Below are 57,671 nucleotides of genomic sequence, written 5' to 3' on the forward strand. Positions count from 1 at the left end.
AATACCGCGTCGAACTCCCGCTGGATTCGCCGTCTAACTTCGTCAATCTGGAGTTGCTCGATCGCGGTTGAAAGGACGTTCCCCGGGTCGAGCAGGTCGTTTGAGCTGAGCCACTCGTGGAACGAGCGGTTGAACCGGGCGAGTTCAGCTAGTGCTTCGTCGTCCGTCTCTATCGCGCTTCCCTGCCACGTCGCCTCGGCGACGAAGCGGCCGAGGTCACCGACGAAGGACTCCTGCTGGCTCGCTCGCTGGAGGTACGGGGTTTCCCAGTCGTACTGCTGTTCGAACGCCTCCAGGAGGAGACTCTGTTCGGCTGGGTTGAGTACTCGTGATGATTGGGGGCTTTCTTCGAGTACCCGTCTGCTGTGGGATGCTAGTCCAGTTATTTCAGGTGCTGTGACGCCATCAATCGCGTCTGTGAGTACCGACTCTATTTCGTCAATACCCGTTGGGAACCGTTTGATGATGAGGACGTCGTCCGTCTCATATGTGTCAGTCACGTCGACGAAGGGAGGCGCAGCCAGGTCTGCCAATGAATCTCCCAAAAACGGATGGAGGTGTAACGCACCGTCTAAACTTGGTGCGTCTTCTACGGGAGTGTCGTGCATGGTTTTGGATTCTTGTGTCCACATAATGATTGTGTGGGCCAGAGTAATTCTGAATCAGCAGTCGTCGCGACCGATTTACTAAGATTACCCCGGGATTCGGACCACAGTTCCAGGACATGATCCAAGCGTCAATATCAATCCGAGTCACGACATGCTCGGGGACTTCACCTCGAATCTGAAGGAGGAAGTTTCAGATTAGTAGGGGTGAAAACATGAGCCGAGACGAGTATCCCCGCTTCGAGCTACTCTACAATCTCCTCTAGGAGAAACAGAAGTTACAGGAACGGTACGACGCGGTACTCATCGACCCGAACGCACGTGCGGAGGATTTCCTCTACAACGCGATCTACGCGCTCAGAACGCTCGTGGCACCAGTCAAGCCCGTCAGAATGGGTAATTCTGAGTCTAGAGGGACTTGTGGGGCTCGTCGGGGACATGAGCACTCAGCTCGAAATCGAAATCGGTCTTTCCCGTGTCGTCCATCCGGGGTTGGGCAAACGAACGCCCATCAGCAGTACAGGCGACAGTTCGAAAGCACGGACGCATTCGACACGCCCGATTCATACCATATGTAGTATCAAGACCGGTGACACAGGAATGGACTACCAGTGGACCCCGACGACCCAGCTATTCTATTCACGCCGAAGGAAGGCCGAGAGGTGTATATCGAGGCTCTGCGCTTTTCTACAGTGCCTTGTAGTTATGAATCGTCAGATCGCCACCTGAGGTGCAGCAACAAGTGTTGACCATTCCAACGACAGCGTGCTCCGCGAACGAGCGCTTGATGCATGGTGTGATTCTATCTGTTGATACCGAATCAGGAACTGTAGAACCCAACGGAATCGGTCCATCCTGTTATTTTAAATCACACGAGTTCGAGATTTTCCGGTAGCTATTAGTCGATAATGAGTTAATTCCCCAACATGAACGAGTGTCAGCATTCTATCGTGATATTTTTTACGACAGTCCTTATCTGAAGCTTCCTCCTCGTCGCGCCTGTCGCAGCGGAAGAGACAAATTCGACCGACTCGACGATTGCAGACGTCTCTATCGAGGTCGAAGAAATTTCTGACTCTGAATATCGCCTCACCTACGAGATATCCCCCCGTGATGGTACTCATTTCGTCAGTCCCCCTGATGACCAGATCCCGATTGAGTCGATGGAGAATCTGGAGCGGACGAGCCAGCCAGGCGTCTTGCGCATCACTGATGTTTCCGAACCAGCCACCCTAATTTTGCGAGTGGAATTCGACGCGTTAGGTCGTTATGGGGGTTCAACCAGAGATTCTGCAGTCTTTGAGTCAAATGTGGGGCTCTATTCGAACGGGGAATGGACTCCAGTTGAATATACCGGCGTAGAAGGACTGTCTGTCTCTGTTTCTGGTGAAGATGGTCTGGAAACACACCTCGGACGGGGGTCGATATACGTCGGAGACGACCTCGTCGTCGAGACGACAGAGCTCCCGGACGGAAGACAGGTCACCATCGTCGGTACCGAACGCCAACTAGGAGATGGTGAGATCGTGAACCACGCCCTCTCTCGTTTATCCTATCAGTCAGATGGTGAACCTCACAACGGAGTATGACATCACGGTCGCGGTTTCGAGTGGTGTGTCACGTGCGTACGTTCCATATACCGGGCAAGGGACAATGTTCGTCTCGCCTTCAGACGTTACTAACGGTCACACGTTAGCTCACGAGTACATCCATCTCCAGCAGGGGATGCATTTCTCAAGCGAGATGGAGTGGCTCGTGGAAGGGAGCGCTGTGTATTACGCGACACAGACGATTCACGATAGAGAGGTATTGGAGTCGAATTTCGAATCCCGGATGGGGTCTGGTAGTGAAATTGGTGATACGCTGTCGAATCGTGACTCGTGGGACGATTCGAGCGTTGAATACGAAAAGGGCGCTATCGTCGAAATGCTCCTCGATTTCCATCTGCAGCAGCATGAGTCTTCGTTGGAAAAAGTGCGGCATGGAATGAACCAGCGGCTATACTCCGAACCTGTAACATATACGGAGTTCCGTCAGATAGTCGTTGAACGAACGAATCGAACGGTCGGCGATTATATGGACCGCTGGATCCGAGGTTCAGGTGTCGTCAGAGTATCTGATTCTGCACATCGATTCCTACTCACACAGCGTGCGGAGAACCTTGTAGAAGCGTCAGGCAACATGACCCCGGAGACCCCGATGATACTCAACATCGACGGTCGTCTATCACCTTCGGAACTCGTGCTGACTGGCCACCAACGAGTCTACAATAGGTACGTCAAGGAGAACACTGAGGAAGGAGGAAAGCACCTGATCTACACCCCACTGACGTGTCGCCACGAATCATGTCGTAGTAAACGAAAACCTGATTATTCAAATGGGGCCAGTATATTTGAACACTACCCAGTTTTGAATTCAATCCTCAGCAACGGAAGGGTCCGACTCAACAGAAAGTTCAAGGATATCTCTCAGCATATCATCGATATCTCTTCTGACGTCATCGACATCGCCGTCAAACCGGTCTCGCTTCTCAAGCTTGTCGAAAAGTGTTGCCAGCCGATCAACTACTGATGACTCCAGTTCTCGGGGGTCAATCACTGGTGCACTTTTCAGGGCGCCGAGCTCGATTTTCTTGAGACCAGAGTACGACCGACTTACCTTACTGATCTCTTTCCGGACGATATTACTGTTGAGATAGGCTAGGAGGGCCTTGACCTGCTGTTCATCGGAGTCAAAATCAGGATCGATGATGTGGAAGTTGTTGAGTGTTCGAAGTTCCGCGTCGTTATAGATGAACTGTGATCCCGTTCGGCTCATGTATTTCGCGAGAATTGGTGCTGGCTCGCGCTTATCAACACAGTACCACGGGTTTCGACGATTGAAGAGTTCTCGATCTGTGTCGAACGCTGATTCTGCGTATGAGAGATATTCTTCAAGGGGGCCTCTGTCGGTGATTTTTTCATCGTTTTCGTAAGCGTAGAGGAGCCAGACATCTTTTCCCCCGTCTTTCCACCCTTCCCAGTCCTCCTGTGTAATTTCATAACCAGGGATGTCCTTGGCGCTCCTGATAATCGGTTTGAGGAACCGGTCAGGGATATCGTGCTCCGCACGGTCGCTCTTGTTTAAACAGAAGAGGCTGTTATTCCCCGTCGCGATACCGCGCTTGATGGTCGCAATATCGGTGAAATCCTTCAATCCCGTGATTTCGTCCGTCTCTGTCGGAGAAAGATAGTGTTGCCAATTGTCTTCGGGTGAGAGTAAGCGTTGTAGAAGATCAACGCGATAACCGTCTGCGTCTGAATCGTTGTCGAAATCGGTCTCACAGAGGTCATCGAGACTGTCGACGTCCGGCCAGCGTCGAAGGTTGATGAAAGTTGTCTCGTGGTCTTCCGGCGCTTGCTTGTACTGCAAGAACACGAGACTCGTAGTAGTCCGAACTCCACGGAAAGTGTTCTCTTCTTCGTCAAGTTGGACGATCGCATCGATCTGAAACTGGTCTACGAGATACCGCTTGAACGGAACGCCGAAAGCAGTCTCCATAAACCCAGACGGTATGATGAAGGCTAATCGACCGCCTTCTGCGACGAACTGGGCAGCGTGGGCGAGAAAATACACGTAGAGAGGTGATTTCCCGTGGAAATCAATTCCTGTCTCACCAGAGACCGTTTGATTTGCTTCGGACTTGAGGTCTACCTCCAAGGCCTGCGATCTCGAATACGGTGGGTTCGCCACGACAGCGTCGACGGGCTCCGTTTGGATGCGCCCGCTTTCGGTCCAATCGTGCGCCGTAATATCGAGAAAATTCCCTTTTTCGAGCACCGGACTACCGGGTCCGTCGACGAGCTTTAGCGACACTGCAGCCATCGATATCGACAGCTCATCGATGTCGTTTGCCCGGATGTCTTGGAGAGGTTTGGTCGCCCCCTGCTGAATTTTTTCTGTTACAGCTGCCGACGAGAGCATCCCGGCACCGACTCCAGGGTCTAGAACGGTATCACCTGCATCGTCAATCGCCCACTCAGCGAGGATATTACTGATGTAATTCGGAGTAGCGAATTGTCCCAAGTCACGCCGGTCTTCTTGGACGAACAGACGTTCGTACACCATACTGAGAGTCTCTGCAGGATGGGATGTGGCATTTAGCGCGCTTCGAAGAGCAAGGACGGTTTGAATTTCCGATTCGACGACCTCAGTAATCAGATCAGCCGGGTCACTAAGCTCGAAGCCCTTGTTCTGAGATGCGCGTTCAGCTTCAGCAAAACGGGCCTGGAAGTCCGCGTTTACAGATAGTTCAGCGAGTCCCTCATGTTCAGACTCGTGCAGCGAATAGAGGGCACTCTTGAGATAAAAATCGAAAACACACGCTCGGGAGAGGATTTCTCTGGACCGTTGGGAGTCGTCCATATTCCGGTCAGCTAACCACTGTTTGTACCTGGCAGGAATCTCCCCGGTAAGCGACCCCCGCTTGCATAGGTTGGACGCGATACCATCAATCGTCTCGATGAGTAAACAGGCGAGTTCCTTTTGCTCAACGTCAGCTTCCACGGTAGAACCATGGTCGATTGCTGATTGGTCTAATTCCCACAAGAGGGAAGATCCAACCCAATTCGCTCTAACGGCATTAATTGATTGAAGTTCTTTGAGCCTCTTATAAGAATTATTATATGAGCAGCCGACTGCCGATTCGACGTCCGTTGTCGTGGCAGGTGCCGATTCGGCGACAGCGGAGAGAAAGTCATGGAGAGGGTACTTCAGTTGTGGCCTATCTTCCCTCAAATCCCGGCATAGCGTCATGATGAGATAAAATACAGGCATCTTTAAAGTCAGTTTCGGTCGGTCAAAATTGCATATGAATATTATCAATTAATCGTCTCAGGGATTGGCCTCGGCGTAGTCAAACCACAGCCAACTCCTATAGAAGCGTCAGTAGAATTATCAAAGGGCCTATAGTGCTATCGCTTCTCGGTTGAGGTGGCTAAAAGTATAGAAGCTCTAAATCCGGTTCCGGAACTCGTCCTCGAAAATACTGCAGGAATCGAGTTGGAAGTCGACTTCAATGGTCGCGTCGAAGGACGCTGTGGTACTTGGCTTGAGATCGCCTCGTACGAGGCACACGCCGTCAATGGAAAGGACGTTCTCGGTGATCTCGTCGTTGGTCACCAACGAGAGTGATGTCGTTTCCTGCAAATTTTCGCAGTTTTGAACCGCCTTAGAGTGGTCACCGTTCTCCGAGTCGGGTTCGACCGTGAGTAGCGTAGCGTCAATATCGAATTCCAGAATACTGGATTCAATCATCTCGACAAACCTTGGGGTGAGTTCGGTGCTCTGAATAAGCACTTCTTCCCGAGCAAACGAGAGATAATCGTACAACAGTCCTTCAGTATCGAAGCCACTCGAGAAAGTTTGGTTAGGAGTATCGACGGCCTGGAGTATCTCACTCAGCGCACCACGTCCCAGCGATCGACTACTGACAAAGGGCCGATCAAACGTGAGGAAAGAGCACTCCTGAGTTTCCTCTACACAGTGTTGGCATCCATCCCAGCACAGGGGAGCATCGCGCAAGATATCTCTAATCGAGTTCCGTGATTCGTCGTCGGCTACTTCAGCGGCGTCGACGTCACCCGAGAGGTCATCAAGTACTGTTTCGGATGTATCCTCACTTTCTTCCGCCTCTGTGAGGTATTCGTACACAGCACGACGGACCGATTTCGCATGGGGATAGATGTGGTCTGAGTCGAGTCCTGTGAAGGCTCGAGCCATCAGTTCAGCGTGTGCATGCTCTTCTTCAAAATTTCGTGACTCTAGCGAGTTGTACTTCCCTTGGACATCTTGCTCGTGCGCGGTGAGAAACTCCACAACGGGCGTGATTAAATCCTCGACGGTCTCAAGGCCATTATCAACGAGTTGGCCGGAAAATTCGGAGAGATATCCAAATCCACCAACTGCAGTTTCGAACACGACGACTCTTGACTTATCAGATGTTGAGGTCTGGACATCGGAGGCCGGGTGTTCAAGATAGTACCCAAGATGGTCTTTCTCCGCACCAAACCGCATGCAAAGTCGGTCTCGGAAGAGATGGGACAACGTGTGCAAGAGCGTAACCTCGGCGAAATCGAGTGCGTCCTCGTTGTCTTCGAAATCAACGCGTCGTGCACGTTCGCCGAGATTGGGATCACCCATTAGGCCAGCAGCTGCACCCTCCTCCATTTTGTCGAAGGCATTGAACCCATTTTTTCGGTCAACTTGGTCTTGGTCCTCATGATAAAGAAGATACTTCAGCCCCAGCCATTCCTCAATGCGAGTGGAGGAGTCGATTACATCGAGAACTAGGTCTGTCAATACTTCTTCCTGGAAGTCCAGCTCAAGTGAGTTTACCTGCCGTGTGCGGAACCCTATCCCCTCACTGAGGAATACACTACCACTCCACATATAGCTCGGTTGCGAGTTGAACGAGACTTCATCAATATAAGCGCGGAACTCTCCTTTGTCAGCTAAACCTATGGAAAACAGGGGGCGATCCTGGTATCGAACGGCTCCAATACGCTCAGGTTCACCGCCCGATGAATCCGCATAGTGTTGGAGGACGTTTGGGTATATTTTGTACAGCCGGTCATAACGTTCACCGTGTCGATATTCACTACAACCACCCTCCGCTTGCGGGTTCTTTTGATGCGGACACTGTTGGCGGACGGGACACTTGTACTCGCTTGAGGCGATGACGAAGGCCTTCCGGCAGTGATTAGTGTGGGAGAGTGAGTCGTGACTAAACTCCATATGAACCGGCGGGTACTGCCACACACTCTTGGAGCCGAGTGACTCTCGTTCGTAGATGACCTTACTCTCCGAACCGGCTACAAACTGCGAAAAATTCAGCACCATCGGCTGTACGACAGTCTTGTCGAATGCGTCCAATGGGACCTCGTACTTATCTCGAGTTCCTTGACTCCGATAGTTCGAACTACCGTACAGCCGATGGTCCTCTGTTTTTAGATAGTTTATCGGTGGGAGCAAGAGCTCGAATGGCTCTGTATCACGCAGCTGGAATGGTGTATACCCGTAGAGTGCGCTGATTCCTTTCTTACTCATACTGTATCCCTCGCCATCTCAAACTCAGGCTGTGGCGCATCGAACGTTCCCGTGAAATGAATGGAATTCTGGAGAATGGTGTTGAGCACAGGGAAGAGGTGTGCTCCTCTGGCACGCTGATACTCGGAAACTAATTGTTCGAATCGGGTCAGGACGTGCGTCGCAGCTAAGACTTCCAAGTTCTGTCCCTGCAGTTCCTCCACCTCATCGAGTAATAGCTCGATTTCGGATTTGAAGCTGTCCTCTCGTTCCGGTTCGAATCGCTGTACAGAGTTCGTCAGTTTTTCTGTGATTTCGTCCATGTAGAGATCGTATTTGTCCTCCAATTCCGATGTAGACCCGTATTCTCCGCTCACCCAAACCATCAAATCCATGAACAATAAATCATGCATCTCAGACCGTTCGGGTACCTGTTCGATAGCTTCCCTGAGTTCTTCCTCATTCTCTGCGACCCATTGCTGTAACTGCCCAGGATCTCGTGTATACCACGCACGCCGGACCGTTTCTTCCAGCTCATTCACGAGGTGTGTGATCGTTCGAAGAGATTCAGCGGTTCCCTCAATCGGCTCCATATATTCACCCGGAATGTTCGGGAGTGCTTCTAAATCCCTTCGAACAGATTCGAGTTTTCGGCGAATTTGGCGCAGTTCATCGTAGTAGCGCTGAGATTTCGTGAGAATACGCTCGGGGTCGATATCTGATGCGTCTTCCGTAGTCTCATATCCAGAAATGATTGTACGGAGTTGCGATATGAATTCTTCCTGTTGACGTTCGAAAGTTTGTCTGCGCGTACTCTCAGGATCAACAAACGAGGCCGGAAGCTCAGTCGTGTCTACGTACCCAACCAGCTCTTTTAGAAATTCGATGAGCTCGGCCTTTGATTGCAGGCCATCAATCCCATCAGCGTACGTTTCATGCCCTTCGCGAGCCATCTGGTGGAGCGCTCTCGAAAGGACATGCTGTACTTGAATTGAAGCACTATTTCCGATCTGTGACGGAGAGAGGTTCGATACGTTCTCTAGTTCCTGTCGGAGGTCCTCGTCAAACATGTACATCATACTTGAGGGGGACGACGAGAACTCGATAATCCCTAAACCGACTCGATAGGTGTCTGGGTTACGACCCGCTCGACCGATTCGCTGGATTACACCTTCGTTCTTCCCCGGCGGCAGCTTGTACTGAAGGACGGCTGCGACGCTATTCAGATCCACACCCATCTCAAGCGTCGATGTTGATAGGAGGAGTCGTTTCCCTCCATCTGGTGCATTGAACGAATCTTCGATTTGGTTCCGTTCCAGATCGTGAAGTTCGCTGGTGTGGGTTCCGATGCTGTCCGCAAACGCATTCATCGTATAGCTTTGAAAGTCACCACGAGTCGAACCATCCCAATCTGCAGATAAGAGTGGCTCCCAAGAAAAAGGATCATCCTGACTGTACTCCGAGTGTGTGTGTCGAACGACCTCTTCACCACGGTTCCCGTTCGGCGATAGGATATACTTCGCAATGTAACTGTACTGGCGGTTGATTTCGGCAATGCTGTCGATGAAGTTCAGTGCCCGATAATTTCCTTTGGCGCACCAGAGGTTCAGACACTGGACCACCGCTTCATTTAGCGTCTCGACACTTCTATTCGGCGGTGGGAGAACGTAGTAATGGACCAGCTGGCGTTCATCTTCGACGCCGGCCAATTCAAGGACCTCTGAATAGTCGACGTGAGCGACGGTCTCCCGATCTAACGTTGTGAGATTTTGCGCGAATTCGACCGGGTTCGAAAGGGTTGCTGACGATAGTACGAATTGGGGAGTTTCGCCCTCAGTGCCTGCCTCCTTCAGCAGTTGGAGAATGTATTGAACATGGCCCCCCACATAATTTGTGTAAATATGAGCTTCGTCAAGTACGACATATTCTAGATCGTCATACCGAGTGGCGTTACTTCCTCGCGAACTGCGAAGGCGGTGATATACTGTCCAAACTGTACTCAACAAAATCGCCGGTGGCTCCTCGGCAATCGATCTCTTCGTTGGGAGTATATATTCGAACGCCTCATCACAGGCCGGGCACCGTACTTGTGGAACCCCTGTAACAGCATCAATGATAAGATCATTATCATCGGTCCCTGGGTCGCATCTTGGACAGGTAATTCCAAAGAAACTCTCTTCTTTTTTATCAGAGCTGAGGTCATTTGGTGTATCACCATGATCGATGCCGACTGATATCGGCCGGTGGCCTATCTCTTCGAGACGGTTATTCAGACGGTCGAGCCTCGGCAGTAGCGTTGACAGCTGATCTCGAATTAATGCTTGCCGAGGGTATAATAGAAGCGACGACGTCTGAGTCCCCCCCTGATAGTCGAGTGAGTCGAGAGCGTGCTTAAACGATGGAATCGAGAAAGTAAGTGACTTCCCGGAAGCAGTTGGTCCGTCGAGCGTGAGGCATTTATTCGTTCCGTCGAGGATTTCTTCGATGGCTGTTGCCTGATGGCTTGACAGTCCATCGATTTCAGCATCATTCCCTTCAACAGCATGGGTGATAAGCTCGGCCCTTTCAGAGCTCACCCCTGCCTCACTGAGCACCTCAAAGAGTTCCCGCTCTCCGAAGTCGGGGACTTTCTCTGTCTCGATAGAGATTTCGGACTCAAAGACTAGCGGGTCGTTTTCGTATCGGTTCCTAATGTGCGAGAGCCTGTATAAGAGGTCGAAGTGGGTTGATCGATATCCAGCATCGAACTCTAGAAGCATGTCGTCGTCAAGTAAATCTTCTACCGAAGTTGCTCCTGCGAGACAGTCAGTGACCTCTCTCTCGGAAAGATACGTCTCCTCTGGAGAAAGCGATTCCCCATAGGTCCGATACAGTGACTCCTCGTGCTGGAGTATAGCTTGGTAACTTTCAATCGCCTCCGAATTTGGGGTTGTCATGTTAGGTGTGGTTATCGTGGGCGTTGTGGGTCCTGAGACTGCGCTGTCGGATGGAGTTTCGGCAGGATACGATCCGCGTGCTCATGCTCTCGGATGGGCTTAAATTCCGAAAGCCGGAGAAGTGGTTGGGGAAGAGTCGCTGTCCGACGTCGCCGGGTTCCTGTCTGCGGATACACTCGCTTGAATGCCTCTTCAACAGCGGATGGAGCATCTTCGTGCACTTGGGAGATGGTCTTTTGCCATTTCCTCACTGGGTCTGCTGACTGGTCACCGTCAGTCTTTACTGAAATCACGAACCCGGTCTCTATCAAGCCTCTGTAGAACGGGATTGCAGGTGCGGCTTCTAGCCGACTCGCGGCCTGGGCGACACTTGACCAAGTTCGATGGAGTGTGGAAGGGGACACACACATATCCTGTTCTCCGGTGTCTGTGACCGCTAGTTCGGTAAGAGAGCACAGTAGCCGGAAGGTTGCAATGATTAGTGCCGTACGGGCAGCATACGAATCTAATTCTAAGTGCCAGAGATCGCGAATCTCCACGTCAGGGTCACCGGGACCAGAATCAATCGCGCTTCTCAGGATTCGAATTGCGGTCATGAAAGCACCCTCGAAGACAGAGTAATCGGCGTAAAACTCAGTCCTTTCCTCGTTTTCCAATAGGTTACGGTAGGATTCCAGCTCGGCCGCGAGAAAGCGATAGTGATCTTCTGAGTCGATTTTTGCGGTCTCTCGAAGCTCCACAAGTGCGAAATACCAACTCATTAGTTCGAGTTCTGCAGAAACCGATGTCTCCGTCTCATCCCTGAGTGTTGTCCGGAAGCCTTCGTGACTAAGTCGGACTACCGCTTCCGAGCCGTATTCTAACCCCTGTTCGTGGGCTTCTCTGAGATGCTTTAGACACGTCAATGCTGCGTCTCCTGCATCCGATTCATCCGCCTTGCGAGCAAGTGTCGGAATAAATTCGACCAGGAGAGGTCGAAACAGCGACTCACCCGATATGCCCGCTTCATCAGGGAGTGGAACCAGTTCGGTACTGCATTCTACATTGTTTTGTTCTCGTACCTCTTCTTCCTGGGTCGTATCAATCCCCCGAATCAGGGGAAGATTCGCTGTCTGAGACCGATCAACAGTTTGTGTACTGGACGAATCTCCGAGCTGGGAATCAAGAACTGACCGGGTTATCTCCTCAGATTTTACCGTCATAACTTCGAATCCATTCGACAGCGTCGAATTTGAGCCGTCGTCGATTTGGGCACACAGAAACTCGTAAAATCCACGTAGGGGGTTCTCATCGATACGTCGAGATGTTCTTGTGTTCCGTATGTCACTGATGTATCTTTCCGGGGTGACCTTTGTTTGATAGGCAGCGATAACCCCCGACGGCGTGGCAAGTGTTAGGGAGCGGAGGGCGTACTCAGTGATAGCAGCAAAGCTTACTGCTGCTAGCACAATCATTGATGCGACTGTAGCGAGCCGTAGCGTGGGAGGGATTAAACCCGACCCGACGAGAACCACGACATCGAGAAAAAGTGAAACACTGACAACTATCAGTGTCAGCTGAAGATGGCTATTTTCCGTGAATAGCCAGGTGAGTCTCGGTGAGTATTGAGGACTCGTCAACTGCACGCCGACATACGTCAGCGAGAACACAATCGCAACAACACTCGCTTGGCTTGTGAACAGAACGTCTGCTAGTGTTCCAGGAGCCGTGGCCGAAATAATCGCGCCGCTGTGCTTAGCGGCCAGCCAACCGGTTAAGGAGACAAACCCGATGAGAGCCGCGCCTATTCCGAAAATAGAGCTTGTCTCACCAATCCGCTCGTTCCAACTTGTCACCGAGATACAGCACTGTTTGGAACCATCGGTAATAAATATGTTAGTGAATCTAGCGAGCGGAGCGTATCGTCAGCTCCCGAGCTTGACCCGAACTATCGTCCACCCTTGCTTAGCTGTCCGGAATTGTCCTCAATTCTTCACCGTCTCTATATCGTCCGGAGCTTCTCTGCCACCTCCGTCGGCGACTCAATGCTGAAGTAACGATAGCCCAGTTGGAGCAACCGCTGTCGTTTCTCGTCATCTTGCTGGACGACATGTGCTTTGTCGTGGTCCGGGCCGTCGACGAAAACTATGACCGGCTGTGGACGAGAATCATCGTTGTAGTAGAAGTCGGCCTGCACCACCGGTTCATCGCCGTCGTAGATCGTCTCCTGGGCACTGTCCGGAAGTGGGTATCCTTCATCGCGGATAGCCGCCAACACCTCACGCTCCAGCTCGGACTCACAGCCGTCCTGAAGTGCTTCGAAATGGTCGTCATCTACACCACCATCAAGTGGCACCAGGGTCATTTCGCTCGCACCATACAGCCAGGGCATGACGAGTTCTCGGTCGAAGAGGGGGTGCTCGCGCTGGTTGTAGAACGACATCAAACACTCGTAGCAGGCACGCTCACACCCATCAGGGTCATTCGCGTGAAGGACGTCGAGCGATTCCCGAATCGAGCGAGCGAATCGGTCCTTCTCTGGGTTGGTCAGCTCATGTAGCGCGCCGGCTCCACCTTCGCTGGTTTCGTGGATGACGATGGTCATCGCCCGCTCGGATTTCGGATCGGGTTTGATGAACGTCGCGAGTTCTTCCTCGTCAAGATCGAACTCAACGAGTACACCTTGATACAGCGCTTCCTTGAGGGTCCGGAAGAACGATTCGGCTTGGTCGTCGTCGACGTCGCCCGGAAGGGGCGTCGTGAGAGTGACCGTGTCGTGGTTCCCATCGGTGTACAGCTCGATTCCTTCTCGGATGGCCGCCATATCGGCATTTGCGTAGCACTTCCCGTCGACGTGCTCTTCGATTTGGTGGTGGCTCGTGAGCCAGCGCTTGCACTCCGTACACAGGGCAAAGCCCTGGAGTTCGTCATCATCGCGACCTCTGATGCCACTGTTGACTGTGACGATACGCGCGCTTGGCTCATAGGTCACGCGGGCTGAGACGCCATCGCCGTCGAGCTCGTAGGTATGGGGCTGTCGCTGTTCGTAGTACCGAGAGATTTCGTACCCTTCCCGGCGGCGCTCTTCGTCATCGCTGGTGATGTTCTCTTCGGGCTGTGCGCGCATATCCGGCAACTCCATCGTACTGGGGTTGGTGTGGATGCCGCTGAATGACTCGCCACAGGTCGGACAGCCAGCGGCCTCCTGGGCGTCATCACCCATCAGAATCGTCTGACAGGCCGGACAGACGATTTTATGCCGAGTTACCGGCTCGGAGTCGCGGGTCTTCGGGCGGGCGTATTTGATGCCGTGGCGCTCGCCACGATAGTAGACACTATTCCCAGGAGCGAACTCACGGATTGCGCGGGTTTCGTCGCGCTGGATATCGTCCTCCATCGTCGTGAACCCGAGTGTGCAGCTCGTCCGTGGGAACCCATAGTTCGGAAGGAACCCTTGGGACCGGAGATACTGGTACGAGTAGAACCGCCGGCCGCCATTGCGCATGTCTTCGAGGCGTCGTTCAATCGCATCACGTTCCCGGCGTTCGAGGTACTCACCACTCTGGGCCTCCAATTTCTTATTCAGTCGGCGGAGTTCGCGGGTGAGCCGAGTGTATTCGATCCGCCAGGCCTCAAAGGCGTCGTCAAGGGCGTCGACGAACCCATCGACCTGGGACTCGATGAACTCGCCCGTGAACCACTCCTGGTAGTCCTCACGGCTGCGTTCTCGTTCGAAGGCACCCTCAACGGCCGTGATGATCTCCTCACGGTGGTCCCGGACCGCTTCCCTGAGGTCCTTTTGATAGCTCTCGATGATCTCGTAGTCACCGCCGGATTCGATATTCAGGATTTGTTTGATCTTTCCGTAGAACTTGAAGTCGATGACCTCGAGGACGAGTGCATTGATGTGGGCCTCGATCAAATCCCGGTTGTTGAGCAGGAACGTCGGTGGCGAAATCTCCCCAGCGATAATTCGCTGTGGGCGCTGGTAGAAGTACTGGTCGTGGGATGCACGCCCGAATCCGCTCCCACAGAATGTCGTCACCAGAGAGGGTTGATCCTGCCGACCGGCTCGCCCCGACCGCTGGGCGTAATTGCTCGGGTTCGGCGGAACGTTGCGCATAAACACGTTTGAGAGGTCGCCGATGTCGATTCCAAGTTCCATGGTCGGCGTACAGACTATCGTATTGAGATCATCACCCTCCCGGAACCGGGTTTCGAGCTCTTTGCGGATGTCACCCTCAATCTGGCCACTGTGTTCCGCCGCAAAAATGTCGACCGCTTGGTCGAAGGGCTTCGTGTACAGGTCGTGGAAGTAGGAATCCTGCAGGTCAGTGTCCTCAGGGGTAACGTTGCCACAGCTGCTGTTCAAACACATCTTCAGGTTCTTCCGGGTAACGACCGTCTTGCACTTCGGACAGACGGACACATCGCTTGCGTCGTGGGCCACTAGCCGGACGAAGCTCGGGTTGAGCATGTACGCCTGCCGGCCCCGGTAGACGTTATCCTCGATCAAGAGCGGGAGTTTGTCGGGATCTTTCAGGAGGTCTCTGACCGCCTCGACGATCGTGATGGCACGGTCGACATCAACGTCAAACGCTCGCGTCGTCCACTTGACGTGACGAGAGCGGCGATTCGTGAAGCGATGGATTTGCTGAGTGTTGCTGGTGTCAGCGGTGTCGCTGAATCCCTCGGGGAAGCGGAAGTACTGCTGCTTGTGGAACATCGCCTCATCGTCAAGGGGATTGATCGTGTTCCGCCGGAAATCGCCGAAGTTGGTGAATATCTCGTGATTAATCGCTGCCGTCCGGCGGAACAGGTCGAGATAGCCCTTGCAGTACTCATGTCGAATCGCTGGCTCTGCATTGTCGAGTTCTGGGATACCTTCCCACTGCTCGTCTAGCTCGGCGAGCTGATCGAGGTTTTCGTACTCGACGTCAAGCAGCCCAACGTCTTCGAGGCTCTGCTGCCCACGCTGCTGGCTCTTCTGCAGCTCTAGAAGGACGTGGAACTGTAGGTATTCGCTGAAGCGGGCCTTCTCGTCATCCGGGACCCCAAACATCGTCGTCTGGAGAGCATCGGGGAGTGCGTCCTGTTCGTCGAGCACGTCGAAAGTCCGATTGCCGATATCCGAGAGGCTCACTTTGTCACTGGCAGTGAGGGCATTGTACAGCGCCCGTCTAAACTTGACTCGCTGATAGAGATTATTGATGTGAGCCGCCTGTAGGGCGGTGTCCTGCCGGTTGTCACTGAATGCGATCGTCTTCTGTTGATCGTCCGGGAGCTCCTGCATCGTCGACCCGATCAGGACGTCCGTCGCGGTCGACCGTCCGACCGTGCCGAACTTGAACAGCTTCGAGAGCTCCATTGCCCGCCCCAGTCGGGTGTGGCTCACACCACAGTTGCCACAGAAGAGGAACTCCGCCTGGCTCCACATTGCCTCGAGGCCTTGACTCGCGAAGCAGCCACACGCCAGTTGGCCGCTGGTACGGTGACCGTCAGTCAGTTTATTGTGCTCTGGGCAGTACGTGACCGGTTCCGGGACAGCGTCTTCCCATGTATCGCGGAGCCGGCCTTGGTCGTCGAACCAGTCGGCGGGAAGTGAGACTTCCTCCCGGTCCCAGTCACCCCGCATGATGTAGCCAGCGGTTGCACCATCGTCGACGCTGAGGTCGTCGACTTCTCGTTGGGTGAGATGGCCCCCTTCGGATCGCGTTACCGTGTAGTACTCCTGACCACAGGCCCGGCAGAACGTGATTGGGAACGCCCTGCGGCTACGATCATACTCGTCCGCACAATGCCGGCATTCGATGTCCCCAGCATCACTGAGGTGAGGGTCGTCTTCATTGAACGCCTCTGGCGTGAGACAGGCAACGAGTCCGGAGCCCTGTGAGAAGAAAGAGTGGAGTTTCGGGACGAAAATCGGCTGCTGTTCACCCTGGACTTCCGTCGTCGCAACGGTCCCAACCAACAAGGCCGCCTGAAGTTCCCGCTGAGCTTCGGCAGCGCTCACGTCAGGACGGTACGCATCCTGATAGCGCTCGACGAGCGTGATTTCCTCCGCACCGTCGACGTCACCCGATGGCTGTATCTGCTGACTTTCCGTGCTCAGTTGTTCATCGAGGAACGCAATCGTGGGATGGTTGAGGAGGACCTCACCGAGCGCGGCCGCGGATTCAGTTTCCTCTTTGCGAAGGGAGCGGGCAGTAAGTCGTTCTGCGAGTTTCGTCGCTTCGTCCGCCGTGCCGTCGAACCGGCGAATATCGTCTTCGCCGACTTCGACGGTGTCCGGAAGGGATTCGCCCCCAGTGAAGTGAATCGGGTAGTAGGTTTCTTCGATGACCCGCTCCGGCGGGACTTCGGAGCCGAAAATTCGACCGGAGAACTCCGCAATTTCTTCTTCGGCTTCCCGGCCTTCCTCGCTTTGGACCGTTGCAGACGTCCCAATGCAAGTCAGCGACTCACCGGCATCCGTGTGTTCCCGGAGACGACGAATCAGTGCGGCGACGTCGGCACCCTGATGGCCGGTGTAAGTGTGAATCTCGTCCAGGACGAGATACTCAAGTGCGCCGGCATGCTCGGGCGGGAAGAGCTTCTTATCCTCGTGTCGCGTGAGGATGTAGTCGAGCATGACGTAGTTCGTCATCAGGATGTCCGGCGGGTCATCCTGCATCTCCTCGCGGGAGATAACTTCGCAGTCGTAGGACTCTTTCCGGCCGAATTGCTGTAGGAATTCTGCCTCACTATCGGGGTTCGAAGGCGTGTCCCCAGTGTATAGGCCGAGGCGGAGCCCCGATTCGTCAAGACGTTCGGCAAACTCCTCGTACTGGGAGTTCGCCAGCGCGTTCATCGGATAGACGATGACCGCCTTGACACCCTCTTCGCCACGAGCTTTTGACTCTAGGCAATGGGAGACAATCGGGATTCCAAAGGCGAAACTCTTCCCCGAGCCTGTGCCGGTCGAGACGATGGTGTTGCCCTCCTCGATCGCTTCGATCGCTTCGGACTGGTGTTTGTAAGGCTCAATCGGGTCGCCATCGTCGTCGTCGAAGACATTGAGAACACCCTGGTGGAGGCGTTCCTCTTCGACAAACTCCGTGAGTGGGCGGCCGTACTCGAATCGCTGGTTCAGTTCGACGAAGGGTTCCTTCCACAGCACTTTGCCGTCCTGGATGCGCGAGTCGATCCAGGATTCGATTGTCTCGTCTTCGACGTTCTGGAACGTCTCGACGTAGTTGCGGTATGAGTTCTGGACTGTATCCAGAGCATCGAAGGGGTTAAGCGATGAGCTCATTCTTGAGACACCTCGGTCTCTGTCGTGATGTCCGGTGCCATCTCCTCGAAGCGTTCCTTGATCTCGTCGCGGGTTCGGTAGTGGCCGTACTCGTCGAGTTCTTCATCCCGAATCTGCTCGAAGGAGTCGAACAGCCGCTCGAAGTCATCGGCGTCGATGCCGTAGACGTGCGCCATGAGCGCCTCCAGCTCGAACCGGACATCTTCACGTTCGCGGCCGTTCGGCGTTGTGTAGGCGAACGGATCGCCATCGTAGCCGGCCTCACGAGCAAACTGATCAAGATCGGTTGCGTGGTAGGTCAGCTGCAAGGAGAGCTCCTTGATCCGGTCGCCGATCGGGGACCCGTCATACCTGAGTTCCTCGAAGCGGTCGGGGTCTGGGATTGGAAGTTGACGGGTGATGAAGTGACTGAGGTGGGTCCCGCCGACCTTCTGGCGGGCAGCAAAATCCTGGGTAAAGGAGTTGAAAGCAGCAATCAGCAGGAGTGCCTCTTCTGCGTTGGGGCCAGTGACGTGGTTGAGTGAATCGCCGCTAGCGGCCTTCGGAATTACGCTAAAGATTGCTGTTCGCCTGTTAGTTGCGTTGGTGATATCCCGAAGCGAGATATGCCAATCCCGTCCGGATTTGTCGTCGTACTCTTCCTTAGGAATCCAATATCGCGGCGTAGCTAACTTGGTGGGGTCATCGAGCTCAGCCTCGGTCAACTTTTGAGCATCTCCATCGTCGATTTCGTCGTCGGTCTGTCCTGCAAACGTCGAAAACCGATGGTTGTACTGATGGGTTAGCTTCGACTCGTACAGCCCGATTCGCGTTTCGTCGCCCCGAGTTAGGACTTGGTCGGACCTGTCCCAGTCTTCGTCACGAAGGTCGGCATAGCTGCGGAACATGCCTGAATCATCGGCCATGTTGTACATCCGGTGAACCGCCGCTTCCCAGGGATTCCCGTCGTCTTCTCCTTCGATGATGAACGCCTCGATACCGTCGTAGATCTCGAGGACGAGTGCAGCGTCTTGTGCATTCTCGAACGTGGGGCAGTTCTTTGTGTTCGGATTGATTCGTTCGATTTCCTCGCGTGAGAGCCTGAACCGGTTATCGTCCTCATGCAACTGGTCGATCTCTGTAAGGTAGAACGCGAGCTCGAACTCTTCGTGTTGGAGATTGGCTCCTGTCTGTGTTAAAAGTGAGAACTTGAAGCTGCGGTGAACGGCCGGGAAAATCCCCTTTCTGTTCTCAAAGTCATAGAGAGAAGACAGCCGTCTCTCCTCAACGATTTTCTGGAAGTATGCCTGGGTCGTCGCGTCTGTTGCGATGCCGGTCGGGACGATCAGCCCGTTGTACCCGGTCGAATTGATATTACTCAGTGACCACTCAGCGAAAAGCGCGTACGTGTTGACGTGTCCCCGGCCAGTCAACTCATATCGGCCACTGTTCCGCATGTACGACATCGCGTCTTCGGAGCCTTCCGCCGCGGTGGTGTACGCCTCGTAGAGTTCCGGGTCTTCGTCTTCGAGTGCCTCGATCATTTCGTCACGCTCGGCTGCCGTCGACGCGTTCGCGATATCGGGCCGGCTGACGGCGAAGAACTTCCGTGGCTCGAAATTGAGCTTCTCCCAGGGCGGGTTCCCGATCACACAGTCAAAGCCACCCGACTCTTCGTACACCAGTGGGAACTCAAGAGGCCAGTGGAAGAACGAGTGTGTCTCGCTGATTTCACGGGCCCGAGCACACATACGCCCGATGTCGTTGTTGGGATCGTCGAGCCCATGTGGCGCCTCCCGGCGGACACGCTCGATGGTCTCTGGCGAGGGGCACTCCTGAGCGGAGCCATCGAGCGGCCAGTAGTACGCAGCGGTCCAGACGTCATGCGCAAGCCGCTCGGTTTCAAGGCTTTCGGCGTGCTCGAAGGACTCGTAGAGCTCGGCTTTGCGATGGACGTCGTCGATCGCTTCTTCGTCGAGGTTTTCGAGCTGCTCGGCAAGGTCGACGTGGTCTGCCTGTTCGGTGTACTGCCAGTCGAGGCCGGCCTGGACCTGAGCTGAATCGTCGAGCTCACGGTTCTGACTTCGAACCCGCTTGCGGACTTCGTTCCCGATGTGCCAGTCTCGGCCTCCGGACGTCTCGTATGCGTCCGCGGGGACGCCTTTCTCGATCAGCTCTGGCGTGGCGCCGATCAGGGAATTTCCTTGCTTGATCCGGTGATCGAGGAAGCTGAGCGGTTGGTCCTTCACCGCGGAGTTAATCCAGAGACTGACTTTGGCCAGCTCCACAGCCATGGGGTTGAGGTCGACACCGTAGAGGCAGTGCTGGACGACGGAGCGACGGGCTTCCCGGACGGTCGATTCGTCGGGGTACTGTGACTCGCTTCGGATCTCCGCCAGACGCTTCCCGAGGTAGTTGTTCGCGGCGATCAGGAAGGCACCACTCCCACATGCAGGGTCACAGACGTCGATGCTCAGCAGTGCCTCTTCCTGGGCTTCGGGCGAGGCATCGGCGTCGACGCGGTCGTCGACGAGCGGTTCGAGCGCACTATCGATGAGTTCGTCGACAAGCTCTGGCTTCGTATAGTAACTGCCCGTCTCTTTGCGCTCCATTCCACGGTCGTCGAGGTAGAACTCCCCGGCAGAGACTGACCGTTCTTCGAACTCGATAGCTGTCTCCGCGTATTGGGGCGTGAACTCGAGTAGGCTCTCGTAGACGGCGCCGATCTCGTCGACGCCCAAATCGGCGTAGGAGATGCGCTGCTGGTAGCCCTCTTGTTCGACATGGGTGAGGTTGTAAATCGCTTCCAGGAGCGCATGGTTAGGGCAATCGGCCTCAGCGACGTATTCCAGACGGTCATCATCGAAGAGACCGCCGTTATAGCCTGGGACGTGGAGTACCTCATCGTCAACCCCGTGACCAACCATGTCGAAGGTGACCTGTAGGCCCTCCCAGAGATCTATGTTGGGGTCTCGCCCATTGTGTTCCTCTGCACGGGTGCGGAGCTGGTTGATGCTGTAGTCTTCGGTGTAGAGGTCACCGCGATCAGCCATCATCCCTCGCTGCTCGGCGAACATGAGGAACAGCAGGCGGTAGACGATCCGAAGGAGGTCTTGGTAGTACTGATCTTCAGCGTCCTGTCCCCCTTCCTGCAGAGCAGCTCGGATCTCGGGAGTGAGGAATCCGTTGCCGAGTGTCTCCAATGCGTCGACGACGTTCGACTGGAGGTCTTGCCCGACCTTGACGCCGGTCGCGAGTGCGACCTGATAGAGTGACTCTAACGGCGACTCATCATCTCTGGGTACGAACCGAGAGGCGTGCACGAGCCGGTAGAGGGCACGAAAGTCAGCATAGCTCCGATTGGTGAAGATGCTCTCAAGGTCAAACTCGACGTAGCCACGAGCGTAGGTGTGATAGTAGTCCCGCAGGACACGGAGAGTGAGCCCATCGGTGACGACGCTCCACTCTATTGCTGCGTTCGCGTTGAGGTAGGTCTGCAGTTCGTCATGTGGGCTCTTTCGGCTCCCAATCGCTCCTCGATGGTCACCATCGTCAAGTCGTTGGTCCGGGTCAGGCCGAATCATATGCAGGACCGGCGGCGCCGTCGCAGGCACCTCAGCATCCGAGTTGATCGACTCCGGACTGGCCCACCCACGGTGGGAGAGGCTGGCCTCGATCCCATCAGCTTCGAGGTTCGATTGCTGATAGGCCGGGGCGAATCCGAGGGCCTCAAACAGCGGTAAGAGCCACTTGTTACGCACTGCGGAGACGTCCATCTCGAACACCTCGTTTGACCGGCTGATGTCGTCCCACCGCTCGACGAGATCGTCCCAAGCCTTGCTGATCTCGCCTTCCAATTGGCCGCTGGAATCCGGTGCGTCGACCTCAGGAAGTTCAAACGTCTTTGGCTGAACAGCGTCTTCGGAGCAGCTCTCCTCTCTGAGCTTATAGAGCAGCTGTTCGGTTAGCAGACCGCCGCTGGTTTTGATGAAGCTGGTCTCCCGCTGGCGAGGGGCCTCTGTAGTAGATTCCGTGCTCATTGTGCAGGGTAGTGGAGGCCAATTGTAAGCAGATCTCGACTCGCCACCGAGAGGTTATCGATACCGGTCATCGACTCCCCATAGCCAGCCTCCTGAAGCGATTCACGCATCTCTCTTCGTTCCGCTTCGATCTCGCCACGGCGCTGGTCCGCTTGGACACGAATCGAATCCTCGAGTGCGTCGTGGTTGATTGCTTGGGCAAGGTCTCGCTGCCACTCTTCTTCAGTCCGGTTCGCAGCGGTACTCTCAGCGTCTTGGAGTGCCTCCAATTCCTCAGCTGAGAGCGCTTCGTCACCGTAAAGCGGGAGTGCCATCTGGACGAGTTCCTCCATGACGGTGGGTTCGTCCCCTGTATGGGCGAAGTAACGGATTTTGAATGTATACACTGCCGTTGGGGAATCGACGGCGTCGGTCCCACGCATCGCGGTGCGGCCGTAGCGATCGTCGCTAGTGAGAGCGACCTCTTTGACGGCCTCGATTAGGCGCTGGACGAGTGGGTGAGCGATGTCCAGCATCTCGGCGTCATCGTCTTCCGCCGCTCGATTAGGGTCGAAGGTCGCGCGTTCGTAGTGGTCTGCGACATCGTGACCACGGAGTTCGTCGGTAGTGATTTCGATCTCATAGGTGCTGTCGGCATTCATGGAGCGATTGCAGTCAAATAGATCGAGCCCGCTGTTGACGAACTCCTTGAGTGCATTCGGCCCGCCCAACATCTTCTGTGTTTTCTCCTGGCGTTCCTTGACCTCGGAAAGGTCGACCTCTGTGTGATTGTAGAAGGACTCGTCTTTGATTCGGTCAAGGACTTCGTCATCGAACGCGCTCTCCTCGACGGCCTCCTGCCCATCACCAATAAAATCATGAAGCGTGTACTGGGGCATGAGGTGCTGCATCTCGTCGTTATCCAGCAACTGCAAGACCCCTTCATCATCACCCAGATACGGCGGAGAGAATCCATACTCGCTCCGAATTTCTTGTGCCTTCTCGATCAGTTTGGTGAGGACGGTCCGGTCCATCGGATCGTTGACCACCATCGTCCGGATGTAGACCGTCTCCGCCTTCTGACCGTAGCGGTCGACACGCCCGTTCCGTTGTTCCAACCGGTTCGGATTCCACGGGAGTTCGTAGTGGATGACCTGGTTCGCGGCGTACTGTAGGTTCATCCCCTCGCTGATGACGTCGGTGGCGATTAGCACGCCGCGCTCGGAATCGGCGAACTCCTGAAACCGTTCGTTCCGTTCGGCCTCGCCCAGTTCCCCGTAGAGCGTATGGACACTCACTCGATCACCGAACTCGTCACGGACGTGTTCTTCGAGATACTCCAGCGTGTCCACGTATTTTGTGAAGACAATCGTCCCACCGCTGTTGAATCGGGCCGGAAGGGTTTGATCGAGCAGCCGCTGGAGTTTGCTGTCGCGAGTTTTCGTAACGCGGTTTGCTGCCTCAAGGGTTTCCTCGAGTGTTTCCAGCTCGACCTCAATCGCACGGCGGTCACCGGTGACTACTCGTTCGACACGCTGCCCGAGCTCGGTTTCGGAGTAGTCCTCACCAGGGTCGTTGTCCAACGCATTTGCCTGAGCCATCTCTTCTGAGATCCCTGCAGTCTCCTCAATGACGTCGTCGTCGGACTCGAGTTCATCAAGGCGATTCGTGAGCTTGTCCTTGCGGTTGCGTAGCGACCGACGCAGTGCCTCGGGGCTCGAAAGGGCTCGCTTGAGGAAGTGCACGACGGTCCACTGGGCAAGCGTGCGGTTGTCTGAATGCTGGGCGGCTTCGACTAGCGCATCCCCGTAGTCTCGAACGGCATCGTAAGCGGTCGTCTCGTAGTCAGTCGGATTCACCTCGACCGTTTGCTGATCACGATCCGGGAAGGGGTTTTCGTCGTCGTCACCGAACCACTGTTCAACGTCTTCCCGACGCCGCTGGACGACGTGACGCTTTGCGATATCCCGGTTGATTTGAGGGTCGTGCTGGTCCCCAGAGACGATATCCGGGTTGACCATATTCAGCAGGCTCGCGTAGCTGTCGGTGTACCCGTTATGCGGTGTCGCGGTCAGCAGCAGGGCGTGGGTCGCTGCGTCCGTGATATCCTGTGCAAACTCCCATCGCTGTTTCGAGGGACTAGCGCTCGCAGACACCGTGTGCGGGCGGGCCGCCTGATGAGCTTCGTCGATGATGACCATGTCCCAGTCCTGACTCAAGATCTGGTTCCGGATATGCGACTGTTTGGCGTAATCGATCGAGACGATATGCTTCGAGTAGTAATCCCAGACGCTGGTTCCCGGCGGGACGTCTTTCTCCATCGCCCTCCGACTACGACGGTCAGTAATTTGGGCGTCGATGTGGAAGAAGTGCTCAAAGGTCTCTCGCCACTGGTCACGAAGGTTCGCGGGTGTAACGATCAGAATCCGGTCGGCCCGGTTCCGTGCCAGCAGCTCGCTTGTGATCAGCCCTGCTTCGATCGTCTTCCCGAGCCCAACGTCATCAGCCAGCATCAGGCGCACTTCTGGCATATCCAAGGCCATGACGACCGGCGTCAGCTGGTACTCAGTCGGTATCACGCGCGAGCGCTGGAGGCTCATCAGTGGGGCCGTTCCGTGCAGCATCGACAGCCGGTTGGACTGAATGAGGAGGTCCTGGAACTGCGGGTTCCCCATCCGGTCGGTATCGGGGGCAGGCAGGCTCCCCTTCTCGATGCTTTCGATAGGGGCGTAGAATCGGTGTGTCGTGGTAGGACCGTCAAGAGCCGTTGCGGAGACAACTTCGCCGTCGACGCTGTCGACACGCCAAAGGCGGTTCCGGTTCCGGATGACCTCACCCGGGAGGAGGTTACTCGTGTCCACACTCATATTGTGTCACGCTCAGCAGTTGGGAGAGACTTTTGAAGCATCTGCGGGATGGGAGTAAATATAGCTGGCAGGATTTATACGTTGTCCTGTTTCCAAGAAAAGCCCGGGACGGAATCGGGGATGATCGTCTAGTCACCAGAGGTGAATTTATGTGTCCCGGAACCACCACTGTATGCAATGACGCCTGGTGTCGTCCTCGCTTCAGCGACTAGCCCGACGGAACAGGCCGTTTTCGACGAACTCGTCTATCAGGGTGTCAAGCGCTCTCGACTCAGTTCGTATCGCCCTCCGGGTGACAGTCGAATCGTGCACTCGTGGCCGCTCCCACTCGCGGATCACGTCGATACCTCTGACCTTACTGCTGGTGACTACGTGCTCTTTTACCGCGGCCACAATCGGTACAGCTGGGCAGCAGAAATCACAGCGGTCGAAACCGATACCGACGAAATCGGCGATGTTCTCACGGGGCTTGTTGCTACCCGAGGGCCGCAGAACATCCAGCCCGATGACGAGTTTAGCGATGCGGTTCTGTTCCTGGACATTCCGGTCCCAATCGAGCTCGAGAGCTATCGCCTGCATGACCTCCTCGGAATCGATCAAGAGGCGCTGACGAGAACCATCATCCCCGGTAGCGATGCTACCGCAAACCTTCAAGACGAGTTTGGCTCCCTAGAAGAGATGATTCGAACGACGCGGAAGAGCCCCTCTGCGTTTATCGAGGTCACATCAGTCAAAGATAAGCCCTACAAAGAGCCTGATGGAGAGTTCCCGCTGGGGTCAGCAGTGTTCTCGCGGAGCCAAGGGGCCGATGGTCGGAGGATATACGAGACACTCCGTGACCCCGAGGTTGGAGACCTCGTTCTACACATCCGAAAAGACAGTCGAGAGCTCGTCGGGGTGTCGACGGTCGCGTCGACGCTGCAGGAGGATTTCGAGGGGCCGCCAGACGACTCCTGGCCTCAGGAGGAACGTGGTGAAGGATACTTTCGCCCGCTCGGGAACTACGTGGCCTTCGAAGACCCGCCTAATATTGATCAGGACTTGCTCCAGAACGAGGACTATCGGGAACGGCTTCAGCAGATCTATGACTCGACGGAGAAGCTCTTTTACGACAGGAATTTCGAGCTTGCGCAGGGCGCATACTTCACCGAGTCGCCACTGGATTTTCTGTATCTTTGTATCGCTGAGGAGCCGACACTTGTGCAAATCGCTGAAGACCGGTTCTGGTCAATCCCGAGGCCTGACGCAGTCAGTCAGTATGACACAGTAACGGATGCGGTCGTCGACGTTAGAACGAAACTGCCGTTCGATGAACGAGACCGGGATTGGTTCCTCGATGTCTTTACTGAAGTCGTCATTCGAGACCTTACCAACGCCCTCTCGAAAGTCGAGCCTGACGCTGAGTTGACCGAACGGGAAGCTGCATTCATCTCGCTGGTCAAAGAGATGTATGAGAGCCGTGTGGACGAATTCGAAGTTGCAGCTGATCGACTCGGGATTGGTCGTACTAACCACGTTTCGCCAGCAGAGACGCTGTTTTTCGTGCTGTTCCGGGTACTGCAGTCCCGGGTCGGCGTGTCCCCGAACATGAACCAGGTGAAGGCCAAGGTTATCATCAACGACGAGTACGACGTCGAAGCGCCGACACCGGAGTTCGATCCAGACGACGAGACCGAGCCGCTGTCAGCTCGACCGATGCCTGATCGTGGGGAGGACATCGCCCGCCAGCTCCTCGATGTCGGACAAATGGTGTTCTACGGGCCACCCGGGACCGGCAAGACGTACACTGCCGAGCAGTTCGCTCGGTGGTGGCTGAATCAACAACCTGACGTCGAGCCCACGACGGGGCAGCTCGAGACGGTGACGTTCCATCCCTCGTTCACCTACGAGGACTTCATCGAGGGGTTGAGCGTCGACACGAACGAGGAAGGACAGGTTCGGTATGACGAACAGCCCGGTGTCTTCCTGGAGTTCGCGGAACGAGCACGCCAGGCCTACTACGCAGCTGGGGAATCTGAACCTGCACCGCGATACGTCATGATCATCGACGAGATCAACCGCGGGAACCTCGCCCAGATCTTCGGCGAAATGATCACCGCTCTCGAGATAGACAAACGACTTGATGCCGAGAGCGAGGTTTCAATTTCGCTGGCCCACTCCGGGAATTCGTTCTCGATTCCACCGAATCTCTACCTCATCGGGACGATGAACACCGCCGATCGGTCGATTGCACTCGTCGACGCCGCGTTGCGACGTCGCTTCCGGTTCCTTTCGTTCCCCCCGAATCTCGATCGTGCCCGGGAGGACCACGGCTTCGACAGTTGGGACGCTGTTGAAGACGCTGCTCGGACGACGGGGGATAATCGACTGCTTGCCCAGTCCCTAATTGCGGTTCAGGTACTGAATGAACGGATTCGTGATCAGCCTGATCTCGGTCGAGGCAAGCAAATCGGGCATTCATTCTTCTACGGGGTGTCGGACGAACAAGACGTCGTCGACATGTGGCGGTTCGAAATTCTCCCCCTGCTCGAGGAGTACCTGTTCGGGCAGTACGCGCGGATTCGCGACGCCCTGTTCTCCGGGCATGGCGAGCAGCTGTTTGACTGGGAACATCAGCAGATCAAAGCATTCGACGCCGCTGCCCTGGAGTCGGCACTGGGTTCGTTTGTCAGAGACTACGTCGAGGATACGGAGGCAGACTAGAGGCCTTCATGTCGATCCCCGTTCCACGCGGTGAAGCCGAAGTCACCGCCGATATCGAGCTCGGAGAGTACGAGGAGTCCGACCCAATCGAGCTGAGCGAACAGGCTGCGCGGATGCTGACCCAGGACGTCAACGGGGGGACAGACCGAGATGGGGACCGGATCAATCTGCGGTACACCCGGGATGGAAAGGCTATCCTCAAAGCGACCCAGTATGTCGGCATCGTCTCACTTCTCGATGGGCCAGTTATCCAAGTTAGTCCGAAAGCTGCAGGAACGAATTTGTTGTATTTACTCCAATACGCACAGGACACGACCCCGACAACTTTTGCGTCAGAGACGCCGTTCCAGCGAGGCCCAACGTTTCTCGACGCGTTCGGGGCACTATTCGAAGCCGAGCTCCGGGAGGTGTTGAATCGTGGTCTCCAGACTGATTATCGACGCGTTGCCGGGACGGAACCCCATCTTCGTGGCCAGTTGAACATTCAGCAGCAGCTCCAACGCCACCCGCCCACCCCGACGAAGTTCGAGTGTACCTACGACGAACTCACGCATGACACAACTGCCAACCGGGCCATTCTCTACGCGACGTCGGTGTTACTCGGGACGGTGTCGGATCGATCAATCACCCAGACCCTTCGACAACACCAACAATTGCTCCGGCGGCGGGTTGAACTGACACCCGTCACAGGTGCCGAGCTTGATGGAATTCAGTTAACGCGGCTTTCCGAACATTACGAGGACATCCTTCGACTCTCACGGTTAGTGATCGAGAACGCGTTCGTCTCGGAGTTGACCGCAGGAAGTAGCACGTCCTTCGCGCTGATGGTGAACATGAATACGGTCTTCGAGAACGCCATTGAACGGGCTGTCACCACGGTTTCAGAACAGCGTGGATGGACGGTCAAACCGCAGGAGAAAACCCAATCCCTGTTGACTGGCGGTAAGCACAACGTGACGCTAAAGCCCGATGTGACCATCTATGAAGGCCATGAGCAACCGCTGATCGTCGGTGATGCGAAGTGGAAGATTGATACGCCCTCGAACAGCGACTACTACCAGCTCACGTCGTACATGCTGGGTCGTGACGCACCGGGGATTCTGTTTTATCCCGATTGTGACGGTGATAATGCGACGACCGCAGAGGTCGCTGGACAGTTCCCGCTTGAGATCGTCGAGCTGCCGACGGCCGCTGCCGTCGACGACTTCGATGAGTTCGTTGATCAGTTCGAGGCTGCTGTTATGATAGCAATCGACTCTCTCCTTGAATATTAAACAAGAAAATGACAGAACACAGCATTGAGGTTGGAGACCGTGTTCGAATCGATATCCCTGATGAGACGGATCCAGATCATGACCAACTCCATGGACGCTACGGCAAGATCATCACGATTTTCGAGGACGACGCCAACGACGTAACAGGTGATGATCGTGATGCTGTACTGTACCGGATTCAGCTAGACGACGGGACAGAGACCGATGTCCGGTGGCGCGATCTCCGACCACCGTAAGCAATCGAACTATTAGTCCTGTTCCCGGCAGTTTCAATAGAGATCGGACTGGTTGATTTCTGGCTCCGACACGTGTTGGCGACCACAATCTTGCCATCGACTCTGGTTAGGATATCGTGGACGAGCTCATCGACGATGAGAATACAGTTCGTCGAAGCTTTCCATTCTGCGCTGGGGTGAGATGGCGTGATTCGGTGAGCTCTCACCTAGACCTAGCTACCAGTGTTGACGACAGTCCCGAACAGGAAACAGTGTCGCTCTTATGTAGAACTGTGGAACGAGTCGATCGCAACGCTATCAACGAGTGTCAATACCGGTGCGCTCACGCGGTTTAATGACATGGACCAATCCGAAGGTATGAGCGGCCTGTTCCAAGCCCTGCTTGGACAGACCGCGGAACTTCCGCAGCCACGGATGAATCACCGACCAGAGGCTCTCGACGTGGTTAATGTGGACGCCGTCTGGCGAAACATACCGCTCGTCGTGCATCACAACTCGATGATCATAGTCGAGTCTCCGATACGCTTGCAACCCATCGGTCCAGACCTCTCCCAGCGGCTGGGAGAGGTCTTCAGCTTCCTGGATCACGCTGAGAAGATCACTCTCGAAGCGTATGCCTTTCTTCGCCCGTATCACGGTGAGCTCGTTGCGGCGGGCCGCGACGAGCGTTAGCTGATTGCCGTGGCGACCCTTCCATCGAGTACGTCCTCTACGCGACGATCCCCCACGAGAGCGGCTCTTTCGTGGAGGATTTTGTCCTTTGTAGCCCGACAGACTTTGCCGCTCTCGTCGACTTCAGTCGGACCGAACACCGTTTGCTGGATCCGTGCCCATATGGAGGGGAAGCCGCGAGAGATCGCGGCTTCCACGTCTCGAATCGCGTAATAGACGGTCTTGTACGTGCGGTCAAACAAGACCGCATTCTGTGAGATGCTCAACAGCGTATCAGCATACAGAACATACGCGAGAAGCACCTCACCACCGAAGAGGTGCTTCTCGTGGAACGGCGTTCCATACGTGTGTACTGGTCGAAAATCACAGTTCCGACACCAGACACGGTCGAGGCCGTCCCAGACGCGAATGCTCTGATGCTCCAGTGTGGACAAGTAGCGTCCGCCCAGAACTGCTTGAGTCGCTGCTCGATACGGGCGTCGAGCGGCTCGGTCCGAAGGGCTAAGACCTCTAAGTCCACTAGTTGACATAGCATCCTGCCGAAGGTTGGAATGGTACTGGACATACCTCCAAATTCGCGGCAGGATGCTGTAACTCTACGTCTGAGAACCGTCTTTCCGCAACTCTACATAAGAGCGAAAAGCCTTAACCAACAAGTCCGAATTGTTGGTTAATGTTGTGCCGATCGAATTCGGAGTAATAGAGCCAAGGGAACGGACGGGCGCACGTGGATAGCATCAGAGCCACGCCCCTCTATCGATGTGTGATCATCAGTTGGTTCATCTCGCACACGTGGTCCCCTTTGATCGCCAACTGCTAGTACGGCACCGAACTCACGACTGAGCAAATGGAGCGGGGAGTTCCACCGACTCGCCAGACGATTCTTATAGAGCTACTCTATCTCTCCTGCCAGATACTGGGTCGCTTTGTTTGTGTGCTGAATCTTGTGATTGGAATCCCGTTGATAGTACTCACGAAGCTCCGAGCTCAGATAGTCCCATGCTTCTTTCCCGTTTTTCATCTCCCATGCGTCGGCCAATTCGGAGTTTGACGTCGGTGTCAGGTTGACGAGCGACTTAATCCGGGTATATTTTTCCACATCAAAGTTGGCATTCGAAATTCCTTCTCCAGTGTCGGTTTCCTTGTCAGGGCCATCGGAGTCAGTTACATCGTTCCCGCTACTCGGTGAATTCCCAGAGTCAGGTCCCACCTCCGATGAAGGATCGTTTCCGGAACTGGGACCATTGATCTCTCCGAGGGGAACTCCGTCAACCCAAGTTCCAGATTGCCAGTCATAGACTCCGCCTCTGTCTGCCACATAGTTGAGAAACTTCTTGAGTGTATTCCCAACCGGCGCATTTTCCTTAATCGCTGACAAATTACCTACCATGATGAAGCGCGACTTGGGACGGGTCGAGGCAACGTTAAACCGATTTGGGTTCCCAGAAAAGCGGAGGCCGCTCTTTTCAGTATTGACGGCACTGAAGATGATTGTATCGCGTTCTCGACCTTGGAAACCATCCACGGTGGAAACTTCCACGCCACCGTATTTCGGAAGTTCGTCAGCAATTAGACTCCGCTGTCCGCGAAACGGAGTGATGACACCAAGCTGGTCTTCAGAGACATCCGTGCTATCGATAAAGTGACTCACGAGCTTGGTAACAGCTTCTATCTCTGATTTGTTGACTGATCCACTGAAGCGCTTCCGCCAGGCTTCCTCACCGTCGACATCAACGAACACAACAGGAGGGCCAGCAGCAACTTCGGCAGCGTTCGACGCTGTTCCAGTTGTCTGATCCAAGGTCGTACCATCTGGGCACGACTCGGCGACTGAGATTTGATCGTTGTAGATGTGCTTTTTTGCGAATCCAATGATGTCTTCGTGGCTCCGGTAGTGGTGTTCGAGCCAGCGTTCAATGTCATAGCGATTTCTGAGGAACGAGAAGATTGATGCCTCATCCGGTGGGCTACCGTCTCTGGTTTTTATCGTTTTCAGAACGGGTTGGAGCTGATTATGGTCACCGACAACGACCCACTTTTTCGCAGAAACCATGCCCAGAAGCCCGAGTGGTACCGGGATTTGGCTTGCTTCGTCAATAATCACTGTATCAAAATCGACTTGCGCGAGGCCACCGAGATGAGCACGAATGATCGTCGACCCAGTGATGTCGGCGTTGCTGATGGAGGTTGCCTCAGCTTCCTCTTGGAGTTCTTGAATCCGGCGTTGGATATCGGTCAGCTCCACCTGCTTGGCGTCAATTGTCTCAGTGACATCAGTAACGTTAGTTAAACTACTTGGGCCAGTTTCTGCTGCGTTTTCCAGAACTGACCGGTCCTGTTTTAGATTCTGGACTTTGGAGTTGAGATTGCTGATATTGGATTTCAGTTCTTCCGCAGTTTGAAGAAGGTCTGTGACAGTCTCGTCGGTGCTGTCTTCCATTACCTTCGACAGCATGAGTCTCTTCGTGCCTTTCGAGAGTTTTGCGGGGCGACCCACTCGAACTACTTTATGTGTATCCTGCGTAGCGAGTTTTTCGATTACGTTATCGACCGCAATATTGGTGTGAGAGGCTACCAGAACACGTTCACCCGTAGCGGCGAGTTCGTAGGCTGCTTTCGCGATTACCTCGGTTTTCCCCGAACCTGGTGGGCCAACTACGAGCGAGAGGTCTCCGGAATTCAATCCAAGTATATCGGATAGCACCTCCTTTTGTGACTCATCGAGTTCGAACCCATCGAGACTCATCCAGTTTGTTGGCTCACTTTGATCCGGTCTGCTGAGAGTACGCTTATCAAAGGTCTCGAACAAACGGGGCGCGTTGGTCGCGAGCTTCTCGACGGTTGCATCCTCACTGCTGGAATTGCGCCAGCCGGAGAAACCACGACGAGCTTCATAGAGGAACCCAGACTGTTGGGTCATAGCAATACTAGACTCTGAACTACAGACCGTGATCTGTTGGCCTTCCTTCAGCGCAGCGGCTGAGGTGTTTTCATAGTCCACGTGGATATCTCTCCCGTCGGTGTTGACCACTTTCCCCATGAATTTGAGACTGGAGTCTCTAATCTGACCGATCTGACCACCTTCCTCAATCCAACCTGGGAGCGAACTCTCAGCCCGCAATACGATGAAGTGTTTTGTTCTATTTTGGCTGAGTACCGTAACGTCCAACTGTTCGCGCCATTTCGATTTACTCTCTTCTTCAACTTCGTCGTAGAGGAGGGCGGGCCACCCGGGGAAGCGGGCCTCACAGGATTCACACTGATAGACAAATGGCGTCGAGAGTTGGACTCCACAGCTGTCGCAATACGAGTGAGTCTCTTCGTCCCCGTCATGGGAGTCTTCGATCCGTTTCAACTGTTGTTTGTTGTCTGCGAAGTGAGTACGGACTTTGTCTACCTCTGATTGGATTTGGGGTGTTTGCACAGTTTCTTTGAGATATTCGTCAATGTGCGAGGCGAGAATCGCGAAGCCAATAGCAAGATCTGAATCCGTGTAGTCGACTACTTCTGCACCAACGCAGCGAAGAATCGCGGCAATTCCAGCGTCGGAGCCATAGGTGTCCTTGCAGAACTCAACGCCCTCTGCTGGATTGTCCTCAAGCCACGCCTGGTTCGAACGAAACCGGTCGGGAGATTCAACATTGAGGAATGGGGGATGATTCGTGACCAGATATCTACAATCTGTGAGAATATTGAGGAGGTGCATCCTCTCGCTGGAAACACCTAGCTCGTTGGCGATTTTTTGATACAGATGCCAGGAAGTCATATTGCGAAAATGTCCTTACACACATATGTAATTCAGCCAAAAGGCTCATACCTGATGTTACGTCACCGGAATTTGCCACCTCCTCAGGAGTATATCGATTAATTCGAGTTGTGGTCCGATCAGTGACTCGCCGTTTGGAGAACAGAATCTGATACTGACACTGTAGCCAAAACCGTTATAGCATCAATCTGGTAATAATTCACATGGACCGCCGTGACTACATTGCAGGTCTGACCCTCCCAATCACGACATGTATCGCTGGTTGTTCTTCTATCCTTTCTGAAACTGAGGACTCAACAACTGATTCCGATGGTGACGGAGTTCCAGATAAACACGACTACGCGCCTCGAGACCCGGATGTACAATCTGAGGGCGACGTCGTCGGTAGAACGACTACCGCGGAACTTTCCAACGTTTCCGAATTCGATCTGGAGACAGAGACCACACCAGCACCAACAACAAACTCTGTGATTATCGACGACGAAGAGACCTTTGCAACAACGGAACCGACAACAACCAGACCCACGACAACACCGACGACGACACCGACTGAAACCCTCCCGACGAACGAGGTGTCAGCTGACGCTGCTCCGATTTCAGACCGAACCTCTCATTTCACGGCGTACTCGATGCAAGACGCCAGAGTTCGGCTTGTCTCGGAGACAATCGACCGAAGTTATCCTGATGGTGGTCGCTTGCTCGTCGTTGCTGGGGCCTACCCCGATGAGATAATGGCAGAGGAGGGTGCTCACGGCTACGGGCTTAGCGATGCCTTCGTGCCGGAGCAAACGATGGAGCAGACCGTCCCACTAACGTTTGAACGTGTCCCAGATACCTCATTCTACCTGCAAACGTATCTCGTTCCTGGTGACGCAACGATCGAGACGCTTGAGCTCGAAGATGCTGAGTACCTTTGCGAGACGAACCGGCTTCGACTCTCAGGTGGACGTCTCACAACGGAAGAGCCCCTCCCGAGCGTAGGCGACTTCGAAGCAACGGGATTCGCCCGTAGGAGTGCAGAGGGGTGTTATCTGCTGGAGTTCAACGGCAGAATCAGCGGGAGGAATTGGAACGCCAATCTAATCGCATACAAATCCACATATGTGCAGGCCTCGGAAGCAGTTCGGTCACGCGACCGCGGAGAGTATGTCCAAATCGCGCAAGAGTCCGGTCTCGCAGATAATCTCGCCACAATTCTAGCGGAGGAAGCAGCGGCGAATGGCTACACGACACAACAGGAGCAGGTCCGGTTCGTGATTCGCTTCGTTCAGGACCTCCCGTACGTCCCCGACGATGTGAGTACGGGCTACGACGACTACACGAAATCCGTCACGGAAACGCTCGTTGAGGGTGGTGGGGACTGCGAGGACTCCGCTATCATGATGGCATCTGTTCTCCAGGCAGAGACGTTCAACTACGACTGTATCCTCATTCAACCACCACAGCACATGGCAGTGGGAGTATACGGAAACGATCTCCCAGGAACCTATTGGGAGTACAACGGTCGACGCTATTACTATCTCGAAACGACGGGTAATGGGTGGACTGTTGGTGAATTACCACCCGAGTATGAGGGAGAAGACGCCTATCTGTACGATGTGTAGCGTCCGGCCAGAATTGATTGAGTCGCTGTTCGATGGGAACATCGAGTGGGCGGGTCTGAGGAGCAAAGACGTATAGGTTCAATAGTTGTCGGTGCAACCTGCCGAGGTCTGGAGCGGTACTGGATATAGCTTCCACTCGCCGGAAAACTCCGTATGAGACATCGGAGGGGGATCAACCCATGACTTCACGGTTATCGACAGCGCTGCCATGGCACTTATCTACGAGTTCCGCATCTGTCGATAGCATGGCAAGTCAATCGACGGTCGTAGACCACCTAACGGAAGCGGAACTCTTCGAACGGTGGAGCGATCGTTGGGACCATTTCCTCGATGACTTTTCTGCGGCGTCGTCCTCAGCCACAGTTTCTGAACGCCTCCGAGATAAAGTGAAAAGTGGTAACGCAGAGCGAGCGATCGCTGGTGGTCACGAAGGGCGAGAAATCCTTGAACTCCTCCAGAACGCCCGTGACGCAATTCCTGGGGAAACCGATGGTGGGCGTGTCTACGTTGGAGTGTACGACGAAGGCGTTCTCGTGGCGAACACTGGCCACCCCTTCGATATGTTTGACCCGGATGTCGAGGACGCCGTCACGATGATCGGCGAATCCTCGAAGGGGAACAGCGACCAAGAAATCGGACACAAGGGTGTTGGCCTGAAGTCAATTCTCGCTACTGGGGATGCATTCGAAATCTGGACGCGCCACGAGAGTGCTACAAATGAAACGCTTCGCGTCAGACTTAGTCGGTCGTATGTCACTGCAGCGTTGCTCTCATCGTTAGGGTACGATACGTCTGCGTTCGATCTTCGTGGTGCTGTATCGAACGAGGCGATTCAATCGCTCACCACGACTTCGAATGCCGATCAGCGAACCGAGGATCTGACCCAAGACGCTCGAGAGGACATCGGCAAGCTCCCGCTCTTCGATTTTCCGGTCCCCCTGACGACAGCTTCTGGAGCAGACGATCCTGTTGCAGACCGGGCATCGGCGCTCATCACCGGCGATGTCGACGAATGGTACGGTGATCCCTTCCGAACGGCTGTCTTCGTTGAGTACGAGGATACGGAGTGGCGGGACATCCTCAAGGAGTTCAACATTCCACAACCTGAATCGTCCGACGGAGACAGTGCTGGTCGGGCCGAGCGGCTCTGGTCGTATCTCTCGAAGGAGGCTGACGGCGAAGACGCGACGAGTGAAACGCTGACACCCGAGACACTCATTCAGTTTGGTGGAATAGAGACATTGCTGCTCGAACGCGTGGGTGGCACGGATCAACCAAGCCGGGAGCGGTGGGACGTCGACCGTACCCCTGGGCCACTCGATAGCGAGACAGTGCGTCATGAGACAGTTACGGTGGCTGTCGAGGGAACGGACGCATCATTTGCGGACGAGCAGTTTGACCAATTCGGGTTTGCTGATGCCGACGCACCCACGCAGTTGCTCGTTCCGCAGACGAGGACCGAACGAGAGCGGCCACAGGAGTATCCGCTGTATCTCTACTATCCGATCGAGAATACACGGGACGTTTCCCTTCCGTTCTGTCTCCATGGGCACTTCACGGTTGAGACGAATCGGAAGGATCTCAGTCTCAACAGCCTCGATGATAATCAGGCAGTCCTCGAACGAGGAGTGGAGCTCGTTGCTCGAGTTGCCGAGGCAGCAGGAGGGAGCAACTTTGGCGGCCGCTATCCGTGGATCCTCCTCCCGCCCCCACCGAAGAGTTACCCGGACAACCCGAGTTCACAGGCGAGCTTGCTCACATGGTTCCGTGCCGCAGTCTATGAGGAACTCCGTGAGCGGCCGTGTGTTCCCACAGTTAGCGACGTAGACGGGTTATCGACACCCGTTGTACCCAGCGAGTCGCTTCTTCACTGGGACGGCACAGTGCGTGGTGGCTTCCTCGCACTGTTCGAGGTGATGGACTCGCTTGGTGAATCAGTTTCTGACGCTGTCGTCGACCGTTACTTCCCGACGAGGGATACACTCGAAGGTTGTCGTTCCGTCCCAGCCACATGGGATGAGAGAATCGAGGCGCTCCTCTGGGTTGACGATGTAGAACAGTTCTCAACCGAGATTGCCCGCTCATGGGGCGCTATCCTTGGCAGCCACCTCGACCGACGAACGATCGGTCAAGATACGTCACATCTCGTCTGTGACTCCAGTACTGCTCGGGCACTGTTTGTCGGTACTATCGAGACGATACTCCGCTCTGGCTCGAACGACGATGAGCTGTCAGCAACTCTCGACATGCTCTCCTCGCACCTGGAGGGCGTATATCTCCTGCCCTGCCGTCGCACGAGCAAAAGCGGGGTAGTCGGTGACGACGCCGAAGAACCACGCTCTGAGAGTGATCCGGCGGATAGTACCCTGCTTGTTCCCATCGAGGCACGGTCGGGACCAAATCCGAACGAGCGTGGGACGAGCCGCACACGGTCAGTCATCTGGGACGTCAACTCTCCGGAACGAGACACCCAACCGCCTGAAGTACCGCGTGAGAAGTCGAGTTTCCGAGTCTACTTCTTGGATCGGGCGGTCGAACAGAACGAACGGGCCCGTCGCGTTCTTGACCTCGCTGGTCGACCGTGGGGAGTCCGTGTCTACGATGGCACGCCGAGCTACTTCCGCGAACTCCTGGACACATTCGCGATGGATGACTCGGCGCGTGTGAAGCCACTAGACTTCTACTTCCTCGCAAAGCAGATCAACAAACTCGGGAGCGAGTCGACGGATCTTCAGACAGACGAGGGGTCGTTTGTTCCGACTGAATACGTGAAATCAGCGGTTGCACGGTCAGATGGCGACCAGCGGCAAAACCTCCGTCGACGCCTGAACCTCCGAAATAATCGTCTCACCCTCCCGCGAGAGGGAGGCACTCATACTATACGGGAAACGATACTCGACGACGATTGGCAGCGTATCCGGGCGCTAGCCCACAGAGAGGATGCAACTGAAGACTGGGACACGTTCGATGGGGATGCAAGTACGACATGGCCAGCGCCGACTGAAGAGGCGTGGGTTCCTATTGCCGATGCACTTGAGACAGACGACGCTCACGAACGAATCGCGAAAACACTCTCGTTGTTCGGTGTCTCAGTGCTTCCCAATATCCGGACGGTGTGGATGTATGGGTCCGGGCATCCACGAACCCGAGGCGACGCATCCTGGGATCCCGTCGAGTGGTCTGCAGACGACTTTTTGGCAGGTGACGGCGTTCCGGAGAGTGCTGGTGCACTCCAGCGTTCTCTAGCAGACGCAGAAAACGTCTATCAACAGTGGATCACGGCGCCGGGAAGACATCCACAGGCGACTGCCGAGCACTCGAGCAAATGTAACGTCAAGACGGATGGCGTCCTCAGAGACGTCTTCCTCGCAACGTGGATCTGGTTTGACGACCTAGACGCAGTTCAGCAGCTCGGCGAAGAGAATCTCCTCGAACTTCTTCACCGATACGAAGGCCAGTTCACCAAGTCCATACTTGAGACGGGATGGACCTGCTCGCATGGTCACCAACGTGACGGCTACGGATGGTCGAAGTCGGTCCCGACGCTCCTGAACTGGCAGCTTCGCCAGCTGGCAGTCTGGGACTCGACCGTAACAGCGAATCCAGAACTCCAAGACCGCTGGGGAGATGACGCTTCCCGATTTGCCTACACAGTCGTAAAGACAGGGTCACGTGGAGCCCGGGCCTCGCGACTCTTCCCGCACATCGATCCTGACGACCTCGATCTCTCTGAAGAGCTGCTCCGAAAGCTGGGAGTGAAACCAGTCAATTCGTTCGATGCTACTGAAGCTGCGTGGCACCTGCACCGACTCCTCGAAGTCCTCGCCGTCGACGGCCCACACGAGGAGCCAGTCGCTCTCGATATCCCTGACGACCGGGATAATGATTGGAACGCGGCCTATACGGCGCTCCTGGAACCGATTCTACGCCAGCTGCCTGCAGAGGACCCAGCAGCGGAAGACGTCGACTTGCCGTTCCTGTCTCACCTCCCAATTATGCGTAGCGGTGAGTGGCAAGTGGCGTCACTAGAGTGGCTGGCAGAGAATGCCGACAAGGGTCGCTACTACGAGGATCAGTCACCGAAGCCGTGGGAGCGCCGTGCCGTCGAGCAGGGAGGTCATTGGCTCCTTCCCCGAACTGCGTCAGGGCCGTTTACTCGGCTCACCAACGCTCTCGAGATTGCGCGGGTCGACGCGTCGAAGCCAATCTTCGAAGCGGACGAGTTGACATTCACGGACGAGTCAGTCGCCGAATTCCGTTCGGCGCTCCGTGATCGGATGATGCTCCTCGTTGCATCACTCGAACAGCGGAGTGAGGACCGTATCCGCGAATTTGCAGATGATTTAGACGCCGCAATCGCAGATCTTCGAGTGGCTGAACAGTTCCCCGAGGTTATCGAGGACGATCTTGACGCCCCGAAGTCGGGCCTCTACGCGCCTCGAGACGGTGAAGAAGCCTTCGTGTTCAATTCAGCAGCCTTCGACGACGGGCTCACCCTCGACGGGCTCGCGAACGCTGTCTCGCTCCTTGCCGAACAACCGACGACCATCGCGACGTTCCGAGAGGCACTTGACGAGGATCTCTCTCCGGCAGAACTCACGAAGCGTTGGCAGCGGCGAACCTTCCCCGTCGATGACGTCGCACGCATTCTAGGTACGAGACGGCGTAGAGACCTCCGGCAACGGCTTGACGCCATTGTCGCATTGGTTGAGCGCTTCGACGGTGTGGTCGCTCCGACAGTCGACGAAGTCGTTGAATCGATCGAGCGCGAGGACGACACTGCTGTTCAAGAATTCAAGCGGGCTTTGTGCGGTGATGACGCCACTACTCTAGATGGGATGTCGCCCCAGGGAACGTTTGTTCGCGACGTTCGCGAGAGTCTTCCTCACGAGCTTTCATTCGTTCTCAATCGGCTCTTTGGCGAGGATCGACAGCCATGGCGAGAAGTGATCTTGGAGTCCGAAAGCGGGCACGAATCGGAGGTGATTGACTGGTTGGCGAAGAACGCGAGAGCGCTCGACGCGACAGCGTGTTTCCCACAGTCAGTTCCGTCCGCCTACGTCCGTGTGCTCGCTGTAATGAACGTCTGGGATCGGACGGAGGCGACGGATCTCAACGACGTCGATGTGTGGCGCTCGCGGCTTCGCGCCTTATCGACGGAGTCAAACGTTGAGTGGGTGGACCGACTCCCCGACCGATTACAGAATGAGGATGCAGACGGGGAGCTGTTATTCTACTATTCCCCCGAAGATCGGCTCCAGTCGCAGGTCGTCACTCCCTTCCTTGAGGGACTCTCCGGGGCTATCGCAAGCGAAACCACAAATCTGGAGACAATGCTCCGGCAGTATATCCTTGAGGGAGAGTTACCGGAAGATGAAGCGACTGTCTCCGCTGCCGACCACCAGGACGGCGCACTTGCTGACCTCCAGTCTGCGGCCATGAGTGGACAGCAATTCTCAACCGAGAGCCTTCTCGACGCAGGGTTCGAGGTACAAAGCGCCTCGACGCGGACGACTGGCAGTAACGGCGGTGGTGGTAGCACGCAGTATCGTGGTCGCGGTCAGCAAGGCGAGGCCGCGACGCTCGTAGCGATGCTGGATGATGCTGCAACCTGGCTTGACGACCAACCCATCGGAATGATTCGAACGGTCCGCTCGACGTTCCGGACGCTGCACGACGATCAGCAGAACGGGAATCACAGCTGGCACCTCGACCGAGTCTGGGAGCAGGAACTACTGCCGCTCTTGTCGGGCGGTGGGTTAACGCGGGAATCTATCGTCGACTGGCGTGATCACCTTGAAGATGGACGGCTTCGGGATCACCCATTGGTCAGGCTCTGTAACGTCACGCTTGAACAGGGGCCCGGGTTCGACGTGATCGACCCGTTCGGTCCAGTGTCAGGTCCACGACGAGAATTCGATATCGGCCAGTTCGTTCCCGTCGAGGTGAAGGCGGTCGGCGGCCGCACCCCACCGTTCCACTTCCGACTAACGACCAACGAGTACCGTCGCTGCAAGGCATTTCTCCGAGAAGATCGCTCGTACGTGATTCGGCTCGTCCACGTTCCTGAGCCAGGGACACCCAACTGGGCGTCAGAGACGCGGTTCGTCTCTGAGATAGTACTCGAAGATGTGTCGGACGCTGAATCCCTGGTTCGTGGGAACCCCTTCGAGGAAGTCGTTAAAGGCGGCTACATGAATATGAGTGTAGATCAGTGAAACATCTCCGCCAGTAGGCTGGTGGAAACGACTCCGCTCGCACCCGTTCTCAAGGTACAGTCCAGAGAGACGTCCCGCTGCGAATACATCGGCGCTCATGATGGTGGCGATCTCGGCGTGTGTCGAGATTCCGCTCGAACATGGAGCCCGGTACGACTTTGTGGCGTTCGTGCCGCAACGCGAAAGCGACGCTGGCGTACTGACGAAGTATTTCGGAAAAGTAGCTGGCGACGACGAGTCCAAGGTCAGGGGGATCGAAGCTCGGCAGCGCTCGATCCCGCCACTGATCGAGGTACTGTCTTCTAAGTGTTATAGCCCGTTATCGAGGAAAGTCGTACACGAGGTTCTGATTCGGTCTTCTCGTGGAGGAACTGAATGGGCTATACCAGGCGGGAACCCTCCACCGTTTCCTAAGCTATGAACGAAGGACGAAAGACCACACCCTCACTCCACCGTTTCCTAAGCTATCCGTATGAAAGAGAAGGTGCTAGGAAAGAACCCGGAACGGTTTGCCGGGTTCACTCTAGTTAGAATGATATATAAAATTATGATAATTTCTATCCTAGTCTATTGCGGTTATTGTTTTGTGGCCTCTATATTAATTCTTTCTCCATAAATAGGGGACTAGTGAGGGGGCCCCGTACATACATACTATAGCTTAGGAAACGGTGGAGTGAGGGTGTTTTATAAGTTACCTGAGCTTGGGAACCATCGGTTAGCGTCTCCTTATAAATCAACGAGCTTCGGACGCTTCGGAAGCTAAGGAAGGGGTGGTTTTATAATGAGTGACTGTGTGGGTCTTCGCCATGGGGATGTTTCAGCGGGACGATCAGGTATTCGCGGATGCTGAACCCCTCGACGACTCATATGAACCCGAGGATATTCGCGAGCGGGATGAGGAGCTCGAAAAATACCAGCGAGCACTCCAACCGATAATCGACAACCGGCCGACCTCGAACACCTTCCTGTATGGGAAGACGGGGACCGGAAAAACGGTTGCGACGAAGTTTATGTTATCACACCTGGAATCAGATGCGGAGGAGTACGACGACGTCGATCTCTCCACCGTCTGGGTCAGCTGTGAGAATCTCTCCTCCTCGTACCAGGTCGCCGTCGCACTGGCCAACGAACTTCGACAGAACCAGAGCAAGGATCGGATCAGTACCACGGGCTACTCTCAACAGCGAGTCTTCGACATTCTCTACGAGGAACTTGACGCTCTCGGCGGAACCGTCGTGATTGTACTCGACGAGATCGACAATATCGGTGACTCGGACGACATCTTGTATGGACTGCCGCGGGCTCGCTCGAACGGATATGTCGAAGAGGTTCGTCCCGTGATTGTTGGTATCAGCAACGACTTCCAGTTCCGAGATAACCTCTCGCCCAAAGTCAAGGACACACTCGCCGAGAAAGAGATTCTCTTCCCGCCGTACGATGCGAATCAGCTTCGATCAATTTTGAATCCCCGTGCGGAGAAAGCATTCCACGATGGCATCCTCGAGGAGGAGGTCGTTCCACTTTGCGCCGCGTTTGCTGCTCAGGACACGGGATCTGCACGCCAGGCGATTCGTCTCCTTCGGGAGGCTGGAGAACTTGCCCAGGCAGATGAAGCTGAGTCTGTGACGGAGAATCATGTCCGGGCTGCTCAGGACGAGCTCGAGAAGAACCAGCTGTATGAGGGCATGCAGGAACTCACGACACAGGGCCACGCCGTCCTCTGTGCACTAGCATACTATCAGGCTGGTGGTGAAGTCCCCATCCGTTCTCGAAGTCTGTACGAGCGGTACGTGAAAATCTGCGACCGGCTTGACGCTGATAGTGTGAGCGAACGTCGGGTTCGAGACCACCTGTCCGATATGAATATGCTCGGGCTCATCAGCGTCTACGAACGAAACGAGGGACTGTCGGCTGGCCGGTACCATGAATACGAACTTGATGTCCCGCTAGATGCGGTTCTTGAGGTTCTACTTTCGACTAATCGGTTCGAAGACGTCGCGAACATTATCCAGTCGACAGCGACCGACAATAACCGTCTTCAGTCCGGGCTCTCTGATTATTAGAGAGAAATACTGGTCTGAAACAAAATATAGTATTGAAGGCCAGAAAAGCTTAGGAAGCGATGGAGGGGGTGCGGGATAGCTTAGGAAATTGTGGAGGGGGTGTTCCGTCATCGGACCACCGCTGAAGTCATCGGCTTTCGTCTCGATTATCTCTGCGCTCGCAGCTGGAGTGACATATAATCAAGCGCATGCCCCCGTCTTCAGGCGCGTGGAGGATGTCAAAACCTAACGCGTACAGTGTTGGAAGACCAGTTCGTCAAAATCATCAGGTGAAGCTCCGGAAATGGTGGAGGGATATCCTAATGCTCTCCATTGATCTCCTTCCTAACTCGCTCCCTGACCCCAACCAATACCTACCCCAAGAAACCAGCTGAAAAGCTTAGGAAACGGTGGAGGGTTAGGCTCAGTTAGCTTAGGAAATGGTGGAGGGGGACGGTCGAAATTGGTTCGTCTTAGAGGGTGAAACTGAGCGGCTGCAGTTAATCTACTTCCAAACTCTCTATGCAGACACCCCTCTATCGATGTGTTCACGAAAAGTTAGTGAGGACACGAAGGGATGGTGAGTGGCGGAGAGAGTAGTAAACTACCGAGACGACCCACCCTGATGAGTGTGTAATCGAGCGAGTAGGGCTGGATAGTTCACCGTGCCCCACTCGCTTCCCACTCCGGACGTGGTGTAGGGGACGGGAGTTTGTCAACCACAGTTCGAAGTTCGTCCTCTGTCGTCCACGGGAAGCATCGATCGTGGGGTTCGAATTTGCGGAACTTGTTGAGATGGACCCAACGGTACGTTGTTGGCTCTGCTCCCTCATCTGTCCGGTCGTCGATCACGTCCCAAACCTCCTGCTCGTTGATGCCAAGACCGCTATCTTGGGCGCGATCAACGAGGGCACCAACCTTTGATTGGACCTCATTCACCGACAAATCGTCTGCGAACGCGACTTCGAGGGCGGCCTGAATGACGTGCCGTGTCGAGTCAAGGTTCTCGTCAGTCGCCCACGCGTAATCACGCGGGAACACGTACGACTTGTCGAAATACGGTTGGTCATCGATCTCGCCCAGTTCAGGAGCCTCACCACCACTCTCCTTCTCGAAGACACCGACGATGTAGTCGCTGTATGTCGCCAGCAACGAAAACATGATATCGAACGTATTGAGCCGGTCAGTGGGGAGCTCAAGGAGATCACCCATGATGAATGGATAGGCACCGAGCTGCTTTGCGAGTTCGTTCTGGACGGCCCGGAGACGGCGAATGTAGGGATCGCGGTAGCTCCCGAGGATGAAATACGACGTCCGCTGACTCCAGAGATACGGCAGTTCGCGCTGCGTGAACCGCCAGATCTCCCGTTTCTCCGCTGGTTCAAGCTCGATCCCCCCGACAGCCTCGTGAACAACTGTCATAATGTCCGCAGCGTCTGGCGGAGGGCTTGGGTCGGTCATTGACTGCTGATTCGAACCACAACACATTACCTCTTCTGAACTACTTTGGTTAATCCGTAAATTACCAACTTGGTTGACCCTAACTGTTATGGCGACGCTTCTTGTAGAGACACGTATGAGCGAGAGTCACAGCGGAACCGCTGATGCGGGACCGTTCGCGGAACAGCAGCGGCTTTTCAAGCTGCTGTCCCAGGATACGCGCCACCTCATCATCCAAGAGCTTCTCGGCCATCCCGCCCATCTCATGTCGCTCGCCGAACTCGAGTACATGACTGGGAAGAGCCAGGCAGCCATCAAAGACCAGCTTGAGACGCTGACCGACGCCGGGCTCCTCGCACGCTACACGCACGAACCAAGTGAGGGAAAACGCAATCTCCCCTCGCAGTTCTACGGGTTCACCGAGCGAGGCGTCGAGGTCCTCCACGACTACAAGTATCTCCGTGGCCTCCCGGTCGCTCGCGCCCTCTACGAGAACACGCGAAAGACTGAGAAAATTGAACGGCACGAATCGGCACCGCGACCGGAACTTCCAGAAGCTGTTGCGGAGGCACTCGAGTTTGACGAACCCGACCTCGACGCCGGCGACACCAACTCGAAGCAATAGATTCCCCTGTAGGAAGAGTATAGAAATTCTGATCTAGAATATTATTCGGATACTGGATCCTTGTAGTCCCAGTTGAGACTGTCTCCCTGTCGACGGACGATGTACTTGTAGGGGCCATGCAGTTCGCCGGACTGGCACTTCAGTTGTCCTTGCCACAACTAACCTTCTTGATCAGGTACACCGGTCTGCAAGTGTTCTGAACCAGGCAAAGGCCAGAGCTACGTAACCTCTCACACCACCTTGCAAGTGTTTTATTTTGGTCGCTGCTTCGGTAGCTGTCCCAGGATACACCACCGTGCAAGTGTTTTGAAGCGGTCATCGATCCAGGACCGCCACCTCACACACCACCGTGCAAGTGTTCTTAGTGGACGTCCGACCCTACACCACCGTGCAAGTGTTTTCCCGATGACTCCAGTTGGCTCTGGTGAATCGCCATACTGCGCTTGATTTTCGCTACCTCACGACGTTGCTTCTCGTAGTTTGACGACTCCTTCTGCTTACGAGACAGCTTACGTTGCTCGCGACGGAGATCACGGAACGCGTCGAGATTCGGCTCGAACACGAAGCCCACTACGACTGGGTGGCGTTCGTGCCGCAGCGCGAGAGCGACGCCGGCGCGTTGACGAAGTACTTCGGGAAAGTCGCCGGCGCCGGCGACTTCAAAATCAGAGGTATCGAAGCCCGACAGCGTTCGACCCCGCCGTTCATCGATAAGGTCCAGCGGGACTGTCTCGAACAGTTCGGCGCGACTCGGTCGCCTGACGCGGTACGAGATCGTCTTCAGGACGCCGTCACACGTCTCCATGCTGGACCGGTCCCAGTCGAGTACCTCGTCGAACGGAATCGCGTCTCCAAGCCGCCGGAGGGGTACACGCAGAACACTCAGAACTTGGCGGCCCTGAAACGGGCTCGCGACCAGGACCTCGCCGTACATCCCGGACAGGATATCGAGTACGTGGTCGTCGACGACGAGAAGACCTCTCGAGAACGGGTCGCCCTCGCCCACGAGGAGATCGAGACCTACGACGCCTCGTACTATGAGACGCAGCTCGTCCGAGCTGTCGAGAGCGTGCTGTCACCACTCTGCTGGGATCGGACTGAACTTCAGCGGGAACTCGCCACGATGGAAAACGCCACGTTGAGTTCATTCGAGCCCACCAGCGATATGTCGTAGCCGACTAACCCATCATCCTACGTTTTCGTTGTGTTTTTCAACTATTTCGTTCCTTAATATAACTGATGCGATTGTGCCTATTCTTCCATCAATTGCGGACGTGCCCGGGGGTGGGTAACGAACGGCTGACAATCTGACCGTAGCTACCCCAGCGTCTGCTGTTCGTTCAGCCAGTTCTTTGCAAGTTCGTTGAAGTCAACCGCGTCGAATCGAGAGACAGCCTCGAGCACCTCGATAGCCGTCGATGGCTCGACGCGGAGTTCGAACGTGTAGGCCTCGCCGCCGACAGAGCCGGAGGCGGATTTCCGTGCGCGAATTATACTCAACATATCGAGTTCGATGAGATGGTCACGCATCCGACGCTGAGCTAGACGGTCCGCATCAATGTGGTCTGAAAGGGACCGATAGACATCATAGACATCACGAGTCCGAATCTCGGAATGGCCCGCGAGTTCCAGAATCGTCACTGCTGCCAGCGCAAGGTGACCCTGCGTCGTGAGCTGTTCCATCCCCTCGATAATGAGTTCTCGCTCAGCTTCGCCCTGGGCCGTTCGGACGTGTTGTTCGTTGACACGGGCATCGCCCTCGGATTCGGCGATTGCGGCAGCTTTTCGGAGGTACTTGATTGCTTGGCGGGCGCTCCCTTTGTCCTGTGCAGCGTACGCAGCACAGAGCGGAATTACCTCGTCGGTCAGGACGTCTGAATCGATACGGAGGAGCGTGCAATCGGTTCGATCAACGTCCTTTTCGTTGAAGGGCTTGGCAAGTGAGCCGTCGTCGTCATCTAAATCGATATTGATCTCAAGCTCCTCGCCTTTTGGTGTCTCATAGACGAGCGATGTTTGTCGGAACGCCTTGCTCGCACGGCGGGAGAGGATGTCGCGGAGTTCGTTCGCGTCGTAGGGCGCAAAGAAAATTGAGTCGTCGTAGAGGCTATCCTTCGCTGCAGGGTCGAGATTATCACGCCACTGGAGGTCGTTGCTGATGCCGATTATCGACGGATAGACGTCGTCGTTGACGTAGTCCTTGTCGCGTGCTCGAGGGAGGGAGTAGAGGATTTTGTCGTCCGTTCCGAGATTGTCGATTTCGTCGAGGACGATGATTATGGTCCCTCCGATCTCGTTCATCGCGTCCCAGAGATGGTCGAGTACCTTCTGCATCGGATGTCCATTGGGGTTCTCGCCTCCGAGTTCCTCGCAGAGTCCACACGCGAGCGTGTAACTCGAAGAGATTCCCTCACAAGAGAAGAACACCGTTGTCAGGTCGAGATTCTGAGCGTCAGCAAACGCTTCCAGTTCAGCCAGTTCTGCCTTCGCGGCCGCCGTCTTCCCCTGACCAGCCTTTCCCGAGAGGAACGTGTTCTCGGCGCCGGCGCCACGGGCGGCAGGCTTCAACGAACGGCGGAGCTTCAAGATTTCGTCCTGTCGCTCCGGCAGCGTCGTCGGCGTGTGACCCTCTTTCAGGTAGTCCTCGCCGCCGACCGCAAAGATTTCCGAGGTCGTCGAGTACGGGGACGAGTCCATCGTGCGTACGTCGTGTGGTCTAACCACATAAACCCCCGTGTCCGTAATGTCCGCCTTGTCCGAATAACCCCCCACCTTGTCCGGAATTATTCTGACCGGCAATCCACCGACGGCATTCCAGCCGGATATTCCAAGCCCGGTCGTTTATTTTAATAAGAACTCTCCCATAATGTATTATGAGGCCAGTTCGATGCTGGAGACAACCCGCACCTACATCGCACGCATCACGAACCACCCACAGGTTCGTGACGATCTCGACCAGTGCGGGTTCTCCGCGTCGAAACTGTGGAACGTCGGCCGCTACTACATCCAACAGCGGTGGGGCGACGACGGTGAGATACCTGACGAAGCCGAACTGAAATCGGAGTTGAAAAACCATGAACGCTATAGTGACCTGCATTCTCAGTCAAGTCAGCGAGTTCTCGAAGAGCTTGCTGAGGCGTTCACTGGTTGGTACAGGTCGGACGACGGTAACAACCCACCGGGCTACCGGAAACGTGGCGACCGACACCCTCGCTCCACCGTCACATGGAAGAAACGAGCTATCAAGCACGACGATAAACACGGCCAACTTCGCCTCTCGAAAGGCTTCAACCTGAAAGAAAGTCGGTCAGACTTCATCCTTGCAGAGTACGAAACTCGCCCTGACGTAGAAGTCGAGAACATCCAGCAGGTGCGTGCCGTCTGGAACGGCGACGAGTGGGAACTACACATCGTCTGTAAGAAAGAGATTCCAGTCGAAGACGCACCTGGTGACAAGACGGCGGGTATCGACCTCGGAATCAGCAACTACCTCGCGATCGACTACGAGGACGCCCCCTCGGAGTTGTATCCGGGGAACGTGCTGAAAGAGGACAAGCACTACTTTACCAGCGAGGAGTACCAGACCGAAGGTGAGAACGGGCCGTCGAAGCGAGCGCGGAAGGCTCGGCAGAAGCTCTCCCGACGCAAAGACCACTTCCTTCACACCCTCAGCAAGCACATCGTTGAGCGGTGTGTTGAAGACAGCGTGGAGAAGATAGCGATTGGCGACCTCAGTGACATCCGCGAGGATGAGAACGGTGACTCACGGAACTGGGGTGCGTCGGGGAACAAGAAGTTGCACGGCTGGGAGTTCGACCGATTCGCCCGTCTACTCGAATACAAGGCCGAGGAACACGGCATCCTCGTTGACCGTGTAGACGAGAAGAACACCTCGAAGACGTGTTCGTATTGCGGGGAGATTCGAGAGGCAAACCGCGTGGAGCGCGGTCTGTACGTCTGTTCGTCGTGCGAGACAACCATGAATGCAGATGTGAATGGTGCGGTGAACATCAGGAGAAAGATAACTCAGAGTCCCCCGACGGGGGATATGAGTAACGGCTGGTTGGCACAGCCCGGAGTCTTCCTGTTCGACCGCGAGAGCGGACGGTTCACACCGAGAGAACAGGGAGACTGCAAACCCTAATATCCCAACGCTCGGGATTCCTCCGGCTTCAGCCGGAGGAGGATGTCAACTGCGTTTCGCTGGCACTATGGTATTGAGAATAGTGGAACTACCCACACTTTTGGCTTTGAGAGGATGTCGATCGCTTCAGTTTCACGGTTGGACAGAAACCCACCCGGGCCCCCGGGGTCGTCCGCAATTATTCAGGGAACCGTAGGGAGGGGGATAGTTCGGTTATTCCGACTGATTTTTGGAGGGATTGTTAATCTAGTGCGGTTAATACGGGATGCTGCTAATCATATATTATAAATTTTTCTATTAGAAGTAGTAAGTAGTAGTTAGAGGAATCAATTCGCTGGTGTAGACCGACGCTATCTTTTATTTATATGTCACAGCCGTTGTGTTGCCTGAGCTTCGAGACACTTCTTCCGTGGAATTGCGGACGACCCCGGGGGCGGGGGTTAGGTTCGTTTCCTCTTTTTCCCGTAGCTGGACTGAACGTGTTCCATCGGACCTACGTGGGGACGGCAGGCACGGTGTCGAAGGAGGTGGTTGAACGGTATATCGAGGAGACTGAACATTAGAGCGAGTGTCGGGCTTCACCGCCGCCCACGATGGGGTGGGGAACTCGACCTCTCAAGTTACAGATGATCCCCTCTCCTACACTTCGTGGGTGAATTGCGGACGCCCCCGGGGGTGGGGGACTGTGGAGTCAAGTTGCTCGATGAGTATCGTCAGCAGTGTCGAAGTGTTAATGTCCGGTATTTTGGATGGGAGGGCTTAGTGAATTTTCAACTCAACCGAGCACAGATTTCCTCATATTTCGGACACCCCTACTCAAGAACTTGTACACTAACGTCGTCCACCTCAAATAGTAACGTTTCTTCTTTGTTTCCACGATCGTACAACCATTTCACCTCAACTGTCCAGCCTGTGGGTGTTCGTCTCGCCTTAACGCTACCTGAGCCCTCAACATGGTCTGGTGGTTCGATCGAATTCTCTTCGGTGAGTATCTTGATGAGACGGCCATCATCAACATCAGTAGTGAACCCTTCAGCCCACTCCTCACCAAACTCGACGCGTACTCTCTGCACTCCGGTAATTCCCCATTCGTCTCCTTGGATGCGATTACTGCTCATAACGGTTGTACGAAAGCTCGGGGTTTGATTCTTTCCCGTCAAGAAATGTCAGAGCCTATATTTTGGTTAAGTCGATAATCTTTGTATGGCGGTAAGCAGTCGTTCTTTCATACTCTATGTTGGATATTGAATTGCACCCTACTCCACTATTTCCTGAGCTTTGGTGGTTGAAAGGGGTAACATACACCACCATTTCCTAAGCTACCGAAGCAATACATCACCATCTCCTAAGCTTCCTGTGCGGATCTCGCTCCAACACTACTTGTCTGGATTGACCGGGCCCTTGTACTGAGAACGAATCTTCTCTCCCTCCCGCCATTGCCAGTAGTAGTAGCGGTTGTCGTTAATCTCCTTGATCGTGACCGTCGCTTTGGCCGGGACGTCGTCCGGGAGATTGTCTGGTCGCTCTTCGACCTCTTCTTGATCTGCCGACTCCTCGAGACGCGCCTCTCGTTCCTTGTGCTCGGCGAGCGCTTCAGCGTACGTAGCAATATCTCGGAGCTGCTCCGGGTCCGACTCGTTGAGCGTGTTGATGATCTCCGTCGGGAGGTTCGCCGGTGGGGTCGGGGATTCGTAGGACATCGGGTGCTCTCGTGTTAACCAACACAACCGGCGAATCCATAGTTTTGTTGGTTAAGACGGTGGGGACGGCTCTCGTGCCTGCTGACTGTAACACTACTCGAAACTTCTTTATATACAAGTTTCGTACTATGTTACAACGTGCTCCGGCGCATCGAACTCGAGGTCCTCGCCACGGTCTACCCCGGCGACACGATCTCCGAGCTCGCGACGAAGCTCGACCACAGCGAGAGCTACCTCTCTCGTGCCGTCGCCGACCTCGTCGAGAAGGGGCTCGTCTACACGGAACGCGACGGCCGTCGAAAACGCATCGTCCCGTCGGATGCTCGCGCCGTCGAGCTCTATCAGGACCTCGTCCGCCAGCACTCCCACATCGAGTTCCCTGAACTGCTGACCGGGAAAGCACTCGAGGTGCTGTACTACCTCGACCAGCCGCGAACCGTCTCCGAGATCGCCGACCGGAGCGACAATTACCGCAACACGGTCAACCGCGTCCTCAAGCGGTTTCGCGACCGTGGGCTCGTCGGGACGGCCGACGGCCGCTATGACTTCAACGCGGACTTCGACAGCCTCCACGAGTTCGCCCGTGAACTCGCACACCATCTACATCGTCAACGCCTCGAATCGGTCGCCCCGAAGGGCACGATTCTCTGGGAGGACTACGACGAATTCCTCGCCCAGGCTGAGACGGAGATCGAGGCAGAGGGGTTCCACGAAACCGGACTCGCTCGATTCGCGGCCTTCGACCTCCAGTTCCTGCTCACCGGCCACCGCTACTACGTCTACTCCGAGAATCTCGACGCAGTCTCGCCGGCGGAGCTCTGCTGTCACACGCTGCTGATCGACGACGGCAGCCGCCACCGCTCGTACTGTCTCCTCCTGCTCAGCCACGTCGACGTCGACGAGGCGGCCCTCCGAGAGCAGGCGGCGAAGTATGGCCTCGAAGAGGAAATCGACGTCTTGCTGCGCTACCTCGAGACGCACGGCGAGGTCGACGACAACCGTCTCGTGGAGTGGGACGAGTTCCAGGAGCTGGCGGCTGACTACGAGGTGCGACTATCCTGAGACCAAACATCGTCAGCAGCCGTGCCGTCTGCCAGCGTCAATTCGGATCGTAGGGATTCGTTGCTGTTTCGAGTCGATAGACATCCTCGACAGCGTCAAAATCGTCGTCGAGCGCATACAGGTAGCCGAGCCCCTCGGTTTGCATATACGCGACAATGCAGGCGTCGACGAAGGAGAGCGGTTCGTGTTGGCGAAAGAGGGCCTTCCCTGTCGCGAGGGCGTCGGTGGTGAGTGAGTTGATGTGGAAGCGGGCGTTTTCTTCGATGCGATCGAGAAGATCGACAGCTGCGTCGTGGCCGGCGTGGGTCGTGAGGCCGTTGAGCGTTTCCGCGAGGACGTAATCCAAGACGACTGCCTCCGGGAGCGTTCCATTGTCGATGCCCTGCAGCACGGGAAGCGCGGCATCGTGTGAACTATCTCGTCGGTATGCGGCAGCAAAGAGGACTGTCGTATCGATGAGTGCACGGGGCATTTACTCGACGTCGACGCCCCAGGCGTCGTGTTCGCTCATTACGTCGGTCGGTTCCTCACCAGCGTAGCCGTCGAAGTCGGCGAACGTGCCTGTTTGCTGTTGGATGACGTGGACCCGAATGCTCCCGTCGTCTTCGAGCTGCCAGCGGAGTTGATCACCATCGTCAATATTGAGTTCACGCCGAATCCGGGCGGGGATGTTTGCCTGGTTTCCAGACACCTTGCTTTCGGCGTCGATTCTATCGCTGCTCATACCTCCCGGTATGTGACCGGCCGTGAAAAGCCTAGTGTGCCGCCACACTACCCAGTACCAGAAGAGTGATTCCGACGAAGAGGATAGTGATCTCCCCCGAGTTCGTTGGAAGCCAGTCGTCTGATAGAGGTGCGAGCGCATAGTACCGTCTTCAGGCGGAGGTTGAGCGACACTCGGCCGCCGACCTTCCATCGGAATCTCTCTGCTGTGGCCCAACGTAACACGGAATGCGACGGATTCGGTGAGATGCCGTCCCCAAACCACGAGGGGTGGCGAACCAGCGGTGGTTCGCACGGCGATGACACGGAATCCGGCGGGGCCTCATTGGCCGGGCCACAGCCCTACGAGGGAGATAAACGAGAGTTCCCCCGGTGTGTCGCCGGTTCCCTCCGAGTGCGGGTTGGAACCGAAAGGCGACGACCGCCCGAATCCGATGGTCGGATTCCACGTCCTTCAGGGCGTGGAGGAGGTCAATGGGAACGCGGCCCTGTTTGAATTTGTATTCGACGCGACGCCGATGCTTAGAGCCGCCTTGGGGTGAGTGCTGCTGCCAGTCAGGAGAGTTGACACCCTCCCCGTCCTGAACAGTAGACGCTGAATCAAATCGAGGCCGGTGGAGGATCATTTCCTTCAACAGCTCAGTTGGGGCGAATCCGAAACGGAGACCGAGGGACCGCCGCCGACCGGCGGCGGTCCCGAGCGTTGCCACTCAGTTGGGGCGTTCTGACCGGCCGTCCCGGTTGGTGTGACTCAGCCGCTAGTCGTAGTCTGTCGAGAGGACGAACGTCCGGAAGATTCGCGTTGAGAGTGGCGGTTTCGTCGGGATCGTTCCACCCGAGAGGAGGACGTTCGCCAACACCCACAGGTTGTACAGTGAGACCGCAAACAGAAAGTAGAACAATCGTACCGAGAACGTCGGCGACGACGTTCTCGGCAGGAAGTCGCCGATCTGGCGATACGATGTCTCGATACCCCAGCGGCGGCGGAACGCCGCCGCGTACGCTCTTGCTGTCTCACTTTCTACGTCAAGGTTCGTGACGAACCAGATGTGTTCATCCTCGCTCGTTCGATGAGGTACGGCGAAGACGGTGACGTCAACCGACGCTGTTGGCTGGCGCTTACGCTGCATCCGATAGGCATCGACGACCGTCTCAGCGCCGGCGCTGAGACGGGCTTTCATCCCCGTACTCGGTCGGGCACGCACGATGAAGTCGACCTCTAGCTGTTCCAACTCCGCCACGACGTGAACCTGGTAGAAGCCCCGGTCGAGATAGACGTTCTTCTCTCGTGTAGGTTCCACACGGCTTCCTGTCGAAATCGAGCGCCGGATACACCAACGTTGAGGCCGCCCGACAGACCTGTTTTGCTTCGGCTGTCTCGACCATTCCTGAGACTACGAACCGCAGCCTCAGTTAGGTTCGGCAACTACTGTTCACGGCGGGGAGGATGTCACGCTTCTTCCGGACGGGGAGCGTTCTCGTACTTGACCATCTTCTCGGGCTTGTCGGAGATGGTGTCGTAGATCTGCTGGAGGGTCTTCTCCGCGGCGAGCAGGTTGTGGTCGTCGAGGAACTCCCGCCCCGTTTCGGTGAGCCCGTAGAACTTCCAGGGGTAGCCCTGACGGCGCTGGTCATCGTTCAGGGAGACTTCCTTGACGATACCGACGTCGATGAGCTTCTGGATATGCTTGTAGACGGTCGCGTCGCTCACGCTGGGGTTGAGCTCCTCGAGTTCGTACATCGATGGGAGCTGGTCGGGGTGTTGAAGGATGTTGTTGATGAGAGAGAATCGTGTCTGCTGAGTGACGAAGTGGATCAGTTCGCGAGACTCCATCTCCTCAGCAGTCCCAAGGTCGGTGCTCATACCGTACAGTACACGACGAAGCGGCAAGTAGTTTACCCTTGAGTAAAACACCCTGGAGTGAACCACAACCACTTGAGTGAGTGATTTACTCCATAAACCATACCTCTCCACCATGAGAAACTCGCAGTATGCCTGATGAGGAGTCGCCTGTTCCTGATGACGTTCTCAAAAGTGCCAAAGACCAGCTTGAAGATGAGGAAATAACGCTGGCCGACAACGAGGAGGTCCTCCACGCCTTGAGCGAGTTGACTCCGGTCTACGAGAACGACCGGTCGTACTTCGTCCTCGGGAACTACGACCGGGAGCCAATCCGACGGCTGAACCTGGTAGTGGACCGTCTCAACCGTCGCACCGACGCATACGCGTTCCGAATGGTCGATATCCGTGGAGAATGGGACAACAGTATCCAGAAGTTCTGCCTGATCGCCGATATCGTGACGTATCTCGTCGGTGTCGCCGAGAAGGAGCCAAGTGACTTCCTCGTCGAACAGGGATTGCTCGTCGGTACAACCGAGTTCTTCGCGAAAAGTCACGTCCTCAAGCGGGAGTACGAGGACGAGGACCACCCGTTCGGTTGGATGCAGGACGGTGTCTTCGAACTATTTGACCAGGAAGGACGGCTCTACTGCTGGCGAACCGAGGAGGACCTCGTTGACGTGACTGGTGAGCTGCCGTAACAACGGGTGGGACGATCGATACTGCCTGAGTTAACCAACGCAAGCGCGGTCTGGAGAGTCCTGTTGGTTAATCAGGTTTAGTCCGGGTCAGCTGGGAGCCGGCCGTCTGGGCGGGGAACGCGGCCCCGTTTGATCTCGCGATCGACGCGACGCAGGTGCTTGCAGCTGCCTTCGGGTGAGCGCTGCTGCCAGTCGGGACAGGTACACGATTCGTCGACGACGTCGACTTCGTACCTGTTACCGGACGCGGACTGTACTTCGTAGCGGCCACCTTTCGAGAGGAGTGAGTCGTCCATCGCTTCGGCGACGGCACGCTTCGTGCGGGGCTCGGGATCGTTCTGCGACTGTTCGTTCTCGTCGACGACCAGCCGGTCGCGACCGTAGTCCGTCGGCCACCGTCCGTAGCTACGGCTTCCGCAGAGCCACTAAGCCGCTCGTGGAGCACTTCCTACACCGGATGGCATTGACGACCCCATCAAAGACGTACGGGTAGGTGGGCCAGCCCGGTCGCGACGGAAGTCTGGTCATGGCCTCGGCGGCAAGGCGGCAGTCGTAGCAGTCGACATCAGTCCGAACGGACAGTGGAGCGTCGGTTCCCTCGCCCCCGAACAGGTGGCGCCACTCGGCGTCGATGTAACTTCGATCTTGAGGTAGATCTCCTTGGTGATCGCGTTCCGAGATCCAAGTTATTCGAACGAGATGGAGTCTTCCGCCGGGATGAAGTAGTTAATGCTGGAATTCGATGCCAGTACAGGGCTTTCTCCGGATTCTATTTCTGGCTGATGGAGTCACCGAATTCATAATTTACTTGTTAAGTGGTTGCTTGTCTCCGGTTCTTCCGGCCTACTATACTGACGACATATACCCCGACATCTGTTTCTGATTCTTGGTTGCTAATGTTCAGGATTTCTGAGCCACCTGGTTTTTCAGAGACTATCTCGAAATTGATGTCGAACATCGGGGTTGCGTTAATGAATAACCGTCCAGCGTTAGGTCTCGAGCTGACATCATCAACTCCTCCTCGACTGATAGAGCGAAGGCGGTCTTCGATATGCTCTTTCTCATCCTTTGAAAGCTGGTAGTAAGTTTCTGCAGCTCTATCGCTTGCATATACCGATAGAGTGCCTTCTAAACCAAGCTCGCGCAAATCTTCTTTCTCAAGCAGACTCTGGTCCTGGAATTCATAGAGTTTTTCAGCGACTGTATCTTCGTTACTTGCTTGATTACTGGTAAGAACTGTTGCGATGCTAATTGCAGCCCCGATAATCGTTAAGCTTGAGAACAGCAGGTAAAATGGGTACTGAGTCGATTTGGAGACGACGAATGAGACAGCTGCTGTTAAAGCAAGGATTAGAAGGGCTGTCACGGCAATCTTCAGACGACTCATAACTATTCGACTGATACGTTCGAGTGGTTTGGTTATTCCTCTTCTGGAAGATTAAGTCAGCTTCTATCAGAGTTTTCGTATGCGTTAACGACCTCGTCCTTGTGTTCGGTGAGTTTGTGAACCGTATAGTGATCCCACTGAACGTTGTCGAAGACGCCGATGTGTCGTTTGAATCTACCGAACGGCTATTCCAGCGAGACAAATTGGAACGATAGGATTTCAACAGAGCTGGAAACATCTACACGGTAGAATTCCCACGTCTAAAATTCTCGCTCCAGATCCCAAGATCAGTGAGGAGCGATTCAGAGTCTGAGACCAGATTTGACCGTGCTTCGTCAGTGATCTCATAACCCTCGTCAACTCGCCTGGCTAATCCTTTACTATAAAGATGTTCAAGGTGTGCGAACGCCTCACCGGGCCCATGTAAGATATGAATTCCTGACAGATTACCAAATAGATTCTCGCTTATGTGCCACGCAGTTGATGGACCCTCTTGATTGAGGATATTAAGAATCTGGATTGCGCGGGCCTCATGGTGTTTAAGGATCTCGATTGCTCGTTCAGTTGGATTTCTAAGAACACCGCGATGTCCTGGATATGCGACATCGAGATTCATCTGAATAATATTGTAGAGGGTTTGGACATACTCTTCCAGCGGATTGTCCATTCGGACGTCGGCACCACCGACATTTGGTGTATATTTCGGCAATAATGCATCCCCAGATATGAACGACCTCTCCCCATCTTTAGTGAAATAAAATCCAGAGAGTCCAGCTGTGTGACCCGGCGA

Annotated in this window: 30 protein-coding genes and 5 pseudogenes (2 of these 35 running past the window's edge); 14 read left to right on the top strand and 21 right to left on the bottom strand. The window is 55.3% G+C overall.

Annotated elements, in window-relative coordinates; all coding sequences use genetic code 11:
• Positions 1 to 533 carry the beginning of a PD-(D/E)XK nuclease family protein gene (locus tag NO345_RS18305; RefSeq protein WP_256301692.1) on the bottom strand. The gene continues 1,519 nt to the left of window position 1, outside the view, so the window shows 533 of its 2,052 coding nt (coding positions 1-533); the start codon lies at positions 531 to 533; the stop codon falls past the left edge of the window.
• A 193-nt stretch (positions 534 to 726) separates the two neighbouring features.
• Here NO345_RS18305 and NO345_RS19910 point away from each other — a divergent pair.
• Both NO345_RS19910 and NO345_RS18310 read left to right on the top strand, forming a co-directional pair.
• Positions 727 to 1,165 (top strand): annotated as a pseudogene (locus NO345_RS19910) (ParA family protein); the annotation flags it as partial.
• A gap of 684 nt (positions 1,166 to 1,849) precedes the next feature.
• On the top strand, positions 1,850 to 2,194 hold the full coding sequence (locus NO345_RS18310) for a hypothetical protein (protein ID WP_256301694.1): 345 nt from the start codon (positions 1,850 to 1,852) through the stop codon (positions 2,192 to 2,194).
• Positions 2,195 to 3,020: 826 nt separating this feature from the next.
• Here the strand turns inward: NO345_RS18310 and NO345_RS19915 are convergent.
• The 7 genes from NO345_RS19915 to NO345_RS18345 all read right to left on the bottom strand — a co-directional run bounded on the left by NO345_RS19915 (position 3,021) and on the right by NO345_RS18345 (position 24,744).
• Positions 3,021 to 5,150 (bottom strand): N-6 DNA methylase, encoded by a 2,130-nt coding sequence (locus tag NO345_RS19915; protein ID WP_256301695.1) that lies wholly within the window; start codon positions 5,148 to 5,150, stop codon positions 3,021 to 3,023.
• Between the two features lie 447 nt (positions 5,151 to 5,597).
• Positions 5,598 to 7,691, bottom strand: coding sequence for a hypothetical protein (locus NO345_RS18320; RefSeq protein ID WP_256301696.1), 2,094 nt, complete (start codon positions 7,689 to 7,691; stop codon positions 5,598 to 5,600).
• Entirely contained in the window at positions 7,688 to 10,606 is a 2,919-nt protein-coding gene (locus tag NO345_RS18325; RefSeq protein ID WP_256301697.1) for a DEAD/DEAH box helicase, read from the bottom strand. Before NO345_RS18325 ends, NO345_RS18320 begins: the two co-directional genes overlap by 4 nt.
• Before the next feature lie 11 nt (positions 10,607 to 10,617).
• On the bottom strand, positions 10,618 to 12,441 hold the full coding sequence (locus NO345_RS18330; protein ID WP_256301699.1) for a DUF2254 domain-containing protein: 1,824 nt from the start codon (positions 12,439 to 12,441) through the stop codon (positions 10,618 to 10,620).
• A 146-nt stretch (positions 12,442 to 12,587) separates the two neighbouring features.
• Positions 12,588 to 17,879 (bottom strand): DEAD/DEAH box helicase, encoded by a 5,292-nt coding sequence (locus NO345_RS18335; RefSeq protein ID WP_256301700.1) that lies wholly within the window; start codon positions 17,877 to 17,879, stop codon positions 12,588 to 12,590.
• Complete coding sequence (locus NO345_RS18340; protein WP_256301701.1) at positions 17,876 to 21,898, bottom strand: Eco57I restriction-modification methylase domain-containing protein; 4,023 nt, start codon at positions 21,896 to 21,898, stop codon at positions 17,876 to 17,878. The genes NO345_RS18335 and NO345_RS18340 overlap by 4 nt, the downstream gene beginning before the upstream one ends.
• Positions 21,895 to 24,744: a helicase-related protein gene (locus tag NO345_RS18345; protein WP_256301703.1), complete on the bottom strand. Its 2,850-nt coding sequence runs from the start codon at positions 24,742 to 24,744 to the stop codon at positions 21,895 to 21,897. The genes NO345_RS18340 and NO345_RS18345 overlap by 4 nt, the downstream gene beginning before the upstream one ends.
• A 177-nt stretch (positions 24,745 to 24,921) precedes the next feature.
• On the opposite strand from NO345_RS18345, the gene NO345_RS18350 reads away from it, so the two are divergent.
• From NO345_RS18350 to NO345_RS18360, 3 genes are read left to right on the top strand one after another with little or no spacing between them, the layout of a single operon-like run.
• Positions 24,922 to 27,447: an McrB family protein gene (locus NO345_RS18350; RefSeq protein ID WP_256301704.1), complete on the top strand. Its 2,526-nt coding sequence runs from the start codon at positions 24,922 to 24,924 to the stop codon at positions 27,445 to 27,447.
• An 8-nt stretch (positions 27,448 to 27,455) separates the two neighbouring features.
• Positions 27,456 to 28,721 (top strand): McrC family protein, encoded by a 1,266-nt coding sequence (locus tag NO345_RS18355; protein ID WP_256301705.1) that lies wholly within the window; start codon positions 27,456 to 27,458, stop codon positions 28,719 to 28,721.
• Between the two features lie 8 nt (positions 28,722 to 28,729).
• Entirely contained in the window at positions 28,730 to 28,957 is a 228-nt protein-coding gene (locus tag NO345_RS18360) for a DUF8139 family protein (protein ID WP_256301706.1), read from the top strand.
• Positions 28,958 to 29,217: 260 nt separating this feature from the next.
• Here NO345_RS18360 and NO345_RS18365 read toward each other — a convergent pair.
• Both NO345_RS18365 and NO345_RS18370 read right to left on the bottom strand, forming a co-directional pair.
• Positions 29,218 to 30,194: pseudogene (locus NO345_RS18365) on the bottom strand (IS1595 family transposase).
• 327 nt (positions 30,195 to 30,521) lie between these two features.
• Complete coding sequence (locus NO345_RS18370; RefSeq protein WP_256301707.1) at positions 30,522 to 33,395, bottom strand: DUF5797 family protein; 2,874 nt, start codon at positions 33,393 to 33,395, stop codon at positions 30,522 to 30,524.
• Positions 33,396 to 33,598: 203 nt separating this feature from the next.
• Here NO345_RS18370 and NO345_RS18375 point away from each other — a divergent pair, with 203 nt between their 5' ends.
• The 4 genes and pseudogenes from NO345_RS18375 (at position 33,599) to NO345_RS18390 (ending at position 43,280) form a co-directional block, all read left to right on the top strand.
• Entirely contained in the window at positions 33,599 to 34,999 is a 1,401-nt protein-coding gene (locus NO345_RS18375) for a transglutaminase-like domain-containing protein (protein WP_256301708.1), read from the top strand.
• Positions 35,000 to 35,244: 245 nt separating this feature from the next.
• Positions 35,245 to 41,217 carry a sacsin N-terminal ATP-binding-like domain-containing protein gene (locus tag NO345_RS18380; protein WP_256301709.1) on the top strand — a complete coding sequence of 1,991 codons (5,973 nt, stop codon included), beginning with the start codon at positions 35,245 to 35,247 and terminating at the stop codon, positions 41,215 to 41,217.
• Positions 41,218 to 41,326: 109 nt separating this feature from the next.
• Positions 41,327 to 41,539, top strand: a pseudogene (locus NO345_RS20000) (hypothetical protein); the annotation flags it as partial.
• Between the two features lie 484 nt (positions 41,540 to 42,023).
• Positions 42,024 to 43,280, top strand: a complete 1,257-nt coding sequence (locus tag NO345_RS18390; RefSeq protein ID WP_256301710.1) for a Cdc6/Cdc18 family protein — start codon at positions 42,024 to 42,026, stop codon at positions 43,278 to 43,280.
• A 639-nt stretch (positions 43,281 to 43,919) separates the two neighbouring features.
• On the opposite strand, the gene NO345_RS18395 is transcribed toward NO345_RS18390, so the two are convergent.
• Positions 43,920 to 44,720 carry a DUF8170 family protein gene (locus NO345_RS18395; protein ID WP_256301711.1) on the bottom strand — a complete coding sequence of 267 codons (801 nt, stop codon included), beginning with the start codon at positions 44,718 to 44,720 and terminating at the stop codon, positions 43,920 to 43,922.
• A 115-nt stretch (positions 44,721 to 44,835) separates the two neighbouring features.
• Here NO345_RS18395 and NO345_RS18400 point away from each other — a divergent pair, with 115 nt between their 5' ends.
• Positions 44,836 to 45,324: a helix-turn-helix domain-containing protein gene (locus tag NO345_RS18400; RefSeq protein ID WP_256301712.1), complete on the top strand. Its 489-nt coding sequence runs from the start codon at positions 44,836 to 44,838 to the stop codon at positions 45,322 to 45,324.
• A gap of 508 nt (positions 45,325 to 45,832) precedes the next feature.
• Positions 45,833 to 46,498, top strand: a pseudogene (locus NO345_RS18410) (DNA polymerase domain-containing protein); the annotation flags it as partial.
• A gap of 143 nt (positions 46,499 to 46,641) precedes the next feature.
• Here NO345_RS18410 and NO345_RS18415 read toward each other — a convergent pair.
• Positions 46,642 to 48,021 carry a Cdc6/Cdc18 family protein gene (locus NO345_RS18415; protein WP_256301713.1) on the bottom strand — a complete coding sequence of 460 codons (1,380 nt, stop codon included), beginning with the start codon at positions 48,019 to 48,021 and terminating at the stop codon, positions 46,642 to 46,644.
• Positions 48,022 to 48,211: 190 nt separating this feature from the next.
• Between NO345_RS18415 and NO345_RS18420 the strand changes: the two genes are divergently transcribed.
• Positions 48,212 to 49,468 (top strand): RNA-guided endonuclease InsQ/TnpB family protein, encoded by a 1,257-nt coding sequence (locus NO345_RS18420; protein WP_256301714.1) that lies wholly within the window; start codon positions 48,212 to 48,214, stop codon positions 49,466 to 49,468.
• Positions 49,469 to 50,280: 812 nt separating this feature from the next.
• Here NO345_RS18420 and NO345_RS18425 read toward each other — a convergent pair.
• The gene (locus NO345_RS18425) at positions 50,281 to 50,586 is read right to left on the bottom strand and encodes a hypothetical protein (protein WP_256301715.1); all 306 of its coding nucleotides are present in this window, start codon (positions 50,584 to 50,586) and stop codon (positions 50,281 to 50,283) included.
• A gap of 258 nt (positions 50,587 to 50,844) precedes the next feature.
• Positions 50,845 to 51,168, bottom strand: a complete 324-nt coding sequence (locus NO345_RS18430; protein WP_256301716.1) for a DUF6788 family protein — start codon at positions 51,166 to 51,168, stop codon at positions 50,845 to 50,847.
• 138 nt (positions 51,169 to 51,306) lie between these two features.
• Between NO345_RS18430 and NO345_RS18435 the strand changes: the two genes are divergently transcribed.
• Positions 51,307 to 52,230 carry a MarR family transcriptional regulator gene (locus tag NO345_RS18435; RefSeq protein ID WP_256301717.1) on the top strand — a complete coding sequence of 308 codons (924 nt, stop codon included), beginning with the start codon at positions 51,307 to 51,309 and terminating at the stop codon, positions 52,228 to 52,230.
• A gap of 37 nt (positions 52,231 to 52,267) precedes the next feature.
• On the opposite strand, the gene NO345_RS18440 is transcribed toward NO345_RS18435, so the two are convergent.
• The 4 genes from NO345_RS18440 to NO345_RS18455 all read right to left on the bottom strand — a co-directional run bounded on the left by NO345_RS18440 (position 52,268) and on the right by NO345_RS18455 (position 54,817).
• A complete protein-coding gene (locus tag NO345_RS18440; protein ID WP_256301718.1) occupies positions 52,268 to 52,702 on the bottom strand; it encodes a PIN domain-containing protein in 435 nt (144 codons plus the stop codon).
• Positions 52,703 to 52,954, bottom strand: a complete 252-nt coding sequence (locus tag NO345_RS18445) for an AbrB/MazE/SpoVT family DNA-binding domain-containing protein (protein ID WP_256301719.1) — start codon at positions 52,952 to 52,954, stop codon at positions 52,703 to 52,705.
• A 757-nt stretch (positions 52,955 to 53,711) separates the two neighbouring features.
• Positions 53,712 to 54,254, bottom strand: a complete 543-nt coding sequence (locus tag NO345_RS18450) for a transposase (RefSeq protein WP_256301720.1) — start codon at positions 54,252 to 54,254, stop codon at positions 53,712 to 53,714.
• Between the two features lie 149 nt (positions 54,255 to 54,403).
• On the bottom strand, positions 54,404 to 54,817 hold the full coding sequence (locus NO345_RS18455) for a MarR family transcriptional regulator (protein WP_256301721.1): 414 nt from the start codon (positions 54,815 to 54,817) through the stop codon (positions 54,404 to 54,406).
• Between the two features lie 128 nt (positions 54,818 to 54,945).
• Between NO345_RS18455 and NO345_RS18460 the strand changes: the two genes are divergently transcribed.
• Positions 54,946 to 55,494, top strand: coding sequence for a DUF8170 family protein (locus NO345_RS18460; RefSeq protein ID WP_256301722.1), 549 nt, complete (start codon positions 54,946 to 54,948; stop codon positions 55,492 to 55,494).
• 77 nt (positions 55,495 to 55,571) lie between these two features.
• On the opposite strand, the pseudogene NO345_RS18465 reads toward NO345_RS18460, so the two are convergent.
• The 3 genes and pseudogenes from NO345_RS18465 to NO345_RS18475 all read right to left on the bottom strand — a co-directional run.
• Positions 55,572 to 55,942, bottom strand: a pseudogene (locus NO345_RS18465) (hypothetical protein); the annotation flags it as partial.
• A gap of 363 nt (positions 55,943 to 56,305) precedes the next feature.
• Positions 56,306 to 56,881, bottom strand: a complete 576-nt coding sequence (locus NO345_RS18470) for a hypothetical protein (RefSeq protein ID WP_256301723.1) — start codon at positions 56,879 to 56,881, stop codon at positions 56,306 to 56,308.
• 238 nt (positions 56,882 to 57,119) lie between these two features.
• A protein-coding gene (locus NO345_RS18475) for an MBL fold metallo-hydrolase (protein ID WP_256301724.1) crosses the window boundary here: on the bottom strand, positions 57,120 to 57,671 show its 3' portion. Its footprint extends 480 nt past the window's final position; 552 of the gene's 1,032 nt are visible here — the last part of the coding sequence; its start codon lies beyond the right edge, outside the window; its stop codon occupies positions 57,120 to 57,122.

Source organism: Haloarchaeobius salinus (assembly GCF_024464185.1).
In the GTDB taxonomy this organism is placed as follows: domain Archaea; phylum Halobacteriota; class Halobacteria; order Halobacteriales; family Natrialbaceae; genus Haloarchaeobius; species Haloarchaeobius salinus.

What these genes read in the sequence shown, in the direction of transcription:
- NO345_RS18320 (WP_256301696.1), bottom strand. Translation starts at nt 7,691, where the DNA reads ATGAGTAAGAAAGGAATCAGCGCACTCTACGGGTATACACCATTCCAG.
- NO345_RS18325 (WP_256301697.1), bottom strand. Translation starts at nt 10,606, where the DNA reads ATGACAACCCCAAATTCGGAGGCGATTGAAAGTTACCAAGCTATACTC.
- NO345_RS18335 (WP_256301700.1), bottom strand. Translation starts at nt 17,879, where the DNA reads ATGAGCTCATCGCTTAACCCCTTCGATGCTCTGGATACAGTCCAGAAC.
- NO345_RS18340 (WP_256301701.1), bottom strand. Translation starts at nt 21,898, where the DNA reads ATGAGCACGGAATCTACTACAGAGGCCCCTCGCCAGCGGGAGACCAGC.
- NO345_RS18345 (WP_256301703.1), bottom strand. Translation starts at nt 24,744, where the DNA reads ATGAGTGTGGACACGAGTAACCTCCTCCCGGGTGAGGTCATCCGGAAC.
- NO345_RS18350 (WP_256301704.1), top strand. Translation starts at nt 24,922, where the DNA reads ATGACGCCTGGTGTCGTCCTCGCTTCAGCGACTAGCCCGACGGAACAG.
- NO345_RS18355 (WP_256301705.1), top strand. Translation starts at nt 27,456, where the DNA reads ATGTCGATCCCCGTTCCACGCGGTGAAGCCGAAGTCACCGCCGATATC.
- NO345_RS18360 (WP_256301706.1), top strand. Translation starts at nt 28,730, where the DNA reads ATGACAGAACACAGCATTGAGGTTGGAGACCGTGTTCGAATCGATATC.
- NO345_RS18370 (WP_256301707.1), bottom strand. Translation starts at nt 33,395, where the DNA reads ATGACTTCCTGGCATCTGTATCAAAAAATCGCCAACGAGCTAGGTGTT.
- NO345_RS18375 (WP_256301708.1), top strand. Translation starts at nt 33,599, where the DNA reads ATGGACCGCCGTGACTACATTGCAGGTCTGACCCTCCCAATCACGACA.
- NO345_RS18380 (WP_256301709.1), top strand. Translation starts at nt 35,245, where the DNA reads ATGGCAAGTCAATCGACGGTCGTAGACCACCTAACGGAAGCGGAACTC.
- NO345_RS18390 (WP_256301710.1), top strand. Translation starts at nt 42,024, where the DNA reads ATGGGGATGTTTCAGCGGGACGATCAGGTATTCGCGGATGCTGAACCC.
- NO345_RS18395 (WP_256301711.1), bottom strand. Translation starts at nt 44,720, where the DNA reads ATGACCGACCCAAGCCCTCCGCCAGACGCTGCGGACATTATGACAGTT.
- NO345_RS18400 (WP_256301712.1), top strand. Translation starts at nt 44,836, where the DNA reads ATGAGCGAGAGTCACAGCGGAACCGCTGATGCGGGACCGTTCGCGGAA.
- NO345_RS18415 (WP_256301713.1), bottom strand. Translation starts at nt 48,021, where the DNA reads ATGGACTCGTCCCCGTACTCGACGACCTCGGAAATCTTTGCGGTCGGC.
- NO345_RS18420 (WP_256301714.1), top strand. Translation starts at nt 48,212, where the DNA reads ATGCTGGAGACAACCCGCACCTACATCGCACGCATCACGAACCACCCA.
- NO345_RS18425 (WP_256301715.1), bottom strand. Translation starts at nt 50,586, where the DNA reads ATGAGCAGTAATCGCATCCAAGGAGACGAATGGGGAATTACCGGAGTG.
- NO345_RS18430 (WP_256301716.1), bottom strand. Translation starts at nt 51,168, where the DNA reads ATGTCCTACGAATCCCCGACCCCACCGGCGAACCTCCCGACGGAGATC.
- NO345_RS18440 (WP_256301718.1), bottom strand. Translation starts at nt 52,702, where the DNA reads ATGCCCCGTGCACTCATCGATACGACAGTCCTCTTTGCTGCCGCATAC.
- NO345_RS18445 (WP_256301719.1), bottom strand. Translation starts at nt 52,954, where the DNA reads ATGAGCAGCGATAGAATCGACGCCGAAAGCAAGGTGTCTGGAAACCAG.
- NO345_RS18455 (WP_256301721.1), bottom strand. Translation starts at nt 54,817, where the DNA reads ATGAGCACCGACCTTGGGACTGCTGAGGAGATGGAGTCTCGCGAACTG.
- NO345_RS18460 (WP_256301722.1), top strand. Translation starts at nt 54,946, where the DNA reads ATGCCTGATGAGGAGTCGCCTGTTCCTGATGACGTTCTCAAAAGTGCC.
- NO345_RS18470 (WP_256301723.1), bottom strand. Translation starts at nt 56,881, where the DNA reads ATGAGTCGTCTGAAGATTGCCGTGACAGCCCTTCTAATCCTTGCTTTA.